This window comes from Psychrobacter sp. APC 3279 (assembly GCF_030407795.1).
Taxonomy (GTDB): domain Bacteria; phylum Pseudomonadota; class Gammaproteobacteria; order Pseudomonadales; family Moraxellaceae; genus Psychrobacter.
On record NZ_JASDCR010000019.1, the window covers coordinates 1 to 57,671 of the forward strand.

Annotated in this window: 43 protein-coding genes (1 of these 43 running past the window's edge); 12 read left to right on the forward strand and 31 right to left on the reverse strand. The window is 42.5% G+C overall.

Features of this window, described 5'->3' with window-relative positions; all coding sequences use genetic code 11:
- The first annotated feature begins 992 nt into the window (after positions 1-992).
- Both QL898_RS10730 and QL898_RS10735 read left to right on the forward strand, forming a co-directional pair.
- On the forward strand, positions 993-4,058 hold the full coding sequence (locus tag QL898_RS10730; RefSeq protein ID WP_290176784.1) for a site-specific integrase: 3,066 nt from the start codon (positions 993-995) through the stop codon (positions 4,056-4,058).
- Positions 4,055-4,648 carry a hypothetical protein gene (locus QL898_RS10735; protein WP_290176785.1) on the forward strand — a complete coding sequence of 198 codons (594 nt, stop codon included), beginning with the start codon at positions 4,055-4,057 and terminating at the stop codon, positions 4,646-4,648. Before QL898_RS10730 ends, QL898_RS10735 begins: the two co-directional genes overlap by 4 nt.
- Before the next feature lie 209 nt (positions 4,649-4,857).
- Here the strand turns inward: QL898_RS10735 and QL898_RS10740 are convergent, their stop codons facing one another.
- Positions 4,858-5,247, reverse strand: a complete 390-nt coding sequence (locus QL898_RS10740) for a DUF6122 family protein (RefSeq protein ID WP_290176786.1) — start codon at positions 5,245-5,247, stop codon at positions 4,858-4,860.
- Between the two features lie 264 nt (positions 5,248-5,511).
- Here QL898_RS10740 and QL898_RS10745 point away from each other — a divergent pair, with 264 nt between their 5' ends.
- The gene (locus tag QL898_RS10745) at positions 5,512-6,009 is read left to right on the forward strand and encodes a hypothetical protein (protein WP_290176787.1); all 498 of its coding nucleotides are present in this window, start codon (positions 5,512-5,514) and stop codon (positions 6,007-6,009) included.
- Between the two features lie 125 nt (positions 6,010-6,134).
- Here the strand turns inward: QL898_RS10745 and QL898_RS13850 are convergent, their stop codons facing one another.
- The 14 genes from QL898_RS13850 to QL898_RS10810 form a co-directional block, all read right to left on the reverse strand.
- Positions 6,135-6,557: an ion channel gene (locus QL898_RS13850; RefSeq protein ID WP_356639110.1), complete on the reverse strand. Its 423-nt coding sequence runs from the start codon at positions 6,555-6,557 to the stop codon at positions 6,135-6,137.
- 342 nt (positions 6,558-6,899) lie between these two features.
- Positions 6,900-8,192, reverse strand: a complete 1,293-nt coding sequence (locus QL898_RS10750) for a hypothetical protein (protein WP_240216647.1) — start codon at positions 8,190-8,192, stop codon at positions 6,900-6,902.
- Between the two features lie 147 nt (positions 8,193-8,339).
- On the reverse strand, positions 8,340-9,173 hold the full coding sequence (gene tatC / locus QL898_RS10755) for a twin-arginine translocase subunit TatC (RefSeq protein ID WP_240216648.1): 834 nt from the start codon (positions 9,171-9,173) through the stop codon (positions 8,340-8,342).
- The gene (gene tatB, locus QL898_RS10760) at positions 9,170-9,541 is read right to left on the reverse strand and encodes a Sec-independent protein translocase protein TatB (RefSeq protein ID WP_240216649.1); all 372 of its coding nucleotides are present in this window, start codon (positions 9,539-9,541) and stop codon (positions 9,170-9,172) included. Before tatB ends, tatC begins: the two co-directional genes overlap by 4 nt.
- A gap of 58 nt (positions 9,542-9,599) precedes the next feature.
- The gene (tatA, locus tag QL898_RS10765) at positions 9,600-9,872 is read right to left on the reverse strand and encodes a Sec-independent protein translocase subunit TatA (RefSeq protein WP_240216650.1); all 273 of its coding nucleotides are present in this window, start codon (positions 9,870-9,872) and stop codon (positions 9,600-9,602) included.
- A 77-nt stretch (positions 9,873-9,949) separates the two neighbouring features.
- A complete protein-coding gene (locus tag QL898_RS10770) occupies positions 9,950-12,619 on the reverse strand; it encodes a copper-translocating P-type ATPase (RefSeq protein ID WP_290176788.1) in 2,670 nt (889 codons plus the stop codon).
- Between the two features lie 140 nt (positions 12,620-12,759).
- Complete coding sequence (locus QL898_RS10775) at positions 12,760-13,038, reverse strand: DUF5676 family membrane protein (RefSeq protein WP_057758573.1); 279 nt, start codon at positions 13,036-13,038, stop codon at positions 12,760-12,762.
- 431 nt (positions 13,039-13,469) lie between these two features.
- Complete coding sequence (locus QL898_RS10780) at positions 13,470-13,955, reverse strand: DUF305 domain-containing protein (RefSeq protein WP_290176789.1); 486 nt, start codon at positions 13,953-13,955, stop codon at positions 13,470-13,472.
- Positions 13,956-13,982: 27 nt separating this feature from the next.
- Positions 13,983-15,197 (reverse strand): copper resistance protein B, encoded by a 1,215-nt coding sequence (locus QL898_RS10785; RefSeq protein ID WP_290176790.1) that lies wholly within the window; start codon positions 15,195-15,197, stop codon positions 13,983-13,985.
- A gap of 25 nt (positions 15,198-15,222) precedes the next feature.
- Entirely contained in the window at positions 15,223-16,923 is a 1,701-nt protein-coding gene (locus QL898_RS10790) for a copper resistance system multicopper oxidase (protein WP_290176791.1), read from the reverse strand.
- Positions 16,924-17,041: 118 nt separating this feature from the next.
- Positions 17,042-17,686, reverse strand: coding sequence for a DUF411 domain-containing protein (locus QL898_RS10795; RefSeq protein ID WP_290176792.1), 645 nt, complete (start codon positions 17,684-17,686; stop codon positions 17,042-17,044).
- A 139-nt stretch (positions 17,687-17,825) separates the two neighbouring features.
- On the reverse strand, positions 17,826-18,419 hold the full coding sequence (locus tag QL898_RS10800; protein ID WP_290176793.1) for a cytochrome c: 594 nt from the start codon (positions 18,417-18,419) through the stop codon (positions 17,826-17,828).
- Positions 18,420-18,510: 91 nt separating this feature from the next.
- Positions 18,511-18,771 (reverse strand): hypothetical protein, encoded by a 261-nt coding sequence (locus tag QL898_RS10805; protein ID WP_290176794.1) that lies wholly within the window; start codon positions 18,769-18,771, stop codon positions 18,511-18,513.
- Positions 18,772-18,948: 177 nt separating this feature from the next.
- The gene (locus QL898_RS10810) at positions 18,949-19,233 is read right to left on the reverse strand and encodes a hypothetical protein (RefSeq protein ID WP_290176795.1); all 285 of its coding nucleotides are present in this window, start codon (positions 19,231-19,233) and stop codon (positions 18,949-18,951) included.
- A 243-nt stretch (positions 19,234-19,476) separates the two neighbouring features.
- On the opposite strand from QL898_RS10810, the gene QL898_RS10815 reads away from it, so the two are divergent.
- Entirely contained in the window at positions 19,477-20,196 is a 720-nt protein-coding gene (locus QL898_RS10815) for a heavy metal response regulator transcription factor (RefSeq protein WP_290176797.1), read from the forward strand.
- 1 nt (position 20,197) lies between these two features.
- The gene (locus QL898_RS10820; protein WP_356639141.1) at positions 20,198-21,667 is read left to right on the forward strand and encodes an ATP-binding protein; all 1,470 of its coding nucleotides are present in this window, start codon (positions 20,198-20,200) and stop codon (positions 21,665-21,667) included.
- A 731-nt stretch (positions 21,668-22,398) separates the two neighbouring features.
- Here QL898_RS10820 and QL898_RS10825 read toward each other — a convergent pair.
- Positions 22,399-22,761, reverse strand: a complete 363-nt coding sequence (locus QL898_RS10825; protein WP_290176799.1) for a hypothetical protein — start codon at positions 22,759-22,761, stop codon at positions 22,399-22,401.
- 35 nt (positions 22,762-22,796) lie between these two features.
- Between QL898_RS10825 and QL898_RS10830 the strand changes: the two genes are divergently transcribed.
- Positions 22,797-23,597, forward strand: a complete 801-nt coding sequence (locus QL898_RS10830; RefSeq protein ID WP_290176800.1) for an NAD-dependent deacylase — start codon at positions 22,797-22,799, stop codon at positions 23,595-23,597.
- Positions 23,598-23,699: 102 nt separating this feature from the next.
- Here QL898_RS10830 and QL898_RS10835 read toward each other — a convergent pair whose 3' ends face one another.
- The 4 genes from QL898_RS10835 to QL898_RS10850 form a co-directional block, all read right to left on the reverse strand.
- Positions 23,700-24,698: an adenosine deaminase gene (locus QL898_RS10835; RefSeq protein WP_290176801.1), complete on the reverse strand. Its 999-nt coding sequence runs from the start codon at positions 24,696-24,698 to the stop codon at positions 23,700-23,702.
- Positions 24,699-24,902: 204 nt separating this feature from the next.
- Positions 24,903-25,427 carry a TPM domain-containing protein gene (locus tag QL898_RS10840; RefSeq protein WP_101204947.1) on the reverse strand — a complete coding sequence of 175 codons (525 nt, stop codon included), beginning with the start codon at positions 25,425-25,427 and terminating at the stop codon, positions 24,903-24,905.
- 71 nt (positions 25,428-25,498) lie between these two features.
- Complete coding sequence (locus QL898_RS10845; RefSeq protein WP_290176803.1) at positions 25,499-26,683, reverse strand: TPM domain-containing protein; 1,185 nt, start codon at positions 26,681-26,683, stop codon at positions 25,499-25,501.
- Positions 26,684-26,806: 123 nt separating this feature from the next.
- Complete coding sequence (locus QL898_RS10850) at positions 26,807-27,439, reverse strand: LemA family protein (protein ID WP_057758539.1); 633 nt, start codon at positions 27,437-27,439, stop codon at positions 26,807-26,809.
- Positions 27,440-28,395: 956 nt separating this feature from the next.
- Here QL898_RS10850 and QL898_RS10855 point away from each other — a divergent pair.
- Complete coding sequence (locus tag QL898_RS10855; RefSeq protein ID WP_290176804.1) at positions 28,396-29,943, forward strand: alanine/glycine:cation symporter family protein; 1,548 nt, start codon at positions 28,396-28,398, stop codon at positions 29,941-29,943.
- Positions 29,944-30,435: 492 nt separating this feature from the next.
- On the opposite strand, the gene QL898_RS10860 is transcribed toward QL898_RS10855, so the two are convergent.
- Positions 30,436-31,041, reverse strand: a complete 606-nt coding sequence (locus QL898_RS10860) for a fasciclin domain-containing protein (protein ID WP_057758535.1) — start codon at positions 31,039-31,041, stop codon at positions 30,436-30,438.
- Between the two features lie 422 nt (positions 31,042-31,463).
- Positions 31,464-32,018, reverse strand: coding sequence for a fasciclin domain-containing protein (locus QL898_RS10865; protein WP_057758533.1), 555 nt, complete (start codon positions 32,016-32,018; stop codon positions 31,464-31,466).
- Between the two features lie 572 nt (positions 32,019-32,590).
- Here QL898_RS10865 and metH point away from each other — a divergent pair.
- From metH to QL898_RS10880, 3 genes are all read left to right on the forward strand, one after another.
- Positions 32,591-36,394 (forward strand): methionine synthase, encoded by a 3,804-nt coding sequence (gene metH / locus QL898_RS10870; protein WP_290176805.1) that lies wholly within the window; start codon positions 32,591-32,593, stop codon positions 36,392-36,394.
- A gap of 198 nt (positions 36,395-36,592) precedes the next feature.
- Positions 36,593-37,522: a bile acid:sodium symporter family protein gene (locus tag QL898_RS10875; RefSeq protein WP_290176806.1), complete on the forward strand. Its 930-nt coding sequence runs from the start codon at positions 36,593-36,595 to the stop codon at positions 37,520-37,522.
- Positions 37,523-38,083: 561 nt separating this feature from the next.
- Positions 38,084-38,911 carry a hypothetical protein gene (locus QL898_RS10880; protein WP_290176807.1) on the forward strand — a complete coding sequence of 276 codons (828 nt, stop codon included), beginning with the start codon at positions 38,084-38,086 and terminating at the stop codon, positions 38,909-38,911.
- A 240-nt stretch (positions 38,912-39,151) separates the two neighbouring features.
- Here QL898_RS10880 and QL898_RS10885 read toward each other — a convergent pair whose 3' ends face one another.
- From QL898_RS10885 to QL898_RS10925, 9 genes are all read right to left on the reverse strand, one after another.
- Positions 39,152-39,298 carry a DUF2256 domain-containing protein gene (locus QL898_RS10885; RefSeq protein WP_197177670.1) on the reverse strand — a complete coding sequence of 49 codons (147 nt, stop codon included), beginning with the start codon at positions 39,296-39,298 and terminating at the stop codon, positions 39,152-39,154.
- 51 nt (positions 39,299-39,349) lie between these two features.
- On the reverse strand, positions 39,350-39,601 hold the full coding sequence (locus QL898_RS10890; protein WP_290176809.1) for a DUF2256 domain-containing protein: 252 nt from the start codon (positions 39,599-39,601) through the stop codon (positions 39,350-39,352).
- Positions 39,602-39,772: 171 nt separating this feature from the next.
- Entirely contained in the window at positions 39,773-45,943 is a 6,171-nt protein-coding gene (locus tag QL898_RS10895) for a DNA repair ATPase (RefSeq protein WP_290176810.1), read from the reverse strand.
- Positions 45,944-46,251: 308 nt separating this feature from the next.
- A complete protein-coding gene (locus QL898_RS10900; protein ID WP_290176811.1) occupies positions 46,252-48,327 on the reverse strand; it encodes a hypothetical protein in 2,076 nt (691 codons plus the stop codon).
- Between the two features lie 279 nt (positions 48,328-48,606).
- Positions 48,607-49,263 carry a hypothetical protein gene (locus QL898_RS10905; protein WP_290176812.1) on the reverse strand — a complete coding sequence of 219 codons (657 nt, stop codon included), beginning with the start codon at positions 49,261-49,263 and terminating at the stop codon, positions 48,607-48,609.
- Positions 49,264-49,405: 142 nt separating this feature from the next.
- Positions 49,406-50,377: a Xaa-Pro aminopeptidase gene (locus QL898_RS10910; protein ID WP_290176813.1), complete on the reverse strand. Its 972-nt coding sequence runs from the start codon at positions 50,375-50,377 to the stop codon at positions 49,406-49,408.
- Between the two features lie 374 nt (positions 50,378-50,751).
- A complete protein-coding gene (locus QL898_RS10915) occupies positions 50,752-51,237 on the reverse strand; it encodes an META domain-containing protein (RefSeq protein ID WP_160023083.1) in 486 nt (161 codons plus the stop codon).
- 386 nt (positions 51,238-51,623) lie between these two features.
- Entirely contained in the window at positions 51,624-52,730 is a 1,107-nt protein-coding gene (locus QL898_RS10920) for a lipase secretion chaperone (RefSeq protein WP_290176814.1), read from the reverse strand.
- Between the two features lie 46 nt (positions 52,731-52,776).
- Entirely contained in the window at positions 52,777-53,853 is a 1,077-nt protein-coding gene (locus tag QL898_RS10925; protein WP_290176815.1) for a triacylglycerol lipase, read from the reverse strand.
- A gap of 295 nt (positions 53,854-54,148) precedes the next feature.
- Here QL898_RS10925 and map point away from each other — a divergent pair, with 295 nt between their 5' ends.
- Entirely contained in the window at positions 54,149-54,943 is a 795-nt protein-coding gene (gene map / locus QL898_RS10930) for a type I methionyl aminopeptidase (protein ID WP_057758517.1), read from the forward strand.
- 238 nt (positions 54,944-55,181) lie between these two features.
- Positions 55,182-57,671, forward strand: partial view of a [protein-PII] uridylyltransferase gene (glnD, locus tag QL898_RS10935; protein WP_290176816.1) — the 5' portion only. It continues 267 nt past the right edge of the window; 2,490 of the gene's 2,757 nt are visible here — the first part of the coding sequence; the start codon lies at positions 55,182-55,184; the stop codon falls past the right edge of the window.

A 57,671-nucleotide genomic window follows, 5' to 3' on the forward strand; every position in this document is an offset into this window, starting at 1 on the left:
CTATTTTCTTAACGGCTTCTGCTTTAAATTCGTCACTGTAGGTTCTTACTTTCTTGGTCATGGTAAACTCCAGTTAATACGCTTAGTTTACCAAGTTTAGTTGTACGGTTTCGTCAGCATAGCTCAGTCAGCGATGAATCCAAATGTAATGAAGAATATCAATTTTTTGAATTACCTGACGAAAGAGTTACAGGATATTGGGATAAACAAATAGGTAGTGTTTTAGCCATAAGAGAAAGCCGCTTAACATCTATAGTTAGCGATTTAATCACTCAGATCAATTCTGCCCTTTGGGATAAAAAAACTCTCAATCCTAGATCTATAGTTGACCTACATAATATTTTTACTGATTATTTATATGTTCTGCTCTCGGTCTCAAGCGGTTATCGTCCCGTACGTGAACCTTTTGGTAGGCTTGTAGATATAGATGTTAGAACTAAAAAATATTTTATTAGCGACAAGGAAAACCGTCAACATACTCGAGGCAGATATATTTATCTACCTGATATAGCAAATCAACAGATTGAGCAGTACATCAAGTATTTAAAGAGTAATGCCTTTATTTTAAATAGTCTGGGTAATAGTCTAGGTGATATTTACTCAGATATTCTTGACAGTAATATTGGCCTTATTACTTATCTAAAGCTGGATGAAAAAACTAACACTATTACTGAAGTTAGTCTTACCAAAACATTTATTCACGGAAGACTGTCTAAAATTTTAGATCTCCCATCAAACTGGCATCGTCACTTTATACGATCTTATAAAAGCCTAGAAGTTGGAATCTTTTCTGCTAAGCCTAACTCATCATTATCTAATAGCTTCGGTCACGATGTAATTGGCGCTTGGATGGGTCACGCTGATGAGCTTGGTTTTGACTACTACGATAAGCACAGTGGACTTAGAAGGAGCGAGTTGCGCCGATTCTCTGATGAGCTTAATGGAATAATTAAATATAACGGCTTTAAAGTCATAAGTTTGGAGACTAGATAATGGCTCAGCGTAAATCAGCTATTGACCAGCGTTCAGAAAATAGACATAAGGAAACCTCGAAGCGTAAAAACTTATCCAAACGACTGGTCAAAGAGTCTATAGATTTTGACCAAATTATTGCCTCAAGTGATCCTCAAACAATATTTAATGCTATGTGGGAGCAGCTTGATAAGAGATTATCAGAAAACAAACACTTTCAGGGCTATCTTAGTTATGTAGAAGGATATAACGAAGCAGTAAACTGCTGTCAAAACTATATTGAAGATAAGGACATTGCTATTGGCTTTCCAAAGCTTATCGTTACCTCATACCGTCCAAAGTCCTTTAGAAATAAAGTGACCTTTTCTGAAAAAAAGCAAATATTAGATTTTTATTTATATTGGATGGATAGTATAGCTAGCAAAGCTTACGAGATTACTATCACAGATTTGATGCTATCACTGATTTTCCACAGTGCTATATTGAGAAAGCCAGTATTGCAAACGATTATATCTTGCATCAGTGACAAATCATTAACTATAGAAAGCATATTTGAACTGCCTGTAGTAACTCTCATTATTGACGACGATAGCTATCATACTAATACTTATAGCAATTCAAAAGCGGTGCATGAGGTAAAAGTCTTTTTATCGCCATTAACGAGCTATTTGATCAAGCTCTATGTCAAAGGGAATGAAACTAGAAAATTAAAGTCTAGTACTGATGTTCAAAATCTTTATCAAATGTTAAAGATGACAAAATCTCTTAGCCAAAATCACCTATCTATGACTTTAGAAGAGTTTTTGATAGGTGCGGTCTATGTTTTAGAAGATTATCTATTTTTAGATCTGCCAGAACATACTTGGTATCTACTACTTGGTTTGGAGACGACATATGGCCTGTCAATAGCTAACTGGCAGTCTTTAATCTTTAGCATATCTCATAAGCCCACTACTAAGATAGCTATTAACATTGAGTGTCACAAAGATGTCGCAGTGGAACCTAAAAAAGGCAATCCTACCATTACCGTTGAGATTGCAAAGCTATTGAAAACGACTAAAGATGGAAAAACCTCAATGGCTAGATTCACAATTGGTCTCAAGCAGCTATATGAACGTTTATTAACGAACAACGCTCCTTTGAGTGAGCTTGCAATCGTAGGTTGGTTACTGACGAAAACAGTGACTAGTAAAAAGGTAAGCAGCATGCGGACTCATAGCGGTGGTATTACGAATCGCTGGTTATCATTAACTCAAGGTGTTGCATTTGAGGATCATACTGAAGAGGATTATATTCAACTTTATAGCGAACTTATCGAACTTGGTAAGTCTAAAGACGCTCAAAATGCTATTGCCACTAATATTGATGAGATACATGCATATTTAGTTAATCATCATGGCATTGAACCTATTGCACCTTTTTCATCTACCAAGCGAGCGCATCATAGGACAGGCTATCTTTCAGAAACCATGTTTCAGGCTATTCTTAATAATGCTGACAATCTTGAAATGACTAAGGATGAAATAGAAGCGGTGAAGCTCGCTTTGATTTTAGGGCAGCGCTGTGGACTCAGGATAGGTGAAATAGTTAAGATTAGATTAAAAGATGTGGCTATAACTTCAGCTTATCTAGAAGTGCGTAATAATAAATATGGTAATAATAAAACGGGTTCTGCCTTAAGACGGACATTGTTAGAACAACTTTTAACAAATTCAGAAATGTCGTTTTTCAAGAGAGTCGAGCTTAGGCGTAGTAAAAGTAAAGGGGATACCTTAATCGCTAATCAAGCTGGTATGGCTTATCGTGCCAGTGATTTATCAAAAACCATATCTCAGTTAATTAAAACTACAACAGGACTTTCTCATCTCACGACCCATCATTTAAGACATAGCTTCTTAACTAATTTTCAATTAATGTCATTTTTGTATGATAAAGCTAATGCTTTTAATGGGCATCAATGCTCTCAAACTTTAAAAGACTTATTACCTTATGACGAAGACAAGTCTTGTAAAATATTGGCTTATATTGAGACATCCCTACAATACAAAAAAATCTATGCCTTAGCAGGGGTTGCTGGTCATGCCAGTCCTAGTACCACTTTTGAATCTTATGTTCATTTGACTGACATTCAGATTGGATTGTTACTTTGGCATATGGATTACCACCTAACGTCTAAACACCATGAATTAATAAGCATTCCTAGACGTTTGAAAAAGCAGTTAGCCGCTACACCTACTGCAGTTAATGACTATCTGCTTAACAAGCTCAAACTTAAACCACTGCCTAAACCAAAACATAGTAAACGACTAAAGAGAGCAGATAAAAAATCTACAAAGCCAAAAAGATACTCATTCGATGAAGTTCGTCAGACTCTAGAGGTACATAATAGAGAGGAAGATTTCAAGGAAAAAATGGATGTTTATAAACTTGATCAAAATACTTTTGAAATGTGGCTTGAGAATGCTAGACGGCTCAGAAACGATTCTGCGTTTAAAACCACACACGGTAATTCCAGATTGTTTGCCTCTGATGATAACAGGAGTTTATTACCAGTTCTCGATAGGTATGCTGAAGACAACCACATGCTCATGCAGATGACCAATAAATTTCGTGACTTATATAAGATAAAAGACAATCGAGAACCTATGCTTCAGTTTGTAGGGCTTACGCTTACGAACTCTCAATACTACAAAAATCATATTAGTTTTAATGAAGCTCTGGATCTATATAGTTATATACAAATACTGAGACAACTAGTCTTAAAGAAGAATATTAATTTAAAAATATACCATTATGCACAAGCTAAAGATGACGATAAAAAGGAATGGCAACCTGTAATGAAATTACTTGCCTCATCTCAAATAAAAAATTGTAATGTAGCAGATAAATTGAACGGCAACGTATACAAAAAGAAGATCCGTGCTGAATTATCACTATCTAGCCAAACTGAGCAGACTAGGCTTAATAATAGAGAGAAATCAAATCTCCCAATCAAGCAATGGACCGTTAGAACTTTACAAATTTTCTGTCATTACGCTTTCATTATGATAGGGCAAAGAATTAATTTAGGAGATCACAAGCCATGAATCTGTCAGCAAAGTCTATCAGCATTAACAATAGCACTAAAATTAGTCTTCATCCGTTGGCTAGCCAACTAAATAAGCTAATAGTGAAAGCCTACTTAATTGGTGGTCAAGAAGCCTATATTAAATCTATGCATACTAAGTTTGATTGTTATAACAGTGTACCTATTCATAATGTATCGTTAGTGAATAATGATGTGAATGAGTATTTACTCATTGGTGGTTGTTTTTTACCTGTATTTAACCTAAAAGATCTTAATAACAACAACACTATTTTCTTAAGTTATAAAACCTCTAAAAAAGACTCTAAGCCTGAGCATAAGAAACAAGTTAAGAAAGAATTTGATCAGGATGTGATTGACTTTATATACATGGACTTTATCCGAGCAATATCAATACTCTCGTTAGCTAAACCTGGGCTTATGTATCCAAGTCTTAAAACAATAACGCAAGAGTATAAAAGTCAGATATGGAGTGAAATATTCAATAGGGAATCAAAAACCCCAAAAGATTACATTTTATTAAATAACGTCGCCGATCTGCTTGATACAACACGTGGCACATTGAATAGTCATACTAAACTAAAGAAGTAGCGGTTAGTTCTTTCCGCTATGCCTGATTAGAAACAGAGCTATCTCACTAAGCTTAGAGTAACAAGCTAGACAACCTTAATCCTCGAATTGGAACACAAGCGATCTAATGCGAGGACTTATTCAGGATTGGATAGCGATATATCTACTTCTAGGAGTCATTAAAGAGATGATTTATGAGAGAGATACAAAGGGATGTATTCACAACCGTATTAAAACTTAATAGCTCTGCCTAACCACGCTACCAACTCACGGGCAGGAGCCTGACTCAAACACTGCGGACAATTAATATAGGTCATTATGCAGTCATTTAAATCAGTCAACATATGTAGTAATAACCCTAAACCAATTACCTTATAGGGCTTTGGTAAAAACAACATGCCCGCATATACTGCCATCGCATAATAAGTATGTAGCGGATGGAAATTAATACTACAACGATTGGGCGAAAAGATAGGTGTCGCTAGCAGATGATCTAAATCAACTAGCATGGTTGCTAATAGGATCAAATAAACTCGCTTATAGTCACTACGAAAAAACATATAGGCGATGATAAACGGCATACCAAAGTGTAGAAAATAATGGATAACGGTTTGAGTCATCGCTTTTTCCGATTTAAGAGGGTGTTTTAGAAAGTGTTCTAAGAGTATCATACACGATCTGAGGTATACCTTCACACCTGAAAGACAGGCGCGAATCCACCACCTGGCATACGGAAGTTGGTCATCTGACCGTGATAAACACGCGCAGCAGGTAACATGCTAATCTACCGTTGAGAGACGCCAGTAAACGGTAACTCGGTCTGGTAATGAGGAACGAGTAAACATGCAACTGTATTTATTGCTATGGCTATTTTTGGAGGAATTATGACTCTTGTAAACCAATCGTGCCGAGCAGCAGCGTTAGCTGTGCTTGCCCTGATGGTGTGGAGCGTAAGTTTCTTTCTCCATTTTTTTTGGGAGATGGCACAGGTACCGTTCTTCTCAGGCATGGCAGAAGCGAGCCACTGGGAGGTGGTCTGGCTTTGTACACGTGCGACCTTCGGTGATGCCAATATTGCCTTTGGCGCCTACGTGCTTGGGGCGTTGTTTGTAAAAGACTGGTTCTGGATTTCAAAGCAGTGGCTTCTGTCGACTTTATCGATATACCTTGGCGTTGGCCTGATTGTGACAATACTCTTTGAATACTGGGCAACTGGAGCTGGCCAAAGGTGGAATTATAGTGGTCTGATGCCTGATGTTCCGTTACTAAGCATAGGTGCGTTGCCGCTCTTTCAGTGGATGGTCATTCCGATAATATTAATCTACGCTGTCAAATGGATGTTCCTTGGGTGGCTGGTTTCGAAGCGTACCGAACGCGAGTAGATCGAGTAAAGACAACCACATTCTCTCAAAGCGCTTCCGGAACAGTCAACATCCATGTCCTGACCTGACCTGACCTGACCTGAGGTATGAAACTCTGCTCGATATATCGTTGAGAGGGCGTTTAGCTAATTTGAAAGGGGTTTTTTACCACTCATGATCTGAAGAACAAAGGTTCCGGATACTGTAATCAATAGGAAACCGTGGAAAGCCTCCATAGCAGTCATGAATCGTAGATGTCCGTTGGGCATGAGATCGCCTCGCCCAAGCGTTGTGAAGTTGACTAGCGAAAAGTAAAAGTAGTCCATAAAATTAAGATAGCTACCATCGCTAGATGAGGACGATACGAGGTTACCGACCTCAAGGTCGTGCACAGCAAACCAGAAGCCAGCAGCGTAGAGCAACGCCTCGAACGTATGGGCAAGTACGATTGAGCCGACTGCGACCCCAAGACAGTGTCCTAGACGGCGAGACGGCGTCACAAACTGTGACGAGAACTTTAACGCGCCGTAATGTATTGTCGTGCAGACAGCGATCAGAATCGCTGCCATTATGATTGCCAGAACCACTTTTTACCCTCTTCAAGAAAGTCATGTTATAGTCGAAGGAACGGCACAGATTACCACGCTCTATCTATCAACTGTAGTTGTTTCTTCCTATCGGTGTAAGCACAATAAGCCAGAAAAACTTATGCCCGTTTCGCCTCATAAGATAACGTATCCCTTTTATTCAGTATCGGATATAGTAATCCTAAGCCAATTATTTTGATGCAGAAAGTAATGAATAAAGAGTTGAATCATCATTTTTCCAGTTCAGCATGATATTTTGATTATTGCATTAGTACTTAGAATAATCCAAATAGTAAACACTGCTTAAAAGCCAAACCCAAATGATCACACTTGGAAAACAGGCGCAAATCCACCCCCTGGTGTGCGAAAATTAGTCGCTTGACCTTGATAGATACGCCCAGCAGTTAGTAACAGCTGTCCTGCATAGGTATAAAGACGTATATCTACTTTTTTGGTCGTCACAACATCATCGATTTTTATTGATCGCTCTGTAGCAGGTATAAAGGTCTGTGCAATATAATCCTCATCCAGAATGTTCTCAAAAACGCGTCGAGTGAGCTTGCTACCGCGATAGACGCCTTTGCTTCCATATCCAGCAACTGGCTTAAAAAACAATTGTCCCCGAGTACGCCATAACTCTGCTGCATCCTCTTTTATAACCATTTTGGTAGTTGGCACTGCCCTTTCTAGACATTTTGCATCATCATTATCTAGTCCCCACGACTGCAAAGTTTGCGGATCGGATAGTAAGGCTAAGTTGCGCTTATTCGCAAATATAGCATGGACATGAGGATTAGGCGTTACTACTACCGCACCCTCTAGATAGGCACTTTTAAGCACGGCGTGGTTAGGGTTTTCAAATGCAAAGTCGACCAACCGATTATAGATCATATCAATGGGCTTACCATGCGCTGTCAGCTTGCCATCAACATAGTTAATTTCAGACGGATCAAGTATAACGGTATCAATGCCCTTAGCTTGAAGTAGTCGGCAAGCCAGCTGAAACTCTAAATACATGAACTGACTTTTGGGATCATTATCGATAATAGCTATGCGATTAGGCATGGCAGTAGCCGATTGTCGCTGCCACTCTTGTATGAACATGTTAGTGACGGCTTCTTCAAAGCCATCAAGCATTTTAGTAGTATCAGCACTTTGCTCGGAAGGGTGGCAGCATTGTTTTTGTGCGCGGGCAAGTGCTACGTTTAAAAATGCGCCTCCAGCGTTAGTATTGATCTCAATAAGTTGAGGGCTATCGCTACCTAAGTGAAAGTCATAACCCATAAAGGCTCCTATTGGCCCTGGATCGAAAGCAGCAATTTTGGGTGCCCATGACAATACTTGCTGTTGGTAAGATGGAAGTCTAGCAGCCGACTCAATAGCTGCGACAATTCGCACCATTGTCTCTATCTCTGTTTTGGGGACAAACACCGGTGTTGCTGAAAAAATTTTATTAAGCTCATTAGCTCCTATTGGGTTGTCTCTAGTGTCTGACAATTGATTTTGAAGGCTAGTATTAAGTACTTTACGATCTAAAGTACGGCAATAGCACTCTTTATTAAGTTGATCTGCAAGATTGTCATTCACTTTATCTTGGTTATTGCTTAGGTGTTCCATTTAAATCTCATTACTAAGTTTAGTGGGTATGCTGATAAGGTTTAGAAGACAGCCAAAGTAAAAAAGGTATTTGAAATGTTTAAGATAAGGTTGTTTTTATAGTTGTTTTATAAAATAGTCATTGTGCGCCATAGCTACTTTGCGAGGTTAAACAGTTTTATGCTCTTCTTTGATTAGCACTTTTGCTAAAAACAAACCTAACTCGAACAGTAGCCACATCGGAATCGCTAGCAATAGCATTGAGACACCATCGGGTGGTGTAACTACAGCTGCCACAGCAAAACAACCAACAATGATATATCGGCGCTTACTCTCTAGACTCTGAGTGGATACGATACCGACCATTATCAATAGTAAAGTAACCACTGGAATCTCAAAAGTCAGTCCAAACACCATAAACAACTTGAGTGCAAAGCTCAGATAACTATCAATATCGGTCATAGGTATGACATTCTGCGGAGCGAATAGGATAAAGAACTTTAATACGCCTTTGAGTACCACAAAGTAGGCAAAGGCAACACCCGTATAAAATAGAAATATCGAAGAAAACAGCACAGGAATGGCAATTTTCTTCTCTTTTTTATATAAGCCAGAAGCTATAAATGACCAAATTTGATACAGAATATAAGGCATCACTACAAATGCAGCAACGAAAATTGTCAAGCGAATAGGTGCCATAAAGTTTGAGGTAATGTCAGTGGCAATCATAGTCGAGTTCGCAGGCAACTGTGCAACTAGAGGGTCTGATAAAAGGTTGTAGAGTTCACGCGAAAACCCTACCAATGCTAAGAAAACAATCAAAACGGCTACGCATATTTTGATGAGATGCTTGCGTAGTTCAATCAAGTGTTCAGTAATAGGCATATCACTGAGCGCATTCAGCACATTATCAGCCTCATCACTATGGGCAGTGTCTGGGGCTTTAATATTTGTATCCGCTAACTTTTTTTGTCGATTTTTTTGGCGTTTAAATAAGCTCATTCATTCACCTTTTCTATAGGTGAAGAAGAAATATTTGGCTGATGAGGATCGGTTGGTTGATGTGAAGCGTCTAAGCTTTGATTCTGCGAGTCTTCAAACTTTTGCATACTACCGCGCATCTCTGCTAGTTCACGCTTCATATCTGACTCAGTCTGACGGATTTTTGCAAGCTCATTTTGCATTTGTTGGCGCGTTTCAGCCAGATCAAGCTCAGCTTCTATTTCAGACTGTAAAATGGATACTGTACGGCGCAGTTTGGCATACCATTGCCCAGCCGTACGTGCGGCCTGCGGCAGTTTTTCTGGGCCCAATACGATTAAGGCTATGACGCCAAACAAGAGTAACTCGGAAAACCCGATATCAAACATAACAGACAAATATATTAATTAATAGGCTATTGAGTATCGCCATCTATAGCGGCGCACTTCATACTTTCTGCTTATTATCAGTGGTAGCAGGGTTGATTTCTATATCATCAGCCTGTGTATTTGAGTCAGTATCTGGTACTGGCAGATTGCCTTCATGACTAAGTGCGCGGTTTTTGCGAGTATGCTCGGTCTCTTCATCTTTTACCGCTTCTTTAAAGCCCTTTACCGCACCGCCTAAATCTTTACCCGCGTTTTTGAGCTTAGCGGTACCAAATACAACCACTACGACTACTAACAAAATCAGCCAATGTGTAATAGAAAAACTACCCATAACGATATCCTTATTTTTAAATTCTAATAAAACCCGTATTGGGCATTACGTTTTGACAATTTTTCCTAACATTCATATCACAAGTCCAACCTACGTAGTCTAAGCGCGTTAACAATCACCGAGAATGACGACAAGCTCATAGCTGCCGCTGCTATCATTGGACTAAGTAGAAGCCCAAATACGGGATAGAGCACACCTGCGGCAATTGGGACACCAAGTGCATTGTAAATAAAGGCAAAAAACAGGTTCTGTCTGATATTGCGCATGGTGGCGTGGCTAAGCTTATAAGCTTTAGCAATGCCCATTAAATCACCTTTTAGCAGGGTAATACCCGCACTCTCCATCGCCACATCGGTACCCGTTCCCATAGCGATACCAACATTAGCCTGCGCTAGTGCGGGCGCATCGTTGATACCGTCACCTGCCATTGCTACCAATTTACCGCTATCTTGCATCTCTTTGACGATACGGTTTTTGTCCTCTGGTGAGACGTCGGCATGGACTTCATCGATACCTAATTTATTGGCGACTGCCTGCGCGGTTTTTTCGTTATCACCCGTTAGCATGACGACTTTTAGTCCCGCGTCATGAAGCAGTGAAATAGCCTCTTTGGTGCTTGGTTTAATAGGGTCAGCAACTGAAATAATACCAGCAGCTTTACCATCTATAGCCACAAACATTACCGTTTCACCGTCTTTTCTACGGACATCAGCTTTAATGGACAGCTCATTATCAAAACTATTTAGGCTTTCCATAAGCTTAGAGTTACCAATAGCGACTTTCTTACCATCGACCACGGCTTGTACGCCTTCGCCAGTAGTCGAATTAAAGTCAGTAGCTTTAGGAATAATGAGTGATCTTTCTTGAGCCGCTCTAACGATAGCTTCTGCTAAAGGATGCTCGCTTGCACTTTCTACTGCGGCTACCAATGCGAGGAACTCGTCTTCATCTTGACCTACCTGCGCGTCAATTGCAGTAAGCTCGGGCTTACCAGCGGTCAGTGTTCCGGTCTTGTCGACGACAATAGTATCGACTTTTTCCATACTCTCTAACGCTTCAGCATTTTTGATAAGCACGCCATTCTGAGCACCCTTGCCAGTACCGACCATAATCGACATAGGTGTGGCGAGTCCTAAAGCACAAGGGCAAGCGATGATTAACACTGCAATAGCGTTGACCAGTGCAAAGGCCATAGCGGGCTCAGGGCCGAATATCGCCCAGACAATAAAGGTAATGACGGAGCAGATAAGCACGATCGGTACGAACCACCCAGCTACCTTATCTACCAATTTCTGTATAGGTGCGCGGCTACGCTGAGCTTCGGCAACCATTTGTACAATTTTGGATAATACCGAATCTGCTCCAACATTGACCGCTTCGACCAATAGCGTTCCAGTGCCATTTACCGTACCGCCAGTAACCGTATCTCCTTGTGCTTTTGACACAGGGATTGGCTCACCCGTTACCATTGATTCATCAACATTACTATTGCCATCGATCACTGTACCATCTACGGGTAGTTTCTCACCCGGTTTAACCCGTAGCTTATCGCCAGTGACGACCTCATCAAGCGAGACTTCGACTTCGTTGCCATTTTCATCGACACGTCTTGCAGTCGGCGGTGCGAGCTCAAGCAATGCTCGAATCGCGCCTGAAGTTTGACTTCTGGCTTTGAGCTCTAATACTTGACCCAAAAGTACTAAGGTTACAATGACAGCTGCCGCTTCGTAATACACACCGACTTGACCATTAGCGTCTCTGAAACTGTCTGGGAAAATATTGGGAAAAAAGGTCGCGACAATACTAAAAATATAAGCAGCGCCTACGCCTATCGCAATCAAAGTAAACATATTGAGATTGCGGCTTTTTATAGACTGCCAACCACGGACAAAAAACGGGGCGGCGCCCCAAAGCACGACAGGGGTCGCAAGCACTAACTCAGCCCATTGTAAGATCTGTGATGAGATACCATACTGACTGAAATTAACTACGTTTACGTCAAACATACCGCTCATCACATATATTAATAGCGGTACAGTCAGTACTGTACAAACCCAGAATCGACGAGTCATATCATCGAGCTCTGAGGTATCTTCTTCACCGATAGTAAGCGTTTCAGGCTCAAGTGCCATGCCGCATATTGGACAGCCACTATTCTCAACATCTCTGACTTCAGGGTGCATAGGACAGGTGTAGACCGTGCCATCATAATCAGCAGGAACTTTGTCGTATTTACCGCCTTTGATAGATTTTACATCAGTGCTGTTAGAAGTATCCTTTCCATGACAGTGTGCATGACTGTCTTCATCAGTAACCTCGTTCTCAGGTTTGAGAAACATACCGCATATTGGGCAATCGCTTTTTTCCACATCTCTCACTTCTGGATGCATAGGACAGGTATAAACGGTTCCGCTATAATTTTCAGGTACTTTGTCGTAATTACTCTCTTTAGTAGGATGGGCATCGGTATTTGACATGCTATGGCAGCTTGCATGGTCATCTTTCATTGCTACCATCTCGGCAACAGTGTCTTCAGGTTTAAGAGACATTTTGCATATGGGACAGCCTCTATCTGTAATGTCTCTGACTTCCGGATGCATCGGACAGGTATAAATGGTTCCACTGTAGCAAGTTGGCACCTTATCGTAAGTGGTATCTTTATTAGATTCTATGCCTGTATTCGCTGTACTGTCACAGCAATCAGGGGCTTCGCTGTCCGAAGTATTTTTTGTCGTATCGTGTTTCATGACTATGTTCCCGTTATTGATTGCAATGATAGTTTAGGGCTAAGTCGCTAGCTTTTGATCCCATTCAAGATTGGTGCACTGTTCGTCTTTCTCAGCATAGCTGACCTATCTGAGCCGAAGATTCAATGGCTACGCTAGACTCATCCTGCTTTAGCAAACCAGCGATATAGCGGTACAAACACAATCGCAAAATACCAACCATAAAGATAGGATTCGACAAATCCAATTAGGAAACCTGACCATGTCAGCCATTCAAAACCAGGTAGCAGCGGTGCCCAAGCCTCATGCATGCTTATCTGCTCAGGTGCGAGTAGGCCAAAGCCTATGCACAAGAGATAGCTAATGAGCAGAAACAGAGAAACGCTATTGCCCACAGGACCAATTCTTAAAGTATTCGCTTTTGAATTCAATTCGTTCATCTTGACTCTCCTTGGTGGATGCTATACACCGCTTTCGTCACTACCAAACAACGGTATGGTATATGACCCGAGCATCCGAGCCAGAAAGCTTTGCGCAATAATTATAGAAAATTACATCAGTAGAGCATTAAAACCGGTCGTCAAACAGTCTCCATATACTTGATGCAAGTACGTCGCAGCACCGCCAGCTGACGGGTAAGCGTTAGAGATTTTGATATAGGAGTAAGCACTAAAAGAGACAACAATTGCAGCAGCCAGAAGGCCAGTAGGGAAAGTGAACCATGCATACTCAGCCTTTTATTGCTTTTTCATGAGCAATGTTTTGATTCTGTAGTGAAAGTAGCTTTGAATAAAAAGACCTATATGCTTAAGTCTATTATTTGATAGACCATTATTTTATTTGTTTAAAATATTCCTATCAGTATAGATCGTTATTCAAGCTCATCAATCAATTGCTTCATCTCAGCGATTTCACGCTTTTGCGCTTTAATAATATCGTCAGCAAGCTTTTGTACACGCGGATCTTCAATATCAGCGCGACTACTAGTGAGAATGGCAATCGAGTGATGCGGTATCATCGCTTGCATCCAATCGACTTGATCGACAGTTGCTTGTGATCTAACACCCCAAATACCAACAGCAAACATCAATACGCTTAGACCATAGATCATTAAATTGACTTTGGTCTTCTTATACATATTCGTCATAAATGCCAACATGACCACTGCCATACCGGCACCCATGTAGAGCGCCATGTAAGCTCGGGTTTCACTAAAATAAATATGATCCCATTCATAAGTATTGAAATACATCATGATGTACATCACAATCGTAGACGTCACAATCATCAGAGTGAACTTTACATAAGGGTTCATGCCCTGTTGATGATCCATGGTGTTTTGATCTGAAGCATTCATAGTATATCCCCTATTATTTTAATAATATTAGAACCAGAATTTGACCCCCGCAGTCAAACTACTGCTATCAACCGATTCATTTTCTTGACGTCGTTGACCACGAGCCTTGCCAAGCGCTGTCTCATAACTCACACCGATGTAAGGCGCGAGTTGGCGACTGAATGTCTCATAAGTCAGCCTAACCTCGGCTTCCATTTCATTAAAGCCCTTGGTAATGCCATTATCATGGTCATCTTTACTAAAGGCAGTCAGTCCCACCTCCGGTATGACCACCCAATGCTGATCCAAACGCCATTCGTACTCTGCGCCTAAATCAAGACGAAGTTGACCATCGGTATATAAATAGGCTCTCGCATCTGTTTCGATAAAATACGGCGCGGTACCGACAATACCTGCCATAAGGGCAGCGTTATCGTTTTCAGTATCGTAAGCGACACCAGCTTCACCATTCCAGAAAATGCTCAGTGGTTTCCAATAAGCAAGCGAGCTCAAGCTATCGATTTCTTTATCATCTTTAGTCTGAGCACTACCTTCCGTGCGTAGCCTGATACGATTACTGTCAGTACCATACCAACCCGTCGCCTCGAAGTTGATTTGATCCTCATCAAACTGATAGCCCAAGTCGTCTACTGATACTCCCCATAATGGCATGCTGCCCATCATCATTGGCTTACCATACTGCCCGTAGGGAACCCCATTTGAATAGTCTGGACTACGAGCATCGGCTGGCGGCTGCCCGCCTTGCATCCCAGACATATCCATGCCGCTGTGATCCATGCCTGACATATCCATACCGCTGTGATCCATGCCTGACATATCCATGCCGCTGTGATCCATGCCTGACATATCCATACCGCTGTGATCCATGCCTGACATATCCATACCGCTGTGATCCATACCAGACATATCGCCCGACATGTCCATGCCACTGTGATCCATACCAGACATGTCGCCCGACATACTCATACCGCTATGATCCATATCAGACATATCGCCCGACATGTCCATGCCACTGTGATCCATACCAGACATATCGCCCGACATATCCATGCCGCTGTGATCCATATCAGACATATCGCCTGACATGTCAATGCCACTGTGGTCCATACCAGACATATCGCCTGACATATCCATACCGCTATGATCCATACCAGACATATCAGCAGCCGTTGCAAACGATGATGTGAGCAAGACTAGCGATGACAAACCAATGAATGGCAGATTTTTCTTAGATATTTTCATAATAAGCCTCATATTCGAAGGTTTGTTAAACGACGGCAACTTCTCTGAACATACCGGCTTCCATGTGATAAAGCAGATGGCAATGCCATGCCCATCGTCCAACTTCACCCGTCACATCGAAGCTAATCTTTTGCGCTGGCTGCACCACAATCGTATGCTTACGTACCTGAAAGTCTCCAGATGGGGTTCGCAAGTCGCTCCACATACCATGCAGGTGCATCGGATGGTTCATCATGGTGTCATTGACTAAGGTAATGCGTACGCGCTCGTTAGGTTTAATATTGACAGGCGTTGCATCCTTAAACATGACACCATCTAACGCCCAAATATAGCGTTCCATATTGCCAGTCAAATGTAATTCGATCTCTCTAGTAGGTTTGCGCTGCTCTGCCAGTACTTGCTCATCCACGGAGCGCAATTGGTCATAAGTCAACACCTTTCTATTAATATCACGCAGGTTAATACCGGGGTCATCGAGGTTCATACGTGGACTGTCGACACGCATATCAGATTTAAAGTCGTACTCGGTCTTAGCGTGCTTTGCTTTGTAGCCTTTGTCACCCATAGCCCCCATCATATCAGCCATGGTCAGCCATTCGATCTTATCCATAGCAGGTATTGCAGCACGAGCGCCTTTTTTGGTCGCAAGCGTGGTCGCGACATAGCCCGAACGATCAATGTTTTGGGCAAATATGGTATGTGCATCTTTGGTCGGCGTGACGATGACATCATAAGTCTCAGCCACCCCAATGCGGAAATCATCAACATCGACAGGCGCGACATCATTACCATCCGTTGAGACGACTGTCATCTTCAGACCCGGTATACGCACATCGAATATCGTCTGCGCCGAGCCATTGATAAAGCGCAGTTTGACGGGCTGTCCCGCTTTCACTAGCTGTGTCCAATTGGCGGCGGTGGTTTTACCATTCATAAGGTAAGTGAATGTCTTCTCACCAGACAGATCCGTAAAATCTGTCGGCATCATGCGCATCTTATTCCACATTTTGCGCTTGTCATAAGCGGCTTCTAAATCTGTTGCGGCAATATCAGACAATAGCTTTTTAAAATCTGGCAAGTGGTAGTTATCAAAGTCAGCGCGCTGCTTTAATAGCTTTAGCAAGTTATGCGGATCACGATGTGTCCAATCACTCAATAAAATCACGTGATCTTCGGCGACTGGATGACGTTCGCGGCCTTTAGGCTCAATGACGATAGCGCCGCGCATTCCAGTTTGCTCTTGAAAGCCAGTATGGGAGTGATACCAATACGTACCCGATTGAATGAGTTTGAATTTATAGGTAAAGGTACTGTTCGCAGGAATACCATCAAAGCTGATACCTGGCACCCCATCCATCTCAAATGGGACGAGCAAGCCATGCCAGTGAATAGAGGTCGACTCATTCATCTGGTTATGGACACGGATGGTCACGGTATCGCCTTCTTGCATCTTTAGCGTTGGCGCTGGCAGCGAGTCATTGATGAGGGTTGCCATACTCGACTTGCCATTGACAGTAACGGGCTTCTTGCTGACATACAGGTCAAACTCATTACCGGTTAGGATAGGTACGATATGGTCAGATTTATCACTGTTGACGGCTACGTTTTGTTGACCTTTACCGAGCGCACTATTGGCAATAGATGGCAGTGTGGATAGCATGGATGCCCCTAATAGAGTAGAGGACCCTGTCAAAAAACGCCTGCGGTTAAGCATATTCTTGTTCATAATTATTTACCTAACTTAATCCATGAAATGGGAGTTGAGTCTATATATTTATCAGTCAAGCTTATGTCTTCGACAGCCCATTAGTAGAGCTGGATAAGCTATTTAAACGTCACTCAAACTATAATTGCTGCTGCGGTGACTCAATGGTTGCATAAATGGCTGTTGAGCCATCTTTGTTAAGCTGCATCACTTTATACGGCATAAATTTATCTTGATATTCCATACCAGGGCTACCAACTGGCATCCCAGGTACGGCAAGACCGATCGCATCACTTGGTGGGTTTTTTAGGAACTGTGCCATATATTTGGCAGGGACATGACCTTCAAATACGTAGCCGTCAGTAGTGACAGCGGTATGACAAGAGCGCATCTGCTGCGGTACGCTGTAGCGCTCTTTAAACAAGGACAAATCTTCGACGTTCTGTGCGGTTGCATTTAGGCCATGACCTTCGGCATAACCGACCCATTCTTTACAGCAGCCACAATTGGCATCTTTATAAACGGTGACTGAGATATTTTTTAGGATAGTTGGCTGGGTGTCTGAATGAGCACTGACAGGCATTATTTCCGCTTGTGGTTGCTCTACTAGAGCGGTTTGCGTAGCGGTAGTTGGCTCAGTCGCTGGTTTTGAGTCAGCAGTAGTGGCGTTAGGTTGACTACAAGCGGCAATCGTTAACGATAATGGTAATACCACAATCGCTGAGAGCACACGGCCAGATATCAGATTATGTTCATTAATAAATCTATTGGTATAGCGTCTCATAAAACCACTCCTGAGCGTCTATCTGACGATCACATTTATAAAAATTAAAGCCGTAACACTGACCAAAGTAGTACTGGTAAAGCTTAAAACTCAAATCGCAAAAAGCAGCACTATTGAGCACTGCATCTCTTACGAAAAATCAATGTTGCATTCCGGATCCATCACCTGACATATCCATCTCACCATCAAATGACATATCTAACATATCGTCGTCCAACCTAGTCGTTAGCATCGTGTACTGAGCTTCATCTAATTCAGGTAACGATCTAATGAAAGCCACCATTGCCCACATTCTATCATCGTCGTGAGAGGCACCCCATGCTGGCATTCCGGACGCCATGATCCCGTGCTTAATCGCCCAAAAACCTTGCTGTGCGCCAGCTTCTGCTTGATAGCGCTCAACCACATCAGCGTTGGTAAAGTTGGGCGGTTTAGGGTATAGACTTGCGCTAAAGTCAGTGCTTTCTACCCCAGGAGATAAGTGACAGCCTGCACACATGTCTTTGTAATCCGCACCACCTGTACTGATCATATCTACTTTTTCTAGGTTTGGAACGATGATGTCCTTGCTAGCATTCGCTATTGAACGTGTGCGGGCAGTCTCTAAAAACTTGTAAACCAGTGGACTATGGGCTTGATCAGCGCCAATATTTATCACACCACTAGTCACTACCACAAAAACACCTACAATAGCGACAAAGACAGCAAAGAGTATTCCTAGTAAAAACTTCATAGGCTCATCCTAAAAATCCATTTTTATTAATACCCGATTACCCTTTGATAAAAATTACCTAACAATAATCACGAGTGTATAAAGTGAATCGTTAAGAGTTGCTATTACTTGTCACACAGTGTTTTTGGTACATCTGTTTCATTTTACCCATATTACTCATCATTGCTTTCATGGCAGGATCATTCATATCCATTTTACTATGATCCATTTTGCCCATCATTTGCATGTGCTTTTGCATTTTTTCACAGTTCATTTGGTCTTTTTCAGCATGCATCTTAGGATCATGCGCCAAAGCTGACGTTGAAACGACTAAAGCTATAGCAGTTGCTACGATTGATTTAGATAGTGACATGGTAAATCCTTATTTGATTGGGTTTGAAGTCGACTAGACTTCAAACTATTAAGTTACTTTAAAGCATACTTTATTGATTCTGACAGAGAGATGACGGCAAGATTACAATTCTGTCATCTTGCTATTTATGGTTTTTAATATTGTTAGCAATCCTTTAGTATGACGTTAACGCTGATATTACTTATCGCTACCATATTTGTTAATGAAGTATTTTTCAGACTGTAGATGTTGATCTTTGTGTTCAATCTCACAAGCCACTCTAGCATCGATATAGCTTTTCATTTGGGCGCTAGAAAGCTGAGCATCGTTATGATCCAAGTTTTTTGCAAAGTCAGTAACCGCATCACAGTTATTGATGATGGACGTACTTATATCAGTAGTGTGCGCGTTAGCAGTGGTAATACCGATAAGTACAGATACCGACAGCAGTACTACTTTTTTGAATGAGCCGTGAATTTTCATATAAAGCCTCTTTTGTAAGTTGTTAGGTGTTTGAGTTATTAGGTCATTAAATTAATGACCTGTAAAAATAATTCATAGCTGCTAGATATTAGGAACGAGCCACTATGTTTCATTCATATAGATTAGCAAAAGAAGACTGACAATCTGATTACGAGCACATGACATTTTTGTCAGTTACAAAACGTTTTTGTCATCTATATTGATTAGGATGTCAAAGAATCATAATCGTATTGAGGGGTTACTATGAAAATACTACTGGTAGAAGATGAGTTGAAACTAGGCGAGTATATAAAAAAAGGTCTGAGTGAAGCTGGGTTTATTGTCGAGCATCACCTAACAGGCCTAGATGGCTATCACGCATTGATGACAGAAGAGTTTAGCGTGATCCTAATGGATGTGATGCTGCCTGATGTTAGTGGATTTGAGCTGGTGCGCAATTACCGAGCAGCGGGTAAGCAAACACCTGTGCTCTTTCTAACGGCAAAAGATGACTTAAGCGATAAGATAAAAGGGATTGAGATTGGAGGCGATGATTATTTGACTAAACCTTTTGCGTTTGCAGAATTGATCGTCAGAATAAAGAGTCTGTTACGACGCGCCAATCAAGCCGATTATCAAAGTACGATCCTGCAAATAGCAGATCTCAAGATGGATATTGCCAAGCGCACGGTACATAGAGGCGGCAAGCCTATTAAGCTCACGGCAAAAGAGTTTTCCTTACTACAGTTTTTATTAGAGCGCCGAGGTGAAGTGCTACCACGTACCGTGATCGCCTCCCAAGTATGGGATGTGAATTTTGATAACGATACCAATGTGATTGATGTGGCGATCAGACGTCTTCGTATAAAAATAGACGATGGTCATGAGGCAAAGCTCATTCATACTGTGCGCGGCATGGGCTATCGCTTAGAGGCGCTGGCTACTGAGGTCCAAATTGATGCGGACGGAGACGATTCTAAATAGCATGAACCATACACTCAGAAACCGGCGCTGGTCACTGCTATGGCGAACGATTTCCTTATTGACAGTCTTCGTTATTATCTCTCAGGTCATCATCTATGCATGGGTGCAGCGCTCTGTGAGTGGACACTTTGAGCAAATGGACTCAGAGATTATCACCCATGCGGCTTTTAACCTGCGCAAACGCATGATTGATGTTAACGATCACATAGAACCATTCACAGTGTCAAAGTCCCAATCACTCATTAATGACAATCACTTGCATTCCTCTTGGCTAGATTATGATTTAAAAACCTTAGTAGCAGATAAAAAAGGCAAATTATTATCCAGTGACCCTAGTAATTTCATTCATAATTTACCGCCCGATTTTAGCTTGTTATCACTATGGCAGGATCATCACGAGCAGCAGTTTATGATCAAGATAAATAATAGGCATTACCGAGCAATTATTATTCCAAATCAAGAGGTTTTGGCGTTTATTGCATTACCTATCGATGTGCATCATCAATATCTTATCCAGTTTAATCGCCAGCTGAGCTTGATACTCACAGCCATCACCTTGTTGTTGGTTTCAGTAGCGGCATTAAGTGTGTATTGGGGGTTTGCGCCTTTGTCCACTATCGTACAAAAAATGAAAGGCATAAACATCCAAAGGTTAGACGAAAGAGTTGCGGTTGACGATATGCCGTTAGAACTGAGGCCACTAGCAGAATCTTACAATTCAATGATGGTCAAGCTTGAAAGTAACTTTGAGTCTTTGTCTCGGTTTTCAGACAATATTGCCCATGAGCTACGTACGCCAATAGCGACGCTGAGTACACAAACGCAGGTCATGTTAACTAAGCCAAGAGAAGGCGACGAATATATCGAGCAGCTACATCATCAGCATGATACGTTAGAGCAGTTATCCGCCATGATTAACAATATGCTGCTACTGGCAAAAACCCAAAAAGGATTAAGTGACTCGCAAATCAGTCACGTGGATACAGACAGCTTAATCACAAAGCTCGTTGATTACTATGAAATGATTGCAGAAGATCGAGGGATAACTTTTGAGAAATCAGGTAAGTTCGAAAGAGTATTAGGTGATGAAGGCTTATTGCAACGGCTGTTTGCCAACCTGATGTCAAATGCGATTTATTATGCAGCTAGTGATAGTACTATCATGATATCCGCTACCGTCTTCACCTCAACCACCTCACTTAATGTAGCAGAAGACGAGGTTCGACCCTCAAAGCAGCCATGGTTGAGACTAACGATAACCAATCGTTTAGACAAACCGTTAGATCAGAGTCAAGCCGATAAATTATTCGAGCGATTTTATCGTCATGATAAAACTAGCCATAAGTATGCAGGTACAGGGTTGGGATTATCTATCGTGCAGGCTATCGCTAATGCACATAAAGGTACGGTTGGTATCACTATCAAAGATGAGTATTTTTTTGAGGTTACTGTAAGATTATTGATGGCTTAACAAGGTAAATCAAAAGAAGATAAACTCAAAACGTTGTTGTCAAAAACTCAATATCGGAGTATTTGCAAGTGTAGTCCAGAACCGTTTCTTCAATGCATTCGAAAAATCGTTAAGATCTAAACTACGGCTGAAATGCCTGACTGTTTTTTCGAAATTATAGCACCCCATTTCTACAGTAATTTATTCCGATATTACTTTGATGAGTTAATAATTCGCTTAATCAGTAATTTCTGAAAAATTTAAGTATAAAATACGTACATTAAAACCATAAAAAATGATTGAATTCTATACTTAACTAGTGACCAAAATTGATATTCATGTTGCTATAAACTCCTTTAAAAGACGCTAAACGTCACACCGATAAATCCTTTACACCCCTTTATTTGTATAGTATGGTAGGTTGTTATACATTAATATAACTTAATGAAATATGGTGGTTCTAGCCTCCGAAGCCGAGGGTCGTGGGTTCGATTCCCGCCGAGCGCACCAACTATACTGTTTACAATCTCGCTCTACCTTTCCCTTAGTACTATCTTAAACTTCCTATACTTATTAAACCTACATTTCAAAATGTTTGCGATTTTTCTATGCTTGTATACTTCCAATGCTCTCACCTATAGTCGACTCAGTGTAATCTGGATACAAGGAAGCCGAGTGAAAGTACTACAAGTAGTAGACTGAGCGAGACTGACACCGTAGCTAATTTATAGAGGATTGACTATATAACAAAATTACTCTGCATCTTGTAAATTGGCAGTCAATTGAGCACGGCTAGGTATACGGTGATAGTTAATCACTGGCACATCACCCAAACGGCGCTGACCCTCAGCAATCTTTTTATCAATCGTAATCATCGCAATTTTTTTATCTTGTTTGCTAACGAGTAAATGATTTGCCTTACGCGTGACTCGATAATCAGCAAAATACTTTTTTAATATCGCTGATGTTTTTTGCAGCGCATCATTCGGTGTTGCATTTTTTGACTTTACGCCATTATGCTTTTCGCCTGCTTTTGCACCTCGCGATTTTGCCACGAACCATAAAACTGCGATGACAGCGAACAATATGACAAGCCACCAAATTCCGTCTATCATAAGTAAAAATATCCATTATTAGCAAGGGTTGGCTCATGTTAGCAGAATTATCACCAGCGTTAATAGCAGAAGTAAAACTTGCCGCACAACTGCTGTCATCGAAACAGCGTATTTGCATTTTGACTGGGGCTGGCATTTCAGCAGAAAGCGGCATCCCAACGTTTCGGGATAAGCAAACAGGACTGTGGGAGAACTACGGTGTCGAAGACTTGGCCACCCCTGAGGCGTTTACTCATGATCCAAAGCTGGTGTGGTCATGGTATCAGTGGCGTCGGCAAATGGTCGCAGATAAAGCACCAAATCCTGCCCATCATGCGTTGGCTCAGTGGCAGTATCATGCGCAAACCTCCGATCAGCAGGTGACACTCATCACCCAAAATGTCGATGATTTGCACGAGCAAGCTGGTAGCGCAGTGACTCACCTGCATGGTCATCTTTGGCGCAATCGCTGTGGTCAGTGTGAGACACCCTATCAAGATCAATCGAGAGCATCATACGATAATCAATGCACAATGAACTTTGATGAAACACTGCTTAACTGTCCGCATTGCGACGGTTACATCAGACCAGATATTGTTTGGTTTGGCGAAGCTCTACCTGTACAGGCTTGGCAAACTGCCGAAGATGCTGCAGCTAATTGCGAGGTATTTATCAGTATCGGTACCTCAAGCCTGGTTTACCCTGCTGCTGGACTATCACAGCTAGCCAAACAAAATGGCGCGAAAATTATTGAGATAAACCCTGACCCAACGCCAAATACTATTGTCGATATTACATTAGCAGAAAAGGCTGGAATCGTTTTGCCACTGCTTATAGCAGAGATTACAGCTTTATAATTGCTACTACTTATAGATATTACTGAATGACAGACAATAAAAAAGGCTTAACGATTTATATAAACCGTTAAGCCTTCGCTACTAAAAATAAGCTCGTTAAAGTTATTTCAATGCAAGATCAACTCTCGCTAAGTAAGCTTCTTTTAACTCATCACTGATAAATGCCGATTTAAAAGAGTTTTTTACTAAGGCAATAACATCGTCTTCCGTAATCGGTAGATTTTCATATAGATTGATAAAGTTTTGATTCACATACCCTTTGAAATACGAAGGGTCGTCTGAGTTAACGCTGATATTTAGACCGTAATCTAAAAGCTCTTTGATATTGTGCTCTTTATAAGTCTCAAAGACTTTTAGCTCGATATTTGAGTTCGGGCAAACCGTCAGTGGCATCTGCTCATCTTTAAGTCTTTGCATCAACTCTGGGCTTTTTATAGACTGCACACCATGATCGATTCTATTGATATTCAACAAGTCTAACGCTTCGTAGATGTACGAGAAGTCTGCTTCCTCGCCTGCATGAGCAACCAACTTAAAGCCTTCTTCTTTGGCTTTTTGGAAGACTTCTTTGAATTTCGATGGTGGGTTACCCAACTCTGATGAATCGAGGCCAACACCAATAATATCGTCCTTATACTCTAGTGCTTGCTCTAATGTTTCAAACGCTTCTTCTTGTGATAAATGACGCAAGAAACACATGATGATGCATGACGTGATACCGTATTTTGCTTTGGCATCTGCAAGCGCTTCTTTGATACCTGTAATGACCGCTTCAAAAGGCACGCCGCGTTCGGTATGCGTCTGCGGGTCAAAGAATATCTCTGTGTGGATCACATTGTCTTCGACACATCTAAGAATATATTCCCATGTCAAATCATAGAAATCATCTTTGGTGAGCAGGACATTTGCACCCGCATAGTAAATATCTAAAAAACTTTGCAGATTGTTAAAGTTATAGGCGGCGCGCACGTCTTCTACGCTGTCATAAGGTATCTCTACATTGTTCTTTTTGGCCAATCTAAACATCAGCTCAGGCTCTAGCGAACCTTCAATATGTAAATGAAGTTCAGCTTTCGGTAGTTTCTTTATTAATTCAATCATAGTATTCCAATAATGGTGTTATCGAGACGAGCCCTAGTGAATGTTGCACAGTAGGATAATCAAACCATACATATATGAGGCGGTATCTGTCCCAGAATAGTCATTTTAACACTAAAAGCGTATCGCCTAAAACAAAACCCTTTGACCGTATAGATAAGCTGCTTATAAAAGTAGCCTTCTTAATACAACCGTATAAGGTGCAAACTACTTTAAAAACACCACTGTATCGGACAGCTCATTGCCTTCTGGATCATGCTCTAAATGATAATACTGACGTAATACCTGCCCTACTTCATCTAGCAGTTCAGCCAAGCTCTCTTCTGTCTTTTGAGTAGCAATACCAGATACTGCCTTTTCGCACATTGCATTCCATACCGTTGGACTAACGTGAGCGCTGATACCTCGGTCTGCGACAATCTCTAGTTTACGCTCGCATACATTGACATAGATCAAGACGCCCGTATTTTCTTCGGTATCCCAGACGCGATATTCGCTAAACAAATCAATCGCACGCTCACGGCAGTTCATGCGATAGGCTTCTTGGATAGGCAAATGATTTTCTACGATTAAGAACACCTCACCACGATGTCCACGCTCAGCTCTTGTCACAGCATCTGTTAAGCGTGCCTTAGATTCTGTTGTTAGCCACTTACTATGTAATAAAGGGACGAACAAAACTTGACGCCACCAGCGGGCAAAACTGGGGTTTGAAGCGTTGTCTTCTACCATTATATTATTTCCTCAAGTACGTCGTTTTCGATGGTTATGTAGAGTTTATTTTTTTTACGTATGCGGAATACTTACCACGAGCCACCTGCGCCGCCGCCGCCGAAACCACCGCCGCCGCCGCCAAAGCCGCCTCCTCCGAAACCACCACCACCAAAGCCGCCTCCACTACCGCCGCCCATACCGGGTAAGAAAATCATGCCGCCTCTGCGCCCACCTTTACCGCCGCCGCCTTTTCCACCGCCGCCGCCGCGTGAGATCAAAAACATCCAGATGAAGATTGCCATAATCAGCGTCATGAAGAAACCGCCGCCTAAAGCCATCGAACCTGCAAAAAACCCGCCAGCGGTAATGATAGAACCAAATACTCGGCCCAATATATTAGTAATAAAGCTACCAAAAATCATCGCCATGATAAATAAGAAAATAGGTGACGGCAGCTCGTCTGAGCTTTGCTGAGCAGTGCGTTCTGCGGCTTGTGCATCAGCACGGGCTAAGACTTCAGGATCAGCAGTTAGGCGCGTTTTAAGCGCTTCAACGCCAGCGATTATCCCTGCACCATAGTTATTTTGCTTAAATAACGGTGTGATATCTTCTCGAATGACACGGTTAACCGCTGCATCTGGTAAGACGCCTTCTAGTCCATAACCCGTTAGGATATACATATCACGGTCATTAACAGCGACGACAATTAGCAGACCATCATCGATAGCTTCATCACCCAATTCCCACTTCTCAGCAACTTGCAAGGCATAATCAAATATTGGTACGCCATTGGTAGTCGGTACGATAACCACTGCTGCTTGTGCTAATCCCTGCTGATAGATACTTCTAAGCTGCGCTTCTAGACGTAGCCTCTCTTGGGGATTTAGGATATTGGCCTGATCAACGACTGGTTCATTAAGTATCAACTTGTCAGCGTCAACACCCTCGGCACTGGAGCGTACAGGTGGCTGAGCGGTTGTTTGGGCATTGGCTGTACCATTTGCTGTGCTTTGGTTATCTGCGTTTTGATTGATAGCGTCGTTGCCGAGCACTGCCCCATTAATAGCATCGTTGTTTAATACAGCATCATTGATTGCTTCGTTAGACTCGCCTGCTTTAGCGACAGCCACCAACTCTTCGACACTACGGTTTTGCAGATTCGAGGTGCTATCTGTCGCCACCGCTGTATCATTGGGTGCAGCGTGCAATGCAGGCACGCTGACGACACCTAACGTAAACAGTAATGCTGATAAGATTGCTTTTGAATTATTCATCTAATCTATACCACCTCAGATAACATCTTTACCAATTGATAGACTCTAACTAATCATTGTCAAACCATTAGCTAAATGAACAGAGCTGCCTATGCCGCTCTGTCATCACGTTAATTCTAAATTTTATTCAGCAGACTTTTCTGTAGAGTCGCCAAAATCAACACTTGGTGCGGTTGAAATCGCCTCTTCATTGGCCACACTAAAGTTGGGCTTAGTATCCATCCCAAATACTTTTGCAGTGATGTTGGTTGGGAACTGACGTACCGTTGTATTGTATCCCTGCACTTCTTGGATATAACGGTTACGAGCAACAGCAATACGGTTCTCAGTACCTTCTAACTGTGCCTGCAAATCCTGAAACAATGCATCTGATTTTAAATCTGGGTAACGCTCAGACACCGCCATCAAACGTGACAATGCCCCTGTCATCTGCTCTTGCGCTGCTGCATAACGCTCCATCGCTTCTGGATCATTAAGCACTTCTGGCGTTACCGTGATACCGCCCGCACGGGAGCGAGCTTCTGCCACTTGGGTGAAGACCTCTTGCTCTTGCTCGGCATATTGCTGTACGACTTTGACTAAGTTTGGCACCAAATCAGAACGGCGCTGATACTGGTTGACCACTTCTGACCATGAAGCAGTGACCTGCTCATCTTGTGCTTGCAGGTTGTTGTAGCCACAGCCGCTGAGACCGACTGTGGAAGTTGTCAATAAAGCGGCTAGCAACATCGGCTTCATAATAGATTTACGCGTCATTGTTGATTCTCCTAATAATGATAAATAACAAATATCCAGTACCACGTTTTTAATATTTTTAAGTTTTCTTGGTATTCATACGGCAGTCATGCACTCTATATATTGTATATCTGCGCATCACTCTATCAGCATGATATCAAAAGAAGTTGTCCTAATGATGGCGTTATATACGGCTTTTTACAATTGACCGTTACCAAAACACAACCGCATAGTGTCAACGATAACGCGTTTTTATCATGATAGATATAGAGCAAAAATCTAGCAGTCTGGCGCAATCAGACTAAATGTTATGAAAGTACAAACAATTATTTATATATTATCTAAATTTTGCTAATGTATCAGCCAAATAAAATACGAATATATCTACCGTCTATAAAGAAATTTCTAGTAATTAGTACAAAAATATGGCAAATTGCAGTTACGTAGCCGTACGGTTTGAATACATTTGGTAGTGGACTTATAGTTTGATTAGTATTAGCGAGTTGTTAATTTCTTAATAAAAAGATCAATTAACTGTCAAATTATCGCTAAATACTGTCGATTCGCCATACCAGTCATGTATTTATTTAAGACAGCTCATAGTAAGTTGAATGCCATCATGGTGATGGATATTTAATTATATAACCGCCTGTTTTATCCGCCGGTCAACTTATGAATCATCTAATATCTAACATGATGATAGAAGACCGCTGTAGTTGAGGTTGTAGAATAATAGTAAACGCAGCTGATATTAGTATTGTCAGTGATAAGCGCTATGCAAATAGTCCGTATTACTGATGAGATACGCGGGTAAATACAGACAACTACAGTCCATTCTTGGTGGCCAAGCACATGAGACTTAGACAATAAATAAGTCGATGCAGAGACTTTAACTGCTTAACTTAAATAAGTAAGTTAACCAGTTAGTTTACTCCTAGCAAACAGTGCCACCTTGAGACAGTACTAGGAACATAAATATGGAAGGTTTAGTTAACTTAGTAAATGGAATTATCTGGAGCCCAGCGCTGATTTATCTCTGCTTGGGTGCCGGTCTGTTCTATTCCATTATGACGCGCTTTGTACAAGTACGTCTATTCGGTGAGATGATCAAACTCCTATTCACTGGTAAATCTAGTGCACAGGGTATCTCATCATTTCAGGCACTTGCCGTCTCACTCGCCGGTCGTGTGGGTATGGGTAACATCGCTGGGGTAGCTGCTGCTATCGGCTTCGGTGGCCCAGGTGCCGTTTTCTGGATGTGGATCGTAGCCTTTCTAGGCGCATCTACAGCCTATGTCGAATCTACTCTTGCTCAGATTTACAAAGAAAAAGATGTGGTGACTGGCGAATATCGCGGTGGCCCAGCTTATTACTTTGAACGTGCCCTTGGTCAAAAGTGGTACGGTATCCTCTTCGCAATCGCTTCTATTTTATCATGTGGTATGTTCTTACCTGGTGTACAGGCGAACGGCGTTATCAGTGCATTTGCACAGGTAATGGGCGAAGGTACGATCATGAACGTTGCAGGCCTAGAAGTTGGCTCTATGCGTTTGGTCGGCTTGGCTATCATCTTAGTCGTGCTAGGTATCATCATCTTTGGTGGTATTAAGCGTATTGCAACCTTCACTGAGTTTGCAGTACCTTTCATGGCATTAGGTTATATTGCCCTAGCGCTAATCATCATGTTCAGCAACTTCAGCTTGATTCCAGATGTATTTGGTATGATCGTTGGTGATGCATTCACTGCACAAGCAGGTTTTGGTGCTGCGATCGGTTGGGGTGTGAAACGTGGTATCTACTCTAACGAAGCTGGTCAGGGTACAGGTCCTCACGCTGCTGCTGCTGCTGAAGTTGAGCATCCATCACAGCAGGGTCTAGTTCAGGCATTCTCAGTATATGTTGATACATTGCTAGTATGTTCTGCTACTGCATTCATGATCTTGTCTACTGGTATGTACAACATTCAAGGTACGCTACCAGATGGTCAGTTCATCGTACAGAACGTTGCTGCTACTACTGAAATCAATGCTCCTGCGTTCACGCAAATGGCAATGGAATCTGTATACGGTACGTTTGGTAATGCCTTTATCGCAATCGCTGTATTCTTCTTTGCCTTTACAACAATTCTGGCTTACTACTACATCGCTGAAGTAAACGTCGCTTACTTAACACGTTTCCTTGGTCGTAGTGCGAACAGAACTGGTCTATTCCTAGTGAAAATTCTTATCATGGCGATGGTTGCTTATGGTGGTCTAAACTCAGCTGGTTATATCTGGGCAATCGGTGATATCGGTGTTGGTCTTATGGCTTGGCTTAACATTGTTGGTATTCTTGTCATCTTCATCGTGGCTCGTCCAACACTTACTATGCTTAAAGACTATGAAGCTCAGCGTAAAGCTGGCGTCACTCGCTATAGTTTTGACCCTGCTAAATTCGGCATCAAAAACGCACCGTATTGGGAAGAGCGTCATCTAGCACAGCAAAAAAGCATGAACGCTGATCCATTACGTAAAGACAATGTGTAAGTCAATTTAATAAGATTGCTATTTAATCTTATTGAATAAACAAAAAGCCCGAGACCATGTTCTCGGGCTTTTTTGTTTGGATAGTTTTCTACACCACTACAGAATAGCTTACCGAAAAAACATCAAGATTCCTATTTATAAAGCCTGGTTTAGTATCACAAAACCCCTCTTTTACCTCTCAAAGTTAACCTGTCTTTGAAATAATATATGACAGTCAATTTATTTTTTTCATCCTCTCTTATAAATCTTACCTTAGTGTTTTGTGACCTTATTTTTATTAGGTAGCTGTACCCGTATAGTTAACCCATAGCTTATCTTATCTTATCTTATCTTATCTTATCTTATCTTATCTCATCGCTTCAACTTCTGTTCCTTAACTTCCCTATTCTTAATTTTCGCGTTCTTAATTCATAGACATAAAAAAGCCTAGCGCGATGGCTAGGCTTTCTTTAGATAACTTGTAGATTCAAAACCTACAAACTAAGAAATCGCTTATTCAGGCATTAATACTGCATCGATAGTGTGAACCACACCATTGGTTGCCATGATATCTGTACCAGTGATATTTGCTGTATTACCAGTAGCATCAGTAATCACATTGTCTTCACTAATAGTGATGGTTTTACCGTTCGCTGTTTCGATCTCAGTACCGTATGGGATATCAGCCGCTTTAACTTCCATTGCTAGTACATGATAAGGAAGGACCGTTTTTAGCAAGTCTGTATTGGCCAATAACTCTTCTTTAGTTACGCCTAGTTTTTCTAACACTGGAGCAAACGCATCATCAGTTGGGGCAAATACAGTATGCTTAGTTTCTTCCATTAGCATAGTATCAAGACCAGCAGCCTGTAGCGCAGCGGTTAAGATGGTTAAGTTTTCGTTTTCTGCTGCGATTTCAGCAATAGTTTGAGTCGCTTCCATATCCATTTCGGCCATTGGTTCTGCTTCAACAGCTTCTGTCTCAGCAACTGGCTCAACTGCCATTTCTTCAGTGGCTTCTGGTTCAGTTGGCTCTGCAACAGTTTCAGTATCGTTACACGCTGCTAGTGACATGGCTGCGGTTACAACTGCGATAGATAACAAGTTCTTCTTTAACATAGGTAATTCCTTTTTGGATAAATAATTGATTAAGGGGTTTATTTAAATTAATAATTTTCGATAAATATAATGGCGACCAATAATTGATAAATTTACCAATTACTTAGTCATACTATTTAGTCCGTTATATTGATAGTTCTCAGTCTAACTGTTTAATTTTCAAATGGTATTTACTTAGGTAGCAACACTGTATCAATCACGTATATAGCATTGTTTGCTTGTATATCAGTTATTGCGACGTTTAAGAAAAAGTGGTGGTAATTAACTACTTTTAGATGTCTGTTTTAAAATTTTAATCTGAACAGAAACTTATATAGATAAAACCCTAAAGTCTAAAACAGCCATTGTCTGATAGTGAAATCATCACAAACAATGGCTGCTTAGTCTTATAATAAATACAGTGGGTATGCCTCAGTTAATACTTATTTAGGCAACAATACTCTATCGATTACATGAACGACGCCATTGTTGGCAGCGATATCAGTCTTCACGATATTCGTTGTACGACCATTTTCATCCATCAGTTTGCCTTCTTTAGTCACCATTAGCGTATCTTTGCTAGCGGTCATTACGTTGCCAGGCTTCACGTCTTTGGCATACATAGCCATATCACCAGCGACTACGTGATAACCCAATACTTTAGTCAATAGTGGTTTATTGGCAAATAACTGTGCTTTAGTCATACCGGTTTCTTGTAATGCTTGCATAAAGGCAGCATTGGTTGGGGCAAATACCGTATAGTGAGCGTTAGGATCAGACAACATATCGACCAGGCCCGCTGCTTGTACCGCTTCTACCAATACTGAGAAATCAGGATTGCTTTGCGCAATTTGTACAACATTCATCTTAGCCATACTCTGACTGTGCATTGGTGCTTTCATATCGCCCGTCTTTGCTGGCATCATATTATTACAAGCACTTAGACCTGCGATTGAGATCGCCAATGTACCGATGGTGGCAATTTTAGTAAGTTTCATAACATTTTCCTTAATGATTTGAATTTTTTTAACGTTGGTATTGTTTCAACTATGATATTACTGCCTTACAGATCATCCTGCCTGCTAATGCCATTTGCTCACCATACTGTACTGCTAATACCGATACTCTTGGTACCAATTATTGCTAATAAATGAGCCTATATTTATAAGTAGGACTTACTAAGACCTTGTATTTCTGAAATTAAATTAACATGTAAGCAATCTTTATCAACCTGCCTTTGCGCAATTTTTTGTGGTATGGGTGTAAATTCTGTCTGACTTCTGAGCATTCCCGTTGGCTTTCATTTGCAAAAGAAAAGCTTTATGTAAGCCCTTAGCGAAATGATATTCATTTGTGCGTATCTGCTTTATGAAATAGACTCTAATACCTTACTTTGTTACTTAGCTCTCCTCTTATTTATCTATTGCCAAAGAGGAATATGCAGTATCCCTATGTAGCAAACTTTTCATGCTAAAATAATGCAAATTTGCGGTCCTCTTCGTGAGACTCTGCACGCTACTGGTTTGTTATTCCTTCTTTTTTTAATAATTACGATATAAGCAGCACACCTATGATTCCAACGACGACCTCACCAACCGATTCTCATACCGATACCGCCTCTACCTCCTCGTCCGCTAATGACTTTATATTAACACCACCTGCTGTATTTCCGTTTAAAGAGCAGCAACTAACCGCTCGTGCCCGTATTACTGAGCAGATGGCATCACGCATTTTGATGTTAGACGGTGCGATGGGTACGCAGATTCAGACCTATAAGTTAGAAGAAGCAGATTATCGTGGTGAGCGTTTTGCTGATATCGACCAAGATGTACGCGGCAACAACGATCTACTGGTACTGACTCAGCCGCACATGATTAAAGACATTCATCACGATCATCTGCTAGCGGGTGCTGATATCATCGAGACCAATACCTTTAACGGTACGCGTCTGTCGATGGCTGACTATGACATGCAGTACCTAGTGCCAGAACTAAATAGGACAGCAGCCAAGATTGCTAGAGCAGCGGCGGATGAATTTACCGCAAAAACGCCTGAGAAGCCGCGCTTCGTTGCGGGTGTTGTTGGCCCGACTTCACGCACGTGCTCACTATCGCCTGATGTCAATGATCCTGCATTTCGTAATATTACCTTTGATGAGTTGGTACTCAACTACCGTGAAGCGACTTTGTGCCTGATAGAAGGCGGCGTCGATATTATTTTGATTGAAACGATTTTTGATACGCTAAATGCCAAAGCGGCGATATTTGCGATCACTGGTGTATTTGACGATATTGGCTTTGAGTTGCCAATCATGATTTCGGGTACGATTACCGATGCGTCAGGTCGCACGCTATCTGGTCAAACAGCTGAGGCGTTTTATAACTCTATCCGCCATGCAAAGCCTCTATCCGTTGGATTTAACTGTGCGCTTGGTGCTGATGCGCTACGTCCACACATCCAAACGCTATCGAATATCGCTGATACCTTTGTCTCTGCGCATCCAAACGCTGGTCTGCCCAATGAGTTTGGTGAGTATGACGAAACTGCTGAAGAAACGGCTGCCTTACTTGAAGGTTTTGCCAAAGCAGGCATCTTAAATATTGTCGGCGGCTGCTGTGGTACGACGCCTGAGCATATCCGTCAAATCGCTAAAGTAGTGGCGAATTATCCGCCGCGTGTCATTCCTGAGATAGCGCCTGCCTGCCGGCTATCAGGTCTAGAGCCATTCACCATCAACTCTGATAGTCTGTTTGTCAATGTCGGTGAACGTACCAACGTTACAGGCTCTAAAAAATTCCTACGTTTGATTAAAACCGAAGCCTATACCGAAGCGCTCGATGTCGCTCGCGATCAGGTCGAAGGTGGCGCGCAAATCGTTGATATCAATATGGACGAAGGCATGCTCGACTCCAAGCAGGCGATGATTCACTTCGTCAATTTGGTCTCAGGGGAACCAGATATCAGCCGTGTACCACTAATGATTGACTCGTCCAAATGGGACATTATCGAAGAAGGCCTAAAGCGTACGCAGGGCAAATCTGTCGTCAACTCCATTTCATTAAAAGAAGGTCACGCTGAGTTCGTTGAACGTGCCAAATTATGCATGCGTTATGGTGCCGCGATTATCGTCATGGCATTTGATGAAGACGGACAGGCTGACACTTACGAACGTAAGATTGAAATATCTAAACGCAGCTATGACGTACTGGTCAACGAAGTGGGCTTCCCATCAGAAGATATTATTTTTGATCCAAATATTTTCGCGGTTGCCACGGGTATCACCGAGCATAATAACTACGGCGCTGACTTTATTAATGCCACACGTTGGATTACGGAAAATCTACCAAATACCATGGTCTCAGGTGGGGTGTCCAACGTGTCGTTTAGTTTCCGTGGTAACCCAATCCGTGAAGCGATCAACTCCGTATTCTTATACCACGCGATCAAAAACGGTCTGACCATGGGTATCGTCAACCCAGCCATGCTTGAGCTGTACGATGATATTCCAAAGGAAGCCCGTGACGCTATCGAAGACGTCATGCTCAACCGCAATCAAGGTGAAACTGGTCAAGATGCCACTGAACGTCTAATGACCGTCGCTGAAAACTACCAAGATGGCGGCAAGAAAAAAGACAGTACTGTCGATATGAGCTGGCGCGAAGGCACGGTAGAAGAACGCATCGCCCACGCACTAGTCAAAGGCGTGACGACCTTTATCGAAGCGGATACCAAAGAAGCATGGGAGAAGTACCCTAAACCGCTAGAAGTCATCGAAGGGCCACTCATGGACGGTATGAATATCGTCGGTGATCTATTCGGTGCTGGTAAAATGTTCCTCCCGCAAGTCGTGAAATCTGCTCGCGTGATGAAGCAGTCCGTCGCATGGCTAAACCCATATATCGAAGCGGAAAAAGTCGAAGGCGAAGTCAAAGGTAAAATCCTAATGGCAACCGTCAAAGGCGACGTGCATGATATCGGCAAAAACATCGTCGGCGTGGTGCTTGGCTGTAACGGCTATGATATCGTCGATTTGGGCGTGATGGTACCTTGTGAAAAAATCCTCGATACTGCCATCGCAGAAAAAGTCGATATCATCGGTCTGTCTGGTCTGATTACCCCAAGTCTCGATGAGATGGTCTATGTCGCCAAGCAAATGCAAGAGCGCGGCATGACACTACCACTGATGATCGGTGGTGCAACGACGTCGAAAGCGCATACTGCCGTCAAGGTCGAGCCGCAATATCAAAATGATGGCGTCATCTATGTATCGGACGCTTCGCGCTCAGTCGGCGTGGTGACCAAATTGCTATCAAAAGAGCACCGTCAAGCGCTCATTGATGAGACACGTGAAGAATATGTCAAAGTGCGTGAGCGTCTGGCTAAGCGTCAACCAAAAGCTGCCAAAGTCACCTATGCCGAATCAGTCAAGATTGGCTTTCAGTATGATTGGAAAAACTATGTGCCACCAGTGCCAAATAAGCTAGGACAAGTGATATTGGATGACTATCCGATCAGCAATTTGCTGCCTTATATTGACTGGACACCGTTCTTTATCTCTTGGGGTCTGACGGGTAAATACCCGAAAATATTGCAAGATGATGTGGTTGGTGAAGCGGCTCGCGATTTGTTTGAAAATGCAGAAGAGCTACTACAAAAGATGATTGATGAAAAATCAATCGTAGCGAAAGGTGTGTTTAAACTGATGCCAGCGCGCCGTACTGGCGCAGATACCGTCACTGTATATGACAATGACCCACAAAATGGTGGTAAACCGACCTACCAGTTTGAGCACTTACGTCAGCAAAGCGACAAGGCAAGCGGCAAGCCTAACTTTAGCTTGGCAGACTTTATCTCACCATCAGACACCCACACTGATCACTTGGGCGGCTTTACTGTTTCTATCGTCGGTACAGAAGCACTGGCTGAGCAATACAAAGCAGCAGGCGATGACTATAATGCCATTATGGTACAGGCGCTGTCTGACCGCTTAGCCGAAGCATTTGCCGAACATTTACATGAGCTAATACGTAAAGAGTACTGGGGCTACCAACCAACCGAATCACTTACCAATGATGAGATGATTAAAGAAAAATACGTCGGTATCCGCCCTGCACCTGGCTACCCTGCCTGCCCTGAGCACACCGAAAAAGGCAAATTGTTTGATTGGCTCGGTACGGTAGAGGCAATCGGTACGACTTTGACCGAAAGCTATGCGATGTGGCCTGCGTCATCAGTCAGCGGATTCTATTACTCGCATCCTGATAGCGAGTACTTCAATGTCGGAAAAATCAGCCGTGACCAGCTAGAGAGTTATGCGGAGCGTAAAGATTGGGATATGAAAACTGCTGAGAAGTGGTTAAATCCGAACTTGTAGTCGATTAGCTAATGCAATTATAGAAACTTGATAGTTATTTTTTGGCTTACTCATTTAATATGGGTAAGCCATTTTTTATGACATTCTATTTTGCCCACCATCAGCAAACTTATCGCTACGTTCATAGTAAAATACTTTTATCATTTACTGACAAGAACCATGCTAGATTATTGTCTACTTTATTATTTTGAGACAGCTATGAATCAGATTGCATTACTTTCTAGTTGGATTGGCAAAACTTTTGCAATTTGGGCATTGGTCAGTGCTGTTTTGGGATTTATTTTTCCTGAATTTTTTGCCTCATTGGCTTTTTTAATCGTTCCCATCCTTGGCATTATTATGTTTGGCATGGGCATGACGCTCAAAACCGAAGATTTCCTAGAGATTGTCAAACGACCCAAACCTGTACTGGTAGGACTAGTGGCACAGTTCACGCTCATGCCTTTGATCGCTTACCTATTAACGGTCATTTTCAACCTCGATCCTTTAATAGCAGTCGGTGTTATTTTGGTTGGCTGTTGCCCTGGCGGTACTTCTAGTAACGTGATTACGTTCTTAGCCAAAGGTGATGTGGCATTGAGTGTGGCGATTACCTCTATCTCTACCCTGCTTGCGCCTTTTTTGACCCCTATTCTATTAAATGTGTTTGCTGGTCAGCTGATCGATATTGATTTGGCCAGTATGATGATAACCATTACCAAAATCGTTATCTTGCCCATATTACTAGGTGTTATCTTCCATAAGTTTTTGGGTAAAAAGATCGAGTTTGTCACCGAGGTATTACCGATGGTGTCGGTATTGGGTATTTCTATTATTATAGCGGCAGTGGTAGCAGTATCTAAAGCGACTATTCTAGACAGCGGTGCTATCGTCTTTATCGTGGTTGCCTTACATAATATGACGGGTTATACCTTGGGCTATGTAATCGCGCGCTTATCTGGCTTTACGGAGAAACAACGCCGCGCCATTATGGTGGAAGTGGGCATGCAAAACTCTGGTCTGGGCGCTGCCCTTGCGGCGACTTATTTTAATCCTGTCGCGGCCTTACCGAGTGCAATATTTAGTGTGTGGCATAACTTTAGCGGTGCGTTGGTTGCGAATATTTTTGCTAAGAGAGATGGTGATTAACCAGCGGTAAATTCAGTCGTGATCAATTAGAAATTTATACTGAGTGTGAAAATTAGAATATAAAAACTGCTAAAAAATGGTTGAAACCCAATTTGTAGTAACTAACTTTCTTACGTTTAAATCGATTTCAAAAAATATATGTAGCTATGACGTTTAAATATACCGTCTCCTTTATCTTTTTCATTCAGTAGAAATGCAGTCAATAAAGGAGACGGCGTTTAATTATATATCTGCCAATTTTTTAAATAAATACTTTTATTGCTCACTATCTTCCAGCGACAGTATCTCGAAAAAGCTCTTCGAACCTTTAATACTTTGACCTTTTCGCTAATAAATTTACTTTTTACAGCTTCTTCTCGCTTTTACACTCTTTTTATTTCATAACCAACCTCTCTATTTTACTCATTTAGAAAATACTTTTTGGATTGGATTAACTGAAAAATGTTTGTTATATTAGTAAATACTGATTTATATATTCTTTAATTAACATAATAAGGAGATGCAAGGCACTGACTTTCAGCTGAGTGAGATTTTATATTTTTAAATCAAGGAGAGATAAAAATGAAATCATTTAAACTAGCATTATTAGCCATGACAACAGCATTGATTTTACAGGGATGTGGTAGTGACTCTGATTCTGATGAATCACCGACGTCGCAACCTGATCAGCCAGATGTTACACAACCTGATCAGCCGAATATCGATACTGAAATCGTCGGCATGTGGAGTAGCGACGATACCGCTAGTGGAGAGTTATCAACCATTATATTCATGGATGATGGGACTTATATACAGACCCAAGTCGATAGTAGCCAATCAACCAGTGAAGCTGGAAATGGTATGGAATTAGGCAGTTATAGCGTCAGTAGTACAGAAGGCAAACTAACCGCTACGCCTATCTTTGATAAAAACGGTACCTCTGGATTATCAGATTCTGTCATGCGTTATGCTCAGGTATCTAACGGTAAATTTATCCTGAAAGTAGATGAAAACGGAAATGGCATCATTGATAGTAACGAAAGCTATCGTTTCTCAGAAACTAAGTCTGAAAGTATTTTAGGACCTTGGGATTTCGATGATGCTGATGACAACGAGCTACTGGGCTTAGCATTTTTAGAAAACGGCACTTATATCTACGTGCAAGTTGACGAGGATAGGTCAGTCGATAATTCCGAAAATGGTATGGAATGGGGTAACTACACTGTTGATGCTGTTACTGGTCAATTAACTACTACTATAATTTATGATGGCAATGCGGGGACTGGATTATCAGAACCACGCACGCGTTACGCTCGAGTAACAGGTAATACTGCCCTTACTATTGAAGTGGATGACAACCAAGACGATGTCATAGACAATGAAGAGATGTTTAAATTCTCAAGACCCTAGCCCAACAGTGTAATAGCTAATGATAGCCAATAAAAACGTTAGAGTTATTCTCTAGTGAGAATGACTTTAGTCTTTTTATGCAAAAGCACTTATATGTAAATGACCTATATCTCATCTTCTGTAAATTAGACGACGGTGTCGAATGGAAGAATTACTTATGAAAGAACATTACTAATAATGAGCCATCAACTTAACAAAGCTTCAGCCAATCTATGATCGGCTGAAGCTTTATATTTTGGTCTATTCATCTTTTGCTTTCCCACGCCGACACCGCTCCGAACAATAAATCACCTGCTCCCAGTCTTTTTCCCACTTCTTACGCCATGTAAATGGGCGCTGGCAGACGGGGCAGGTTTTTTGCGGTAAGTTTACCTTTTTATGTGCCATCATCTGCCCCCTTGTGCCGTATATCTAATATCTATGGTTAATGTTTACTGCCTACTTATCTTCTTTTTGATGATCTAGCCCTTCATACTTTTTCACCCGTCGGCATTGGTCTGAGCAATAGACCATGCTCTCCCAGTTTTTATCCAGCTTCTTAGTCCAGCTAAACTCGCGCTCGCAGACAGGGCAAAGTTTTTTGCGGACGTTCTTTTTTTTGTGCGCCATAATTTTCTCATTGGTTTGATATAGTCGATTCACTACCATCAGATACGGGGTCAGTCTTGCTTCGCCTACTGTTTGTAGCACTTTTACTCGCTGTCATTGTATCCAAAGTAGCTGTTGCCGACTATATTACCACTGTCTCTTAATCATAAGCCCTATTTATAGTGCTATTCATAAATGCTAATCATCAGCATTGCTCATAAGCGTTAATAATCAATCATTAGTTGTTAATCCTCAGCTATTAATCAGTAGTGATTAATCATAATCGTCAAATATTTTATTTAGGCGATTGAGACTATTGACGATTAACTTACCTGATTGATCGGTGCTGGTATCAATCGCTAGCTTCTCATCTATCCGCATTGTCAGTGGCTCTAACGCTTGCTTGAGGGCAGTTGCCATCAGTGCCGTTTGCTGATGAATATCAGGGATATCGCTATCGGCTGTTTGATTATCATTATTGCTAACCAAGCTATCCGCCATTTTTTGCGCCAGTTGTTCAACGGCATTGACCAGCTGCACCATGAGCTGTTTTTGTGCATATTGGTTTTGCTTGAGATACTCGCCTTCTGACTTATGATCGTGCTTATATATTTGTAGCAATTGACTCACACTTTTCTCAAAGCCATTATCGATACTATCGCTGACGACTTTGGCATTGTTAATGACGCTATCGGCAAGTATTTTTTGTGCTTCTAATTGGGCGTTTAGCTGGGCATCGAGTTGCGCTTGTTGACCTGCTTCTCGTAAGCGAGCGATTTGCTCTGGGTCGTTTTTCGTTAAGTATGTCTCAAACTGGCTACTGATGGCATTGAAACCACTGGCCAAGTCGACCAACTGGGCGACGATACGCGCGCCCGTATCGCCATCTTCACCGCCTATGGCTTTATTACGCAAGAAGTCGGCTTTGATTTGCGCCCAACGCTGCATTTCTTCTTCGGTCAAGACACCACGCATCTCACCAAGCTTGAGCAAGTTACTCTCTGCGCCTTGGGTCAACAGCTGCGACTCGCCTAGATAATGATCATCTATCAGCTGGTTCAGCTCGCTTTCATTCATGACCGCCGACAGTTTTTCGGTCATCTTGTTCATATTACGATAACTACCTTGCAGCTTAAATATCGGCTCAACACGATACTTATCATCTTGCGAGGCGGAGGCAATATAGGCTTGGTTGACGTCCAGAATGACTTCTTGCACCCTAAACATATGGCGCAAGATAGCGATAATTTCGTTAACTTCTGAGGTGCTATACGGATACGTCAAATCGCTGCTTTGTGCTTGTGCTAGATTTGCATTGTCCGCTTTCGCTATTTTAATGAGACGATGGACATCCGCTAGGTCTCGGTTGGCCAGTGGCGCGAGAACGGTGTTAGAAGTGAGCGAGTTTTCAATATAACTGAGTGCAAACACCTCTTCCATGCCGCTCATGATATCGCCTAAGTTATAGATGTCGGCACGGTTGGCGAGCATATCAGGGACTTTGAAGGCCTCACCGCTTTCGGTATACGGATTACCTGCCATGACCACGCAGAACTTTTTGCCACGCATGTCATAGGTCTTGGTCTTACCTTGCCAAACGCCATCGATACGGCGTGTACCATCACCCAACGAGATAAACTTCTGCAAAAATTCTGCATGGGTATGCTGAATATCATCGAGATACAGCATGACGTTGTTACCCATCTCAAAGGCCAAGTTGATTTTATTCAGCTCTTCTCGCGCAGTGGCATTGGGTGCTTTTTCGGGATCTAAAGACGTTACGTCGTGACCGAGTGACGGACAGTTAATCTTCATAAAGATAAGGCCAAGACGATTTGCCACGTACTCCATTAAGGTGGTTTTACCATACCCTGGTGGCGATATCATCATGAGGATACCCATCAGATCGGTACGCTTATCCTCGCCGACCGTGCCCATCTGTTTGGCAAGATTGTCACCGATGAGCGGCAGGTAGCTCTCGTTAATCAGACGGTTACGCACAAACGAAGACAGTGGACGCGGCATAAATTCGTCCAGTCGCAACGTCTCTTTTGAGTCATGCAATATCTCTGAGCGCATGGCCAGATAACGTCTATAGGCAGGGATAACTTGGGTATCATGATGATGCAAACGATTTAAGAAATCATCGACGGCAAAGGTTAAGGTCTGCTGATGAATACGTATATGATCACCCAGCAAATTATTAACCTGACTCTCAAGCGATACCTTACCCGTGCTACGCTCAAAGCTCTGTACTTGATTAAGCGGATTATTAATACTGGTCAATGATGTAGTCGATGAAACTGGCGACGAGGTGATTGAAGAAAATGACAAGGCCGATGGCGTGGTACTTGCGCCTTGATTGCCTACTCCTTTAGCACTTAGCCCTTTATTAAAAGTAGCACCTGAATCAATCAATCGTTGCACCAAAGCTTCACGCTGAGCATCATTTAATTGGGTAAGCAAGACGGCAATGGCTTCTGGCACATAATGACGGCCGCTCTCTAGCTGTTGCTTGCGTAGCGCTTCTTTTTCTTTACTCTCAGAAAGCTGCGCTTCACTGAGTGCCTCACCTGCTTCATTGGTGCCATCAGTCGCTACGTTAACCGACTCTGTCCCACCATAAGTCTTATCAAGTAGTGCATGAAACCATGTTGCCAATAGCTCATAGGCTGATTTGGGTTGGAAGCCAAGCTTACCGATAGAAGATTGTAGTTGGTCAAAACTGGCCGTATTTTGCGTGCTGCCCGAAGCGCTATTCAACGTTTGGCTTAGCTGCTCACACAACTGCTGTGCTTGTTGACTAGTTTGCCAGTTTATTGTGCTGTTTGCGCCTATATTGGTTTCAGCCGATTGCCCCATGACGCTCACCAAGTATTCACAAGCAAGCTGAACGTAGCTTGGTTTGAAGATATTGGCGTTATGAACATCACTGGTATTTGAGTCCAGTTCTGACCCTGATTTAGATGTGGACTGCTTGCCAGCGCCATTATTAATGCCAGTACCGTTATCAGCGCTAAGACTGTCATCATTATGAGCCATAACAAAATGACGCATCACTTGGCTCATGTCTTCAACCAATAGCGATTTGGCCGTATCACTGCCTAATGCACGGCGCAGTTGCTCAGCGGTAGCAGCTCTATCCGTCCAGTTATTTGCGCGTGTCAGCACTGATTCATTTAACCAAGCGTCATAACCAAATTGACGCAAGCTGTCTAGACCAAGTGCTTGTACAATGTTTAGTTGCCAATAGAATAATTGCGCCAACGCACGTACTTGCGGGGTATAAATCAGTAGCCCTGCCTCACGCAACGTTGGCAATATTTGCATCAATAATAGCGTGGCATCATGGTCATGAATGCCTTTGTCATAACCAAGCTGATAGCGAGGTGTGGCATAAGCTTTGACCAACTTGGACAATGGACTGTCGTTATCAATGTCGCCATTAATGTCTAGAGTAATAACAGTTGCATCGTAGGCTTGATATAGGCGCGCTTCAGTCAAACCCTCCTGGCTGTTCTTAGCACTTTCAATAATGCTATAGGCTAAGTACTCGGCGCGGTACACCTTGTCAGACTCGGAGGCGATATTCATGTCCCAATACGGGCGCAAGGCGTTTAGCTCAGCATTATTAAGCACTTCATAATAATCTGTACCCGTTAGATGCAAATTCAGCACACGCTTGCCGTCTGACTGTTGACGACTTAATAAGGTCAAATCAAGCGGCTGAGTATTGACCGAAAAACGGTGCTTACCCAGTTTGATGATTTGGCCACCATCTTCAAACAAGTCCGACTTGTCTTTTAGACTCTTATAGCTCTCGATTTGGATGGCTTTTAGACGCGCATCGATGTCATCAGCTTTGACGCTAAAGCCCATCGCTTGCAGCTCTTTTGCGATGTTGCGGACTTTTTGCACCAGACCATCAGCGGCAAAATACGTATTTAACGCTTCTTCCTCTGTAAAGCCTGTGACGCCTGTGCTTTGCGTGCGTTTTTTAATACTCTCAAGCATTCGCAGCGCGCCATCACCTAAGTTTTGCGCTTTGCGATTGCGAGCATCGAGCAATTGCTGCTTATGGTTTTCAAAGGTTTCGTAAATCTCTTCACGTTTACTAATAATATCAGCTAAAAACTGATCGCCACTATTGGTCTCTGGATCAGCGAATTGGCTCTCTAACTCTTCTAGCTGTACCAATAATTTCGCCATTTGCTCGTCTGATTTCTCAGGCGTATTGGCAATGGATAAGGCGTTGGCAATGGACTGACCGAACAGCTTAAACTGTGCACCAAATTGCGCCACGGCCTCAGCTGACCCTAGATTTTTGCGTTTATGATTGAGCTTAGCTTTACTTTGATTCAGGCTGGCATAAATGGTCGATATGTCATCGATAATTTGCGTACGTACCGTGGCATCGGCCACATCTAATGTGCCTAGCAACTCGGTCAATAAATCTAACCCTTGCGCTGTCTCATCAATTTTTTCTAGAACGGGTTTTAGCTCAGCATTGGTTTCTGCGGTGTTTAATCGCTCACTGACATCGATCAATATGCCTGTATAGCTTGATAGCGCCTCTTCACCACTTAAAAACAGCACGGTTTTTTCAGCCAGCTCGCTCTCTGCTTCCTCTAATTGCTTTTGCAATGCTTGTAGTTTATCGGCATCTAGATAACGCAAATCCTCCAAGCTGACCAAACGGCCTTTTTGGCGTCTTAACGCTGACAACTGATCGACATAATCACTGGCCGACTCAAAGCTAGTAACCCGTATCTGCCGCAAAATCTCACTTTGCTGCGTATCGGCATCGGCTAACGCGGTTTGGGTTTGCTTTTGGATACTTTGTACTTTGGCGAATTCATCAATGACCAGCTCAGCCGTCGCTGTCACTTCTTTGATACTACTGGCGACTTCGCTCAGCTCAGGCTCAGACAACCAATAATAGCTGTCAAAGAGTCGGCTGGTATTATTGGTAAGCTCTTCATAGAGCTTCTGTGACACGCTTTGATTATCAATCAGGCGAGTAATGCTATACAGGTCTGAGATACCACGCACCAATTCTTTATTGCCAATCTTGCCATAGAAACTCGTGCTTTCTGGCAGCTCACTCACATACTCGTGTGAGGCATAAGGCGTGTGCCATATTTGCATCGGGTGAATACGAGATGGCTCGCTTTGGTCGCTAAACAGCACCAAACGGCCATTCTCAGCCAAAGCCATACCATTGCAATAGATAGGGTTTGCCAATTGCTTTTTAATCAGATTATAAGGGAACAGCCCCGTGACGCCCAAGTCTCTGTCGTAAAATAAGAATAAAACATCTTCCCCATTCGGCGATACAATTTTACGCTTAAACCGCAAGTCAGTAGCGCCAATGTTATTGGCCTCGAACAGCTTATACTCACCCGTCTGTAGATAATAACCACCCGGAAACATGATGCCGTGGTCTTCTGGTAGCTGAACACACGACTGTCCAATCGCATCCAAACGCAGAACCGCTTCGGTCAAGGTGTTATAAACAAAATAACGGTAGTCCTCTTCACGATAGGGCAATATTTTGAGCAGTATTAGACTGCCGACTTTGGCATACGCAATCTCAGCATCCGTCAGCGACTGGGTACGGTCATTGACCGGTTCACTATAAATACCTTGCCCTGACTGCGTATTATCTTCAATCTTAATGGTCAAATCACCACCGACCGTTTCTACAAATATCGTGTCTAAGATATTCATATGCGGATATTTGCCATTCACCATTTGATCGCGTGTGGTCTCAATCCAGTCAAAATCATAAGCAGGCGGTAGTTCAATGTCACGCTCGCCTCGATTGTCCACATAAGCAACTTGTGCAGACTCTGGCGTACCTTGGCTAAAATCTAACGCAAAGCGAAACACTCGAATATCAGTGATGCGCTCACCAATCTGAAATGCCAACAGCAATTTGCTGTCTTTCACCGTTATTTGAATCAGGCGCGTTTGCTTGTAGTATCGATATAGCTCATTGAAGTCTTGGACAAAGGCATCTTGAGCCAAAAACGTCCCTTTTAGGTCAACCTCTTCGAGCTGATACTCTTCTTCATTACCAACTGGCTCGTTCAGACGATATAGCGACAATACGTCTTTAATATTACTCGCGCGTTTGAGCCCCATAAAAACGTTGTAGCCAAACAGTAGATAATCGCCGACCTGCACCATATCCTGCGCCACACAGTTATGTTCGGTACGGATACGGGTACGGGCGATGACTTGCATTTGGGTGCTGCCAAACTCTTCGAGACGCGCATTATTTAGCGTCTGCGTCTGCTGCTCTAAACGGCTACCTTGTTCCGTCAGACGTTTTTTGATGAGCTCATAAGCATTGCCTGAAGCAACTGCCTGATCGGTTTGGTTGGCTTGATTAGCGTTATCGTTGCTGTCTGAATTTGTTGAGTTTTGCGTGTCCGCCATCGTTACTCGTCCGTTTCTGTTTTTACATAATAAGAGAATTTTTTGGCAATAAGGAAAATAAGAAGTTATTTGAGATAAAGATCATCGAAAGTAAAGAAGCACTTGGCTAATCTAAAAAAACGATTCATCACTGCTGATTTTTTAGATTAGCCAACTCATTATTAATAATAAGTTGGCTATCGCTCTATGAAGATGTATAGAACGAGTTGGTTAGATTCAGCCTGCCTCCTAAATGACAGGCTAGTTATCAAGGGAGAAATGCATTAATTTTGGCGCGTGTCTTCAATCTATAAAGACATGTCTTAATATTAAATGGTTTTATCATCATTTTGCTTGGTTGCTTTCATGGCTTGACTGGCCATCACGCCATTGATAATACCGCTCAACGTATCTGACTTACCGGCTAGGCCATCGATGGCTTTGCCGATAGATAGTGACTTGGCAAAGTTATCAAAGAAATGCGCTTCGCCGCCAACAATATCGATTTTGGCTTTCTGTAACGCGACTGCCAATACTTCAGCATTTTCTTTGGCAATCTCTTTACCTGCGTCGATCGATGCCAGTGCTTCTTGCAAGGCTGTCTCAAGACTCATGCGGAACTCTTCGTGCTCACGCGCTTCTTTATTCATGCTACCCATTGCATTGAATTTCTCGACCAGACCATCTGCTTCGGCTTGGAAATGTGCACGAGTGACTTCGGCTTTTGCCAGTCCAACTTCGCGTTCTGCTTTGGCATTAGACTCACCGCGAGCTGCGATAATTTCAGCATCTGCCATGCCTTTTTCACGTTCAGCCTTGGCAGTAGATTGACCACGAGCAGCAATAATCTCTGCATCGACCATACCAATGTCACGCTCAGCTTTCGCCTTAGATTCACCGCGAGCCGCGATAACCTCAGCATCTGCCATACCTTTTTCACGCTCTGACTGCGCTTCAGCTTGTCCAGTCGCTTTAATAATATTGGCTCTAGCAATGCCTTCTTTTTCCATAGAGATCGACTTGGCTTCTTGAATAGCAGCTTCAGCAAAGCCATGTGCAGACTCTTCGGCTTTAATACCTTCAGCCATTCTGATTTTGGCTTCTGACTCTTTGGCAGAGGCTTCAAGGTTAGCCGTAGCAAGCGTAGTGATTTCAACGGCTTTATGCTTGGCTGATAGCTCTTCGGCTTCGGCTTTTTTCACCTGACGTACTTTGACTTCTTCAGCATCCGCTTCAGCAGCTAGCACGCGTGTTTGCTTAGAGCGCTGCGCTTCACTAACTTCGCGAACTTCTTTGATACGTTCTTCTTCTTGCGCCACTGTTTTGTCGACCGCAATACGCTCGCGGATGACATTGGCGATTTCTTTTTTCTCAAGTTCAATCGCACGTTCAGCCTCGATACGTTGCAAGTCAACTTCACGCTCACGAGAGACGACTTCTAAGTCACGGGCACGCGTAACCTTCTCTTCTTCGATGACAACTGCACGCAGACGATTTTGACCTGCTACTTCAATTTCACGTTGCTGATTCTCTCGCTGAATCGCTAAGTCCTGCTCAACCATGATGACGGCCGTTTCTGACTTCTTACGCTCTTCTTCTTCAATCTTACGAGTTTCAGCCGTTTCACGGGCAATCACTGACGATATTTCACGCTTTTGCTTGGCTTCAGCATCGGCTTGTTGACGCTCAAGCTCTAGCATCGCCTCTCTGGTTTCAACGTTCTTTTTCTTAACCGCTAGCTCTTCATCACGCTCAAGCTCATTGGTAATAACGTTTTGAAAAGCCGTTAGTTGAGTAATCTTTTTGATACCTTCAGCATCTAGAATATTACTTGAGTCCAATGACACTTTCGGTGTTTGCTCTAGATAATCGATTGCGACATCTTCTAAGACATAGCCGTTTAGATCGTTACCGATTTCTTGAACGATACTGTCACGAAACTCGCTGCGGTTTTCAAACAATTTAACGAAATCTATTTGCTTACCAACTGTTTTTAGCGCCTCTGAAAACTTGGCATTAAACAGCTCATTAACAGCGACTTTATCTGATGCTCTCTCAACCCCAACCGACTTGGCGACTTTTAGCACGTCTTCTTCGGTTTCATTGACACGTAGATAAAATGCAACTGTGATATCAGCACGCATGTTATCGGCGCAAATCAGTCCTTCTTTACCGCGTCTATCCACTTCTAACGTGATGAGCGAGATTCTCATCAGCTCTTTTTTATTAATAACTGGCCAAACAAAGCCACCATCAAAACGTACGGCTATTTTGCTCACACCGTTGATAATTAGTGCTTTTCCCTGCTCAACCTTGAAATAAAAGGCTTTGAGCATCAATAGTGCTGCCATAATGAAAACAAACGCCAGCACCACAACCACGCCGACGATAATGAGTATGTCCATGTTTATTCCTTTAATTGAAACATTCTATAGTCAGTTCTATATCCATCAGATGTTCGGTCCGGTTTGCTCAACTACTCTATGTAGCAGTTTCACTTGCCTTTCTCATACCTGAACTAGTTGAACCAACAATAACTAAATTTAAAACCGTTCGTATGATGTGAAAAATAGAGATTTTTTAGCTCAATGGCTGTTTATTATTTATCAGCGCTTATCTAATTTTCGAGTTTACTCTATGCTAAAAGCGATGATAGAAAGTCGTATCGACTAAACGATTTATAATTATTTATCTTCAACAGGAGCGACTTGATAGGTATTTGTTTCTTCTAAATACGCTACCAACATCACTCTATCGCCCTTCTTCAGTAAGCTAGTGCTGTTGTCTGAACGAACCTTGAGTATCAAACCTGCACCGCCATCATTCAACTCTGCCTCACCGTGCTTGTCCGTCACACTAAGTGTACGCACAATCGCGATTTTGCCTACATTATTAGCAGAATTACGTTTGGGGATTCTGGCAATGTTTTTGCGAATGGGTGAAATGATCATGCCTGTCAGCCACATAGAAACGACCAATACGAATATTAGTGCCCCTGTGCCAAACACGTAATACAGAACACCAGAGTCAAAATTTTGATGTAAGAAACTGGTATACAAATAGCTCAATAACCAACCGATTAAACTCACTAAGCTTAATATAATGACTAGAGGCACACCGTAGAGACCAAACTTCAGCATGAGGCCTGTAAAAAAACCGGTCGATGATAAATCAGAGACAGCAGCATCACTACCTGACTCTCCAACATCCACGCTGTCCATATCTGCCATGCCGAGTAAAGATACCACCCAGTATAGAGTAACGAACATCACAAGACCGGTGAAAACAATCGTTGGATATAAACTTATTTTGGTGATGAACGCGAAAAAAGCCTCTTGCATTACGCGGGTTCTCCCTTTGTGAACCTAATCTTCTATTTGTAATAACCTACTACAAAAGCTGAGGCACTTCACTTAATATTTATAAACTTATGTTGTTTTACAAATAAGTTTATATACATATCACGGCATGAGACATACTTCTCTAACGACCCCATATCGGTGAGCGCACGACTCCACCATTTTGACCACTAATGGCATAGCTGGTATTGCCTGACAGCGAATGGATAACTAGACTACCACCATTTTGGCTTGCTGCTTGCCCGCCCACATTCAAGTGGCGAGTTGGATAGACGGCATAATTGCCAGAGGGAGATAGACGTGCGGGTTCATCAAGCCCTGTTTCTGCCAAGTTGACCACTTGCCCAGTCATCAAGGTCATGACAGCCGCCTTGCGACCATTTAGATAAGCCATACGCTGACCATCTAAGCTAAGCTGAGGACTGGCCACATACCCATTTGTTGATACAGTTGTCGCATTGCCCGTAGCGAAGTCATAACGATAAATTCGCGGTCGTCCAGCACGGACTTTATCACTGGTATAGACAAAGCTCTTGCCATCGGCAGCATAACTGGGCTGTACCTCTGTACTCGGCAGAGTCGTTAACTGCTGGGTATTACCATCACTCAGACGCATCTTATAGATATCAGCATTACCACCGACAGTAGAGCTATAGAGCAAATCTTGACCATCGGGTGAAAATGACGCTGACATATTGCTGCCTTCAGCATTTACCACTAGGTTGCGCGTATTGCTACTACGATCATAAATATAAATTTTGGGATGCTCACGCGGGGCTTGTTTGCTATAGGCAAGCAGTTGTCCGTCTGCCGACCATGCTGGCGCATAGATATAGCCATTAAGCTGATCAATTAGCTGACGAGCGCTACCGTCAGGACGAATGCTATAGAGGGTCGATACTTTTGCCGTACCTGCGCCCTGCTCTTCTACATAGGCAATGTATCCTCGGCGATCAATCACTGGCATACGTGCAGTCAGCGGATTGGTCTCGACTGTACTGGTTGGCTTTTTTACTGAGGTATTAGGTAATGTCTGACAGCCAGTGAGGACGGTAACTATAGCTATCGTAGTAATGACTTTTATGGTTTCAAACATAGAGTGGTATCCAATAGATCCTAATGATAAAAGTATGGTGAATAATTAAAAAACTATCGTCACTATTGCAGACTCAACGCCATAGATAATATCTTACGATATCAAAGGTATTATAGGGTTATGGTTCTAGTGTAGCCTAAACTGAGTCAAACTTTGGATAAAAAAATGCCCCACTTGATAGCGAGGCATTTTGCGTTTCGAGAAAAGCAACTTCAAATAAGCAACTTCAAATAAGCAACTTCAAATAAGCAATTTTAAATGATTAGTTTTAAATGATTAGTTTTAAATGATTAGTTTTAAATGAGTAACTTCAGACAAGTAACTCTAATTGCTTAAGTTCACGAACCAGTCAAACTGTTTACTCAATCATTAAGCTACTTCGCAACGGCCTTAAAATAAGCGACTTGATCATCGTTTTTGATAGTCAAAATAGGTACATTGTTGGCATTCTTACTAAGGCTATATTCACCTTTTACAGTAGCTAAGGCAGCAGTATCAAAGCTGGCTTGCGGTTCAGGACATGCCATCATAGTACTGATGCCGTTTTTAATCTCGACTTCACCATTTGCAACGCTATATCCAGCACCCATGTTATTACAGGTATTCATAAATGCCACGTAATCTCTACCGTTATCATTCATAAAACTCAACGTTAAAGGCTTGGCTGGGTCAAAAAATAATTGCGTTACTTTATCACCATTGCTACGTTTGGCATCAACGAGCTGCCAGTTGTGTGCTTGCAGAACATCTGCAGTGATTGGCTGATTGACTGGCGCAGGCAAGTTCGTCGTCTGACAACCCGCAGCAAGCGTACCAACTGCCAATGTCGCGGCCATCATTACTTTAGTCATGTTCTTCATATCAATTCCTAGCTTTATTGCATCCGATACTTTTACTAAACACACTATCTGCATGAGCCATCAGCGCTGATAGACAAGTGATAAGCTCTCATAGGTATAGTAAAAGCTCGGACTTATTATGATTCATTTATTGTTTTATTTAATGCTCTAAACAATGGCAATATTGTGCATGACTCACAGGGAGGTGTCATCATAAACTGGGTAGTTATTCGGAATGCATTTTGTACTACTTTGCAAATATCTGACTACTTGCTCTTGCCAGTACCTAAATGAGCTGCTAACTATAATCTTGCTTACTTTATCTATCCGTATCAACGATGGTTATTGACGATAGCTAGTGACGATAGCTAGTGACGATAACTATTGACGATAACTATTGACGGCAATTATGGATTATTCACAGCTTGCTGACGTTGCAATGCCGCATAACCATCTAAACGCTTACGTTCAGTGTCATTAAATAGTTGCTGTTCAAGCTGATTGATTTGAATTTGCGCTTGAGCTGTATCAACACCTTGGCTTAATAAGCGATTCTTTTGAGTTTCATACTGGGTGAAGCGTTGGTCAAAATTAGCATCGTCTTGATCTACTTGTGCCAGCTTTTCTGCTGCTGGTGCGCCTACTAGCTCTCGGCGCATATTATATAACTCCTCAGGCGTTGCACCACGAGCTTTCATCTGTTCAGTGCGAGTCATCAACTCGCTAATATTGGCTTGTTGGATGATATTGCTTTTAGTCGCATTCTCTGGCAATCGACTGATATAGTCCTGACGGGCAGCTTGTTTTTGTGCATCGGACATCTGCTTATTTTGGTCAATTCTGACCATCTCTATACTATAATTATCGTAATCATCCTCTGCGCCAAAAAATGCTGTAATGGTTGGCTTATCAAAGTACTGCTGACGTAGATTAGCGATATCTTGTTTTTGCTGGGCAACTGCGTTCAAATCCAGCTCACCACTTTTGGTCGCCTGTAATTGCAGATTACCATAGCGCTTCTCTATCTCAGGAAGTGCTTTAAGGTAAGCAACATATTGATTAAAAATAGTGACTGCTTGACTAGCGGCAGGCTCTGGTGTGTGATGGCGAATATAACTCTCCACACGGGCAAATATAACCGCTTCTTCTTCCTCACCTAGGGCGGATAAAAAATAATCAAACAAACGCCGCAGACCTTCAGTGATGACCAACTGTTTATTTTCATCGATGATGATTTCACCATCAATTTGGGTGCCCTTTAATGAGCGTGGTAAATTTTCTAATCCTGTGACAAATTGAGACTGGCTGGGTATCGTTGTCGCTTTTACGACTTGTCCCACAGCCAACTCAGTTATCATTGACTCGCTACTCTCATTATCGGAGACGGAGGATTTGATTGAAGCTGAATTTACATCGTTACTAGGCTTGAACCACAAAATAACCGCCGCTGTGGCTATGATAACCACGGCGATGATAGCAATTGTTGCATAGGCTGGACGGCGGTTATTTGACATAAACGATATTTCTCAATCAATGAGCATTATTATTTTGTAGTTCAGCTTATAGGTTGGCGTTTTTCAGACGGTTTACCTGGGTACGATAGATAGATTTTGGCTCAGACTCTCCCCATGCCGTCAGACCCAAGACTTGATCGGCGGAATCCAAATGGTTCATTCTATAATTATCACGAATCACATAGCCAAGACGACTTGAGCAGGCAGATACCAAACCATCATTAGACTCGCCAGCAAACGGTACACCCGTTACTGCCAATATATAATCACTAGGATCAAGTACGCTCGTTATTTGTCCAACACCACTAAATGAATAGTATTTGATGCCATTGGCAGCAGTGCTGGTCGGTTGACCACAATAACTGGTTGGCATGGCAGCAGGGAATTTAGCGTTAAATTGAGCAGCACCATCGGTCGATAGCGCCATCAATGTTTGCCAGCCATCTTGTTCTTGAATCTCTGAAAAGCTGATACCAGAGCCGATATCTGTAAAGCCACCAATCAAATTAAACAGCCCTGCTACTAACTCTGTGGTGATGTTTGACGGGCTTCCAGTATTGTTATTTGGCTCAAGCGTATTTTTGACAAAATCTGCCGTTTTTGACCCTTGCTCTGGACTTGATACTGCTGTCACTGACGCCACATATTTTGGCGCAACACCAGCGACATAACGGATGTCTATACCGCCTTGACTGTGCCCAAATAGATTGACTTTAGATTTGCCTGAAATGGCAGTGATGGTCTTGACCTGTTGTAGCAGCTGCTCTCCACGAATCTCACTGTTATTGACGGCTGATGTTTTAGTGGTATATACCTCTGAGCCACCTTTCATCAACTCTCCAGGTATTCCATTAAAGTAATCAACGAGCCCAAACATCGTAGTGAAGCCACCAAGTCCATGAGCCATGACGACCGGATACTGAGTTTTAGTGTAGCTCGAGGTGAAGTATTTACTATCAACCAGCTTGCAACCGTTGGCATTAGCACAGTTATAATACTGTCCAGCTGCTTGAGCAGATGTGGTTTGCAAGGTCATCAGGAGGATACCGGCAGCGATAGCACCGAGTGAAGGTAAAAATGCGCTGGGCGTGACAGCTGCAGCAAAAGAGGTCTTTAGAGTCATAACAACATCCTTGTCATCAATAATTTTGGTTATCTTTACCTCCCAAAAGGGTAAAGATTGCTGCTAATCCCTTTAGCAGACAAAATTACATTACTTATATATTCTGTAACATTCAACTAATTTGTCAAAATATGAATATATTATCGTGACTGAACAGTCATAACTGCCCTTTTTTGGCTGTAAAGCAATTATTTTCAATGATAATGATAGGTACACTATCACTTAACGTAAAAGTGTCACTAGTACGTTTATGGTATAATCTATCTACAATGAACCCATAATTATAAGATATACGATGATGACTAAAAAATCCCTTATCCAGTCTCCAGAAGCCATAGAAAAAATGCGTGTGGCCGGTAAACTCGCTAGTGATGTCCTTGTCATGCTCGACGAGCATGTCAAAGTGGGCGTCAGTACCGAAGCACTTAATCAGATTGCCCATGACTATATTGTTAATGTGCAGCAGGCTATCCCTGCCCCACTTAATTATAATGGTTTTCCAAAATCTATCTGTACCTCAGTCAACCATGTTGTCTGTCACGGTATCCCAACTGAAAACAAGCTGCTGAAAGATGGTGATATTATCAACATCGACGTGACTGTTATCAAAGATGGCTACTATGGCGATACCTCAAAGATGTGGATCGTCGGCAACGGCTCTATCATGGCACAGCGTATTTGCAAAGTGGCACAAGATGCTCTTTATGCAGGTATGAGCGTGGTCAAGAACGGTGCTCGCTTAGGTGATGTCGGTGCTGCTATTCAGGCCGTTGTCGAGCCTGAGCGCTTTAGTATCGTTCGCGAGTTCTGTGGTCATGGTATCAGTGATGAATTCCACCACGAGCCACAAGTCATGCACTATGGCAAAAAAGGCACTGGTTTTGAGCTAAAAACAGGTATGACGTTTACCATCGAGCCTATGATTAACCAAGGCACGTGGCAGACTAAGATTTTGCCTGATGAGTGGACGGCGATTACTAAAGACCGCAAATTGTCTGCTCAATGGGAGCACACCATGGTCGTAACAGACAATGGCTGTGAGGTATTTACTACTCGCCCCGAAGAAGATTTAAGTTTTTTGACGCAGTAGTACAATCAAAGATCGCTTAGGCGGTCTTTTTTTGGTCTTTAATTAGGGCATATTGAGTATTGTGCTTATAGGCGCTTTGTCTTTATACTCAGATGACCTAATAACTTCTATTGATATACTTATCAGCACTTTTATTGATAATTGCTATTCGTGACTTTTATTAGCCATCGTCATATTAGATGCCCAATAGCGCTCAGCTCAAACGTTCTATTTCTAAACTCTTAACTGGATAACACTCATGTTTAATTGTGATATCGCCTCTGTTGATTTGACGCCTTTACCGATACTACCAAGTGAGGTGGCGACAGACTCATCCCCACTGTCAGCCAAAAATGTGACAGACAAGAATCTGCTTGGCATTCCTGAATGGTTGGCCCAAATCAATGACGATATCAGCCGCTCATTAGAACGTGGTACTAACATTCGCCAACTGGTTGCAGCACGTGCTTGCGCTATCGATAGCCTATTGATTGCGTTGTTTAAATGGTTTGAATTGGATAAGACTGATTTGGCGTTTTTTGCGACTGGTGGCTACGGGCGCGGCGAGCTATCGCTCTACTCAGACATTGATATTTTGCTTCTGTCTCCTGGTGAGATAGGTACTGATGCCAGTAGCAAAATCGACAAACTGGTCGCTCTACTATGGGACATAGGACTAGAGCCTGCACTCTCCGTACGTAGTGTTAATGATGCGCTAGAGGCCGCGCTTGACCATACGATTGCTAGTGCTCAGCTAGAGGCTCGACTCCTAATCGGTAACGAAGCATTGCAAGACATGCCCGCTCAAATCGTTAATAAACAGTGGTCTCCGCGCGCATTTTTTGATGTAAAAATGGAAGAATCCAAAGCGCGTTACTTGCAGCACAATGCCACCGAATACAACCTTGAACCCAATATCAAAACAGCACCAGGCGGGCTACGTGATATCCATATCATCGGCTGGGTCACCAAGCGTTATTTTCGCGTGAGCAAGCTATATGATTTAGTGCAACAGAACTTTTTGACCGAAAAAGAATTTGATGAGCTGAATTTTGCCGAAGGGTATTTATGGCAAATTCGTCATTACTTACATGTACTGACTGGCCGTAACGAAAACAAGCTGTTGTTTGATTATCAGCGTGAGATTGCTCAGCTAATGGGCTACGAGACCCAGCCTGATGACCAGCCTAATGCTGCGGTCGAACGGTTTATGCGCGACTACTATCGCTGTGCGATGCAGATATCAACGCTGTCTGAGATGCTGACCAATCATTATTATGAAACGATCATAGAGCCGCAGCTGCCTGACGATGAACGTCCAAAAAAACAGCCTATAAATGCGCGATTCAACCGTATTGGCAATCAGATTGCCATTGCGCATCATCGAGTTTTTGCACAGCACCCAGAGTCTATCTTAGAGATGTTTTTATTGATGGGTCAGCATGGCATCGATAAAGTTCGCACCCATACTTTGCGCGCACTCAAAATTGCCGCACGCGGCATCGATCAGATATATAGAGACAACCCTACTCACAAAGCGTTGTTTTTATCGAATCTAAAAGAACAGAATTACCTGTTCCATCGTCTACGTACCATGAATCGCTATGGAGTATTAGGTAACTACATTCCTGCTTTTGCGCAAGTCACTGGCCTTATGCAATATGACTTGTTCCATCGATATACGGTAGACGCGCATACCTTGTTTTTGATTAGAATTTTGCATCGATTTACAGATCCAACCTTTCAAGAAGATTTTCCGCTAGTCAGCTCTATCTTTCAGCGTATCGAGCGTAAAGAGATTTTGGTACTGGCAGCGATGTTCCATGATATTGCTAAAGGCCGTGGCGGTGACCATAGTGAGCTTGGTCAAACTGAATCGATTGAGTTTTGCTTATCGCATGGTATGAGCTTGGCTGATGCGAATTTAGTAGGCTGGCTCACGCGCTATCACCTTCTTATGTCGATTACTGCACAGAAAAAAGATATCTCAGACCCTGAAGTGGTGACTATTTTCTCTGATCTCATCGGTAACGTGACTCATCTAAACCATCTGTATGTACTGACGGTGGCTGATATGAATGCGACTAACCCACAGCTATGGAACAGCTGGCGGGCGACCCTCATGAAACAGCTATACTCACAAACTCGGCGCATCTTGCGCGCTGATATCGATGCGCCTACCAATCGTCAAGATATGATTAGCGCCACACGCAAGCAAGCGTTGACGATGCTAGATAATGTCAACAACCAACATATGAATCGCGATGAAGTATTGCGTCTGTGGGATGACTTGGGCGATGAGTATTTCTTGCGAGAGATTGCAGAAGATATCTTATGGCATACCGAAGCTATTTTGAATCACCCACCAATTGGATTGGCTTCTAATGCTGACAGTCCACCGTTGGTCGTTTTGCGTGAGCATCGCGAATTGGCGCTTGATGCGGTACAGGTCTTTGTTTACACCCAAGATCAGATGAATCTATTTGCTGTTACCATGGCAGTGTTTGATCAGATGAATCTCGACGTTTTAGATGCACGTATTATCACAGCGACCCGTGACTTTGCTTTGGATTCTTATGTATTGCTAGATCCTAGTGGCACATTGCTAGTCGATGAGGAGAGCCAACAAGAGCTAAAACAACGCTTAATTGACTCGTTCAAAGACCCTACTGTGCTTAAACTGACGAACAAGCGTATGCCGCGTCAATTGAGACACTTTGAAGTGAAAACAGTGATTAACTTCGAATTC

Coding starts and splice junctions, on each gene's coding strand:
- QL898_RS10730 (WP_290176784.1), top strand. CDS start 993: ATGGCTCAGCGTAAATCAGCTATTGACCAGCGTTCAGAAAATAGACAT.
- QL898_RS10735 (WP_290176785.1), top strand. CDS start 4,055: ATGAATCTGTCAGCAAAGTCTATCAGCATTAACAATAGCACTAAAATT.
- QL898_RS10740 (WP_290176786.1), bottom strand. CDS start 5,247: ATGACTCAAACCGTTATCCATTATTTTCTACACTTTGGTATGCCGTTT.
- QL898_RS10745 (WP_290176787.1), top strand. CDS start 5,512: ATGACTCTTGTAAACCAATCGTGCCGAGCAGCAGCGTTAGCTGTGCTT.
- QL898_RS13850 (WP_356639110.1), bottom strand. CDS start 6,557: ATGGCAGCGATTCTGATCGCTGTCTGCACGACAATACATTACGGCGCG.
- QL898_RS10750 (WP_240216647.1), bottom strand. CDS start 8,192: ATGGAACACCTAAGCAATAACCAAGATAAAGTGAATGACAATCTTGCA.
- tatC (WP_240216648.1), bottom strand. CDS start 9,173: ATGAGCTTATTTAAACGCCAAAAAAATCGACAAAAAAAGTTAGCGGAT.
- tatB (WP_240216649.1), bottom strand. CDS start 9,541: ATGTTTGATATCGGGTTTTCCGAGTTACTCTTGTTTGGCGTCATAGCC.
- tatA (WP_240216650.1), bottom strand. CDS start 9,872: ATGGGTAGTTTTTCTATTACACATTGGCTGATTTTGTTAGTAGTCGTA.
- QL898_RS10770 (WP_290176788.1), bottom strand. CDS start 12,619: ATGAAACACGATACGACAAAAAATACTTCGGACAGCGAAGCCCCTGAT.
- QL898_RS10775 (WP_057758573.1), bottom strand. CDS start 13,038: ATGAACGAATTGAATTCAAAAGCGAATACTTTAAGAATTGGTCCTGTG.
- QL898_RS10780 (WP_290176789.1), bottom strand. CDS start 13,955: ATGAATGCTTCAGATCAAAACACCATGGATCATCAACAGGGCATGAAC.
- QL898_RS10785 (WP_290176790.1), bottom strand. CDS start 15,197: ATGAAAATATCTAAGAAAAATCTGCCATTCATTGGTTTGTCATCGCTA.
- QL898_RS10790 (WP_290176791.1), bottom strand. CDS start 16,923: ATGAACAAGAATATGCTTAACCGCAGGCGTTTTTTGACAGGGTCCTCT.
- QL898_RS10795 (WP_290176792.1), bottom strand. CDS start 17,686: ATGAGACGCTATACCAATAGATTTATTAATGAACATAATCTGATATCT.
- QL898_RS10800 (WP_290176793.1), bottom strand. CDS start 18,419: ATGAAGTTTTTACTAGGAATACTCTTTGCTGTCTTTGTCGCTATTGTA.
- QL898_RS10805 (WP_290176794.1), bottom strand. CDS start 18,771: ATGTCACTATCTAAATCAATCGTAGCAACTGCTATAGCTTTAGTCGTT.
- QL898_RS10810 (WP_290176795.1), bottom strand. CDS start 19,233: ATGAAAATTCACGGCTCATTCAAAAAAGTAGTACTGCTGTCGGTATCT.
- QL898_RS10815 (WP_290176797.1), top strand. CDS start 19,477: ATGAAAATACTACTGGTAGAAGATGAGTTGAAACTAGGCGAGTATATA.
- QL898_RS10820 (WP_356639141.1), top strand. CDS start 20,198: ATGAACCATACACTCAGAAACCGGCGCTGGTCACTGCTATGGCGAACG.
- QL898_RS10825 (WP_290176799.1), bottom strand. CDS start 22,761: ATGATAGACGGAATTTGGTGGCTTGTCATATTGTTCGCTGTCATCGCA.
- QL898_RS10830 (WP_290176800.1), top strand. CDS start 22,797: ATGTTAGCAGAATTATCACCAGCGTTAATAGCAGAAGTAAAACTTGCC.
- QL898_RS10835 (WP_290176801.1), bottom strand. CDS start 24,698: ATGATTGAATTAATAAAGAAACTACCGAAAGCTGAACTTCATTTACAT.
- QL898_RS10840 (WP_101204947.1), bottom strand. CDS start 25,427: ATGGTAGAAGACAACGCTTCAAACCCCAGTTTTGCCCGCTGGTGGCGT.
- QL898_RS10845 (WP_290176803.1), bottom strand. CDS start 26,683: ATGAATAATTCAAAAGCAATCTTATCAGCATTACTGTTTACGTTAGGT.
- QL898_RS10850 (WP_057758539.1), bottom strand. CDS start 27,439: ATGACGCGTAAATCTATTATGAAGCCGATGTTGCTAGCCGCTTTATTG.
- QL898_RS10855 (WP_290176804.1), top strand. CDS start 28,396: ATGGAAGGTTTAGTTAACTTAGTAAATGGAATTATCTGGAGCCCAGCG.
- QL898_RS10860 (WP_057758535.1), bottom strand. CDS start 31,041: ATGTTAAAGAAGAACTTGTTATCTATCGCAGTTGTAACCGCAGCCATG.
- QL898_RS10865 (WP_057758533.1), bottom strand. CDS start 32,018: ATGAAACTTACTAAAATTGCCACCATCGGTACATTGGCGATCTCAATC.
- metH (WP_290176805.1), top strand. CDS start 32,591: ATGATTCCAACGACGACCTCACCAACCGATTCTCATACCGATACCGCC.
- QL898_RS10875 (WP_290176806.1), top strand. CDS start 36,593: ATGAATCAGATTGCATTACTTTCTAGTTGGATTGGCAAAACTTTTGCA.
- QL898_RS10880 (WP_290176807.1), top strand. CDS start 38,084: ATGAAATCATTTAAACTAGCATTATTAGCCATGACAACAGCATTGATT.
- QL898_RS10885 (WP_197177670.1), bottom strand. CDS start 39,298: ATGGCACATAAAAAGGTAAACTTACCGCAAAAAACCTGCCCCGTCTGC.
- QL898_RS10895 (WP_290176810.1), bottom strand. CDS start 45,943: ATGGCGGACACGCAAAACTCAACAAATTCAGACAGCAACGATAACGCT.
- QL898_RS10900 (WP_290176811.1), bottom strand. CDS start 48,327: ATGGACATACTCATTATCGTCGGCGTGGTTGTGGTGCTGGCGTTTGTT.
- QL898_RS10905 (WP_290176812.1), bottom strand. CDS start 49,263: ATGCAAGAGGCTTTTTTCGCGTTCATCACCAAAATAAGTTTATATCCA.
- QL898_RS10910 (WP_290176813.1), bottom strand. CDS start 50,377: ATGTTTGAAACCATAAAAGTCATTACTACGATAGCTATAGTTACCGTC.
- QL898_RS10915 (WP_160023083.1), bottom strand. CDS start 51,237: ATGAAGAACATGACTAAAGTAATGATGGCCGCGACATTGGCAGTTGGT.
- QL898_RS10920 (WP_290176814.1), bottom strand. CDS start 52,730: ATGTCAAATAACCGCCGTCCAGCCTATGCAACAATTGCTATCATCGCC.
- QL898_RS10925 (WP_290176815.1), bottom strand. CDS start 53,853: ATGACTCTAAAGACCTCTTTTGCTGCAGCTGTCACGCCCAGCGCATTT.
- map (WP_057758517.1), top strand. CDS start 54,149: ATGATGACTAAAAAATCCCTTATCCAGTCTCCAGAAGCCATAGAAAAA.